General features: G+C 47.7%; 49 protein-coding genes, 1 pseudogene, 1 CRISPR repeat array and 1 riboswitch (1 of these 52 running past the window's edge). Of the genes and pseudogenes, 36 read left to right on the top strand and 14 right to left on the bottom strand.

Annotated features, from left to right (window positions below; genetic code table 11):
- The 6 genes from ACKTSF_RS09270 to ACKTSF_RS09245 form a co-directional block, all read left to right on the top strand.
- On the top strand, positions 1-521 hold the end of the coding sequence (locus ACKTSF_RS09270; RefSeq protein ID WP_407888762.1) for a glycoside-pentoside-hexuronide (GPH):cation symporter. 898 nt of this gene lie to the left of the window's left edge; the window shows 521 of its 1419 coding nt (coding positions 899-1419); the start codon falls outside the window, past its left edge; it ends in the stop codon at positions 519-521.
- Between the two features lie 14 nt (positions 522-535).
- Positions 536-2089: a glycoside hydrolase family 43 protein gene (locus tag ACKTSF_RS09265; RefSeq protein WP_407888761.1), complete on the top strand. Its 1554-nt coding sequence runs from the start codon at positions 536-538 to the stop codon at positions 2087-2089.
- A 355-nt stretch (positions 2090-2444) separates the two neighbouring features.
- Positions 2445-3614: an ROK family protein gene (locus ACKTSF_RS09260; RefSeq protein ID WP_407888759.1), complete on the top strand. Its 1170-nt coding sequence runs from the start codon at positions 2445-2447 to the stop codon at positions 3612-3614.
- Positions 3615-4414: 800 nt separating this feature from the next.
- Positions 4415-4915 carry a hypothetical protein gene (locus ACKTSF_RS09255; RefSeq protein ID WP_407888757.1) on the top strand — a complete coding sequence of 167 codons (501 nt, stop codon included), beginning with the start codon at positions 4415-4417 and terminating at the stop codon, positions 4913-4915.
- Positions 4916-4933: 18 nt separating this feature from the next.
- Positions 4934-5437, top strand: a complete 504-nt coding sequence (locus ACKTSF_RS09250; RefSeq protein WP_407888755.1) for a hypothetical protein — start codon at positions 4934-4936, stop codon at positions 5435-5437.
- Between the two features lie 69 nt (positions 5438-5506).
- Positions 5507-6010 (top strand): hypothetical protein, encoded by a 504-nt coding sequence (locus tag ACKTSF_RS09245; protein WP_407888753.1) that lies wholly within the window; start codon positions 5507-5509, stop codon positions 6008-6010.
- A gap of 143 nt (positions 6011-6153) precedes the next feature.
- Here the strand turns inward: ACKTSF_RS09245 and ACKTSF_RS09240 are convergent, their stop codons facing one another.
- Positions 6154-7797: a peptide ABC transporter substrate-binding protein gene (locus ACKTSF_RS09240; RefSeq protein ID WP_407888751.1), complete on the bottom strand. Its 1644-nt coding sequence runs from the start codon at positions 7795-7797 to the stop codon at positions 6154-6156.
- Positions 7798-8433: 636 nt separating this feature from the next.
- Here ACKTSF_RS09240 and cas9 point away from each other — a divergent pair.
- The 4 genes from cas9 (at position 8434) to csn2 (ending at position 14581) form a co-directional block, all read left to right on the top strand.
- Positions 8434-12522 carry a type II CRISPR RNA-guided endonuclease Cas9 gene (gene cas9, locus ACKTSF_RS09235; RefSeq protein WP_407888750.1) on the top strand — a complete coding sequence of 1363 codons (4089 nt, stop codon included), beginning with the start codon at positions 8434-8436 and terminating at the stop codon, positions 12520-12522.
- Positions 12523-12730: 208 nt separating this feature from the next.
- Positions 12731-13636: a type II CRISPR-associated endonuclease Cas1 gene (gene cas1 / locus ACKTSF_RS09230; protein WP_407888748.1), complete on the top strand. Its 906-nt coding sequence runs from the start codon at positions 12731-12733 to the stop codon at positions 13634-13636.
- Entirely contained in the window at positions 13614-13919 is a 306-nt protein-coding gene (cas2, locus tag ACKTSF_RS09225) for a CRISPR-associated endonuclease Cas2 (protein ID WP_260339545.1), read from the top strand. The genes cas1 and cas2 overlap by 23 nt, the downstream gene beginning before the upstream one ends.
- Entirely contained in the window at positions 13916-14581 is a 666-nt protein-coding gene (gene csn2, locus ACKTSF_RS09220) for a type II-A CRISPR-associated protein Csn2 (RefSeq protein WP_407888746.1), read from the top strand. The genes cas2 and csn2 overlap by 4 nt, the downstream gene beginning before the upstream one ends.
- Before the next feature lie 35 nt (positions 14582-14616).
- Positions 14617-16698: direct repeats of the CRISPR family, unit length 36 nt; unit sequence GCTTTAGATTAGTGACAATTCAGTAAGGTCAAGAGC.
- Positions 16699-16780: 82 nt separating this feature from the next.
- Here the strand turns inward: csn2 and ACKTSF_RS09215 are convergent.
- Positions 16781-17440 carry an EAL domain-containing protein gene (locus ACKTSF_RS09215; RefSeq protein ID WP_407888744.1) on the bottom strand — a complete coding sequence of 220 codons (660 nt, stop codon included), beginning with the start codon at positions 17438-17440 and terminating at the stop codon, positions 16781-16783.
- A 158-nt stretch (positions 17441-17598) separates the two neighbouring features.
- Positions 17599-18126, bottom strand: coding sequence for a GNAT family N-acetyltransferase (locus tag ACKTSF_RS09210; RefSeq protein WP_407888742.1), 528 nt, complete (start codon positions 18124-18126; stop codon positions 17599-17601).
- 143 nt (positions 18127-18269) lie between these two features.
- Between ACKTSF_RS09210 and ACKTSF_RS09205 the strand changes: the two genes are divergently transcribed.
- Entirely contained in the window at positions 18270-19268 is a 999-nt protein-coding gene (locus tag ACKTSF_RS09205; protein ID WP_407888890.1) for an NAD(P)-dependent oxidoreductase, read from the top strand.
- A 93-nt stretch (positions 19269-19361) separates the two neighbouring features.
- On the opposite strand, the gene ACKTSF_RS09200 is transcribed toward ACKTSF_RS09205, so the two are convergent.
- The 4 genes from ACKTSF_RS09200 to ACKTSF_RS09185 all read right to left on the bottom strand — a co-directional run bounded on the left by ACKTSF_RS09200 (position 19362) and on the right by ACKTSF_RS09185 (position 23448).
- Complete coding sequence (locus ACKTSF_RS09200) at positions 19362-19889, bottom strand: GNAT family N-acetyltransferase (RefSeq protein ID WP_407888740.1); 528 nt, start codon at positions 19887-19889, stop codon at positions 19362-19364.
- Between the two features lie 719 nt (positions 19890-20608).
- Complete coding sequence (locus ACKTSF_RS09195; protein WP_407888738.1) at positions 20609-21481, bottom strand: zinc-ribbon domain-containing protein; 873 nt, start codon at positions 21479-21481, stop codon at positions 20609-20611.
- 14 nt (positions 21482-21495) lie between these two features.
- Complete coding sequence (locus ACKTSF_RS09190; protein ID WP_407888736.1) at positions 21496-23001, bottom strand: zinc ribbon domain-containing protein; 1506 nt, start codon at positions 22999-23001, stop codon at positions 21496-21498.
- Between the two features lie 21 nt (positions 23002-23022).
- On the bottom strand, positions 23023-23448 hold the full coding sequence (locus tag ACKTSF_RS09185) for a zinc ribbon domain-containing protein (protein WP_407888735.1): 426 nt from the start codon (positions 23446-23448) through the stop codon (positions 23023-23025).
- 252 nt (positions 23449-23700) lie between these two features.
- Here ACKTSF_RS09185 and ACKTSF_RS09180 point away from each other — a divergent pair, with 252 nt between their 5' ends.
- The 3 genes from ACKTSF_RS09180 to ACKTSF_RS09170 all read left to right on the top strand — a co-directional run bounded on the left by ACKTSF_RS09180 (position 23701) and on the right by ACKTSF_RS09170 (position 26429).
- On the top strand, positions 23701-24366 hold the full coding sequence (locus tag ACKTSF_RS09180) for a TetR/AcrR family transcriptional regulator (RefSeq protein ID WP_407888734.1): 666 nt from the start codon (positions 23701-23703) through the stop codon (positions 24364-24366).
- Entirely contained in the window at positions 24356-26152 is a 1797-nt protein-coding gene (lepA, locus tag ACKTSF_RS09175; protein WP_407888732.1) for a translation elongation factor 4, read from the top strand. Before ACKTSF_RS09180 ends, lepA begins: the two co-directional genes overlap by 11 nt.
- Positions 26153-26246: 94 nt before the next feature.
- The gene (locus ACKTSF_RS09170) at positions 26247-26429 is read left to right on the top strand and encodes a hypothetical protein (RefSeq protein ID WP_407888730.1); all 183 of its coding nucleotides are present in this window, start codon (positions 26247-26249) and stop codon (positions 26427-26429) included.
- A 39-nt stretch (positions 26430-26468) separates the two neighbouring features.
- Here ACKTSF_RS09170 and ACKTSF_RS09165 read toward each other — a convergent pair whose 3' ends face one another.
- Positions 26469-26927, bottom strand: a complete 459-nt coding sequence (locus ACKTSF_RS09165) for an NUDIX hydrolase (RefSeq protein WP_407888728.1) — start codon at positions 26925-26927, stop codon at positions 26469-26471.
- 173 nt (positions 26928-27100) lie between these two features.
- Here ACKTSF_RS09165 and ACKTSF_RS09160 point away from each other — a divergent pair, with 173 nt between their 5' ends.
- Positions 27101-28783 carry a subtype B tannase gene (locus ACKTSF_RS09160; RefSeq protein ID WP_407888726.1) on the top strand — a complete coding sequence of 561 codons (1683 nt, stop codon included), beginning with the start codon at positions 27101-27103 and terminating at the stop codon, positions 28781-28783.
- A gap of 153 nt (positions 28784-28936) precedes the next feature.
- Here the strand turns inward: ACKTSF_RS09160 and ACKTSF_RS09155 are convergent, their stop codons facing one another.
- Entirely contained in the window at positions 28937-29473 is a 537-nt protein-coding gene (locus ACKTSF_RS09155; protein ID WP_407888724.1) for a phenolic acid decarboxylase, read from the bottom strand.
- 176 nt (positions 29474-29649) lie between these two features.
- On the opposite strand from ACKTSF_RS09155, the gene ACKTSF_RS09150 reads away from it, so the two are divergent.
- The 3 genes from ACKTSF_RS09150 (at position 29650) to ACKTSF_RS09140 (ending at position 30941) form a co-directional block, all read left to right on the top strand.
- On the top strand, positions 29650-30186 hold the full coding sequence (locus ACKTSF_RS09150) for a PadR family transcriptional regulator (RefSeq protein WP_407888888.1): 537 nt from the start codon (positions 29650-29652) through the stop codon (positions 30184-30186).
- Positions 30187-30318: 132 nt separating this feature from the next.
- Positions 30319-30570 carry a type II toxin-antitoxin system PemI/MazE family antitoxin gene (mazE, locus tag ACKTSF_RS09145; RefSeq protein ID WP_407888722.1) on the top strand — a complete coding sequence of 84 codons (252 nt, stop codon included), beginning with the start codon at positions 30319-30321 and terminating at the stop codon, positions 30568-30570.
- The gene (locus ACKTSF_RS09140; protein ID WP_407888720.1) at positions 30567-30941 is read left to right on the top strand and encodes a type II toxin-antitoxin system PemK/MazF family toxin; all 375 of its coding nucleotides are present in this window, start codon (positions 30567-30569) and stop codon (positions 30939-30941) included. Before mazE ends, ACKTSF_RS09140 begins: the two co-directional genes overlap by 4 nt.
- 131 nt (positions 30942-31072) lie before the next feature.
- On the opposite strand, the gene ACKTSF_RS09135 is transcribed toward ACKTSF_RS09140, so the two are convergent.
- Both ACKTSF_RS09135 and ACKTSF_RS09130 read right to left on the bottom strand, forming a co-directional pair.
- A complete protein-coding gene (locus ACKTSF_RS09135) occupies positions 31073-32749 on the bottom strand; it encodes a glycoside hydrolase family 13 protein (protein ID WP_407888718.1) in 1677 nt (558 codons plus the stop codon).
- A 39-nt stretch (positions 32750-32788) separates the two neighbouring features.
- Positions 32789-34186: an SLC45 family MFS transporter gene (locus ACKTSF_RS09130; protein WP_407888716.1), complete on the bottom strand. Its 1398-nt coding sequence runs from the start codon at positions 34184-34186 to the stop codon at positions 32789-32791.
- Positions 34187-34424: 238 nt separating this feature from the next.
- Here ACKTSF_RS09130 and ACKTSF_RS09125 point away from each other — a divergent pair, with 238 nt between their 5' ends.
- The 9 genes from ACKTSF_RS09125 (at position 34425) to ACKTSF_RS09085 (ending at position 47397) form a co-directional block, all read left to right on the top strand.
- The gene (locus ACKTSF_RS09125) at positions 34425-35417 is read left to right on the top strand and encodes a LacI family DNA-binding transcriptional regulator (protein WP_407888886.1); all 993 of its coding nucleotides are present in this window, start codon (positions 34425-34427) and stop codon (positions 35415-35417) included.
- Between the two features lie 1017 nt (positions 35418-36434).
- The gene (locus ACKTSF_RS09120; protein WP_407888714.1) at positions 36435-37820 is read left to right on the top strand and encodes an MFS transporter; all 1386 of its coding nucleotides are present in this window, start codon (positions 36435-36437) and stop codon (positions 37818-37820) included.
- Positions 37807-38661: an alpha/beta hydrolase gene (locus ACKTSF_RS09115; protein WP_407888712.1), complete on the top strand. Its 855-nt coding sequence runs from the start codon at positions 37807-37809 to the stop codon at positions 38659-38661. Before ACKTSF_RS09120 ends, ACKTSF_RS09115 begins: the two co-directional genes overlap by 14 nt.
- A 26-nt stretch (positions 38662-38687) precedes the next feature.
- Complete coding sequence (locus ACKTSF_RS09110; protein WP_407888710.1) at positions 38688-39740, top strand: alpha/beta hydrolase fold domain-containing protein; 1053 nt, start codon at positions 38688-38690, stop codon at positions 39738-39740.
- Between the two features lie 28 nt (positions 39741-39768).
- Positions 39769-41973, top strand: coding sequence for a glycoside hydrolase family 65 protein (locus tag ACKTSF_RS09105; RefSeq protein WP_407888708.1), 2205 nt, complete (start codon positions 39769-39771; stop codon positions 41971-41973).
- Positions 41974-42282: 309 nt separating this feature from the next.
- On the top strand, positions 42283-43356 hold the full coding sequence (locus ACKTSF_RS09100) for a PfkB family carbohydrate kinase (RefSeq protein WP_407888706.1): 1074 nt from the start codon (positions 42283-42285) through the stop codon (positions 43354-43356).
- Between the two features lie 268 nt (positions 43357-43624).
- Positions 43625-44926 carry a glycoside hydrolase family 28 protein gene (locus tag ACKTSF_RS09095; RefSeq protein WP_407888704.1) on the top strand — a complete coding sequence of 434 codons (1302 nt, stop codon included), beginning with the start codon at positions 43625-43627 and terminating at the stop codon, positions 44924-44926.
- A gap of 24 nt (positions 44927-44950) precedes the next feature.
- Positions 44951-46483 carry an MFS transporter gene (locus ACKTSF_RS09090; RefSeq protein WP_407888702.1) on the top strand — a complete coding sequence of 511 codons (1533 nt, stop codon included), beginning with the start codon at positions 44951-44953 and terminating at the stop codon, positions 46481-46483.
- 419 nt (positions 46484-46902) lie between these two features.
- Positions 46903-47397: a GNAT family N-acetyltransferase gene (locus tag ACKTSF_RS09085; RefSeq protein ID WP_407888700.1), complete on the top strand. Its 495-nt coding sequence runs from the start codon at positions 46903-46905 to the stop codon at positions 47395-47397.
- Here the strand turns inward: ACKTSF_RS09085 and ACKTSF_RS09080 are convergent.
- A complete protein-coding gene (locus ACKTSF_RS09080; protein WP_407888698.1) occupies positions 47386-47700 on the bottom strand; it encodes a DMT family transporter in 315 nt (104 codons plus the stop codon). The genes ACKTSF_RS09085 and ACKTSF_RS09080 overlap by 12 nt on opposite strands.
- Position 47701: 1 nt before the next feature.
- Positions 47702-48028: a DMT family transporter gene (locus ACKTSF_RS09075; protein ID WP_407888696.1), complete on the bottom strand. Its 327-nt coding sequence runs from the start codon at positions 48026-48028 to the stop codon at positions 47702-47704.
- A 57-nt stretch (positions 48029-48085) separates the two neighbouring features.
- Positions 48086-48183, bottom strand: a riboswitch (guanidine-I (ykkC/yxkD leader).
- 324 nt (positions 48184-48507) lie between these two features.
- Here ACKTSF_RS09075 and scrK (ACKTSF_RS09070) point away from each other — a divergent pair.
- The 8 genes from scrK (ACKTSF_RS09070) (at position 48508) to ACKTSF_RS09035 (ending at position 55577) form a co-directional block, all read left to right on the top strand.
- The gene (gene scrK / locus ACKTSF_RS09070; protein ID WP_407888694.1) at positions 48508-49383 is read left to right on the top strand and encodes a fructokinase ScrK; all 876 of its coding nucleotides are present in this window, start codon (positions 48508-48510) and stop codon (positions 49381-49383) included.
- 18 nt (positions 49384-49401) lie between these two features.
- Positions 49402-50403: a zinc-dependent alcohol dehydrogenase family protein gene (locus ACKTSF_RS09065; protein WP_407888692.1), complete on the top strand. Its 1002-nt coding sequence runs from the start codon at positions 49402-49404 to the stop codon at positions 50401-50403.
- Positions 50404-50466: 63 nt separating this feature from the next.
- Positions 50467-51207: a DUF6198 family protein gene (locus ACKTSF_RS09060; RefSeq protein WP_407888885.1), complete on the top strand. Its 741-nt coding sequence runs from the start codon at positions 50467-50469 to the stop codon at positions 51205-51207.
- Between the two features lie 19 nt (positions 51208-51226).
- Positions 51227-51619, top strand: a complete 393-nt coding sequence (locus tag ACKTSF_RS09055; RefSeq protein ID WP_407888690.1) for a VOC family protein — start codon at positions 51227-51229, stop codon at positions 51617-51619.
- Positions 51620-52465: 846 nt separating this feature from the next.
- Positions 52466-53341 (top strand): fructokinase ScrK, encoded by an 876-nt coding sequence (scrK, locus tag ACKTSF_RS09050; RefSeq protein WP_407888688.1) that lies wholly within the window; start codon positions 52466-52468, stop codon positions 53339-53341.
- 17 nt (positions 53342-53358) lie between these two features.
- On the top strand, positions 53359-54363 hold the full coding sequence (locus ACKTSF_RS09045) for a zinc-dependent alcohol dehydrogenase family protein (protein WP_407888686.1): 1005 nt from the start codon (positions 53359-53361) through the stop codon (positions 54361-54363).
- Between the two features lie 18 nt (positions 54364-54381).
- Complete coding sequence (locus ACKTSF_RS09040) at positions 54382-55152, top strand: DUF6198 family protein (RefSeq protein WP_407888684.1); 771 nt, start codon at positions 54382-54384, stop codon at positions 55150-55152.
- 32 nt (positions 55153-55184) lie between these two features.
- Positions 55185-55577 carry a VOC family protein gene (locus tag ACKTSF_RS09035; RefSeq protein WP_407888682.1) on the top strand — a complete coding sequence of 131 codons (393 nt, stop codon included), beginning with the start codon at positions 55185-55187 and terminating at the stop codon, positions 55575-55577.
- A gap of 811 nt (positions 55578-56388) precedes the next feature.
- On the opposite strand, the pseudogene ACKTSF_RS09030 reads toward ACKTSF_RS09035, so the two are convergent.
- Positions 56389-56660, bottom strand: a pseudogene (locus ACKTSF_RS09030) (transposase).
- 95 nt (positions 56661-56755) lie between these two features.
- Between ACKTSF_RS09030 and ACKTSF_RS09025 the strand changes: the two are divergent.
- A partial coding sequence (locus ACKTSF_RS09025) for an RNA-guided endonuclease InsQ/TnpB family protein (protein ID WP_407888680.1) occupies positions 56756-57671 on the top strand: 916 nt, incomplete at its 3' end.

Raw genomic sequence — 57671 nt, 5'->3', positions numbered from 1 at the left:
CCAACCATATGACCAAGTTCCAATTGATTATTGTTTCCGTGGCTGCCGATATTATTGGGATGATTGGTCTGTTCTTCGCTAAGCCAGAATGGATCGTTTGGATCTTCATTTCTCGTGGGATCGCTTCTGTGGGTAACGGGATGATTTCCGCTTACATGTGGGCCTTGATTCCAGAAACTGTTGAATATGGTGAATACAAGACGAACAAACGAATGGGTGGTGTCATTTACGCCATTATCGGATTCGTGTTCAAATGTGGGAACGCCTTAGGTGGGATGATTCCTGGCCTGGTTCTTTCCGCTACTGGTTACGTGGCAACGACGCAGCATCAATCTGCTGGTGCCCTGCACGGGATCGTTATCGCCACGACAATTGTGCCTATTGTCATTTACTTCATCGCTATCTTCTCCATGAAGTTCTACAATTTAGATAAGGAAACCTACAAGCGGATTTCTGCTGAATTGAAGGAACGAAACGCTAAGGAATTAGCCGAAGAAGCCGCTGCCAACGAAGAAAAATAGGAGCTAGTTGCCATATGAGAAATATTCAAAATCCCGTCCTGACCGGGTTCAATCCCGATCCCGTACTCTTTCGTGTCAAAGATAAATACTACATTGTGGTCTCGACTTTCGAGTGGTTGCCTGGTATCCGGGTCTACTCCTCGGATAACCTGGTCAACTGGACCTACGAAACGTCGGTGCTCCAACCGGATAACAACATTAATTTGCAAGGTAACCCGACCGGTTGCTCTATCTGGGGGCCGTTCGCCAGTTACCACAACGGCAAATACTACATTGTTTATACCAACGTGAACGCCACCAAGGTGCCCTATAAGGATGCTGACAACTACATTGTCACGGCCGATGACATCCACGGCCCGTGGAGCGAACCCGTTTACATCAACAGTTCTGGCTTCGATCCATCGATCTTCTTCGATGACGATGGTCAAGCCTACTTCCTGAATGAGATTTGGGATTACCGGCTGTCGACGCACAACAAATCTGCAGGGATCGTGGCGCAAAAGATTGACACTGACACCTTGGAACTTCAAGGCAAACCGCGTGTGATCTTTAAGGGAACCGCTGCTCGCAAGACCGAAGCCCCACAGATCTATAAGCATGATGGGTATTATTATCTGTTGTGTGCCGAAGGTGGGACGGAAGCTGGGCATCAAGAAACGGTGGCCCGGAGTCGGAACGTTTGGGGACCCTACGAGGTTGATCCACAGAATCCGATGTTGACGTCAGCTAACGATCCGATCTTGCCATTGCAGTGTGCCGGGCATGCCAGTATCGCTGAAACACCAAACCACGAGTGGTACATGGCGCACCTGTGTACTCGTCCGCTCAAGGGGGACGATCCCGTTTTGGGGCGTGAAACTGCCATTCAGAAGGTCGTTTGGACCGATGATGGATGGTTGAGACTAGCGAGTGGTGGCAATCATCCTAGCCTGGAAGCACCAGCACCTGTTGGCGTGGATAGTACGCCGATTCAGAGTCACAGCTTTAGCGATCGCCTGACTGGCGACCACCTGAATACGGAATACTGGAACACTTTGCGGCAGTTCCCAAACAAGACTTGGTTACAGCCAAGCAAGCAAGGGTTGACGATCGCCGGTGGCCAGTCGCCCCAGTCGGCGTTTGACCAACACCTGATTGCCACGCGGCAAGTGGACTTCTACTGTCGGGCCGCCGTTCAGATGCAGTACAAGCCTGAAAGTTACCTGCAAATGGCAGGGATGACACTATACCTTGATCTGGATAATTATGTCCTATTGATGGTCACCCTAGATGAAAACGATAAGCCGTGTGTCATTCTCCACCGCGCAATTGCTGGGGAGTTTGAGCAGATTGCCAAGATTCCGGTCAGTGGTGAAGGAACTTATAACTTCAGCATTCAGATCAATGAATCGCAGGCCGAGTTCATCGTCAACGATGGGGTCAAGCAGACCTCATTGGGTGCCATGGATGTCAGCTTCCTGTCCGGTGGTTACACGGGGAACTTCATTGGTTTAGACGTCATTGATATGTACAAACGTAACAGTACCCAAGCAACGTTTACCGACTTCACGTACGACGTGACGCGGTAGGCGCGGGGAGAAAGAGTGGGACAAAAGGCGGTTAGCTGGCGAGCATTAAGGCTGATAGCGGAATAATCCCGGGTTTGGATTGTTCCGCTATCAGTTTTAAGCGGAGCTAGCTGCCTTCTGGCCCACGTTTCAGCAATATAGTTTAGGAGAGCGAAAAAGGGCCTGGGGTTTTGTCCCAGGCTCATTTTTCGCCATTGGGACTGCTAGTGAGTGGCGTTCTTGGGGACGGTACCTGTTGCGGATGTGATGCGTTACCAAATGAAAAGAAAGAATCGTTTAGTGCTATTCGCAGAGTGTGTTAAACTTTTGGTACACACGTGAAATTTGTGAAAAGAAATAGTCGGGAGTGGACGTTGTGGCGGAATCAGCGAGTCGGAGTAATTCACATGATTATAATTACCAAAGAATTGTTGCGTACATTTTTAATCATCGCGCAACGTCGCGGTCGGCGATTGCCCGCGATCTGGGACTGAATAAGGCGACCGTTTCGTTGCTGTGTAGTGAAATGCAGGATCGGGGGGTCGTCTCCGAGATTGGTTCTGGGTCAGCGTCCTCAAATGGCGGTCGAAAGCCCACCCTGATTGAGATCAATCGGCACTATGGGTATACAGTAACGGTTGAGCTGGATTCTCAGGTGATTCGGGCATTGGCCTGTTATCTGGATGGCGAGACCCTCCAATTCCAGCAAGTCACGACCACGGCAATTACGAACTTAGCGACGACTTTGGATGAGCTGATTGGCCACTTCACGGCGATTCCTGGGACGACTCGTGGCCTGGTGGGCATCTGTTTTGCCATCCACGGGATAACCGATGGTACGCAAGTTCAGGAGTCCTTCCTGGATCTTGGCGATTTGGACCTCAAGACCTATTTCGCGAAATATGGCGTACCGATTTTGTTGGAAAATGAGGCCAACCTATCCGCCATCTATTCTCGTGACTTTGTGGAAGAACTGGGGCTGGAGAACACGGTGACGTTGAGTATCCATCAGGGAATCGCGGCGGGCTTTATTCTGGAGAATAAGCTCTATCGGGGATCCCAGGGACGGGTCGGCAATCTCGGCCACAACATCGTCATGCCAGCATTTTCCATCAACAATAGTCGCAGTCAGGTGACGTATCAGGATGTTTACTCCGAGTACGCCGTGATTCACCAGATCAGTGATTTGCTGGGCAAAGCGGACATGTCTTTGGATGAAATTTCTAAACTATATGCTGACCATAACGCCGAGGTCATCACGGTGCTGTCGCAGTTTGCGAACGGAATTGCTGGAATCTTGAACAACGTGGTGGGAATGCTCGATCCTGACGTGTTCTACCTGAATTCACCGTTGCTGCATCAGATTCCTAGCGCCATTCCACAGGTTCGCAACTATTTCCGACGGTTATCGGGGTATGACATTCCGGTGAAATTAATTCCGAATATCCAGTTGGCTACTCTGCTGGGTGGTGCAGCATTGACCAGCCATACCGTGTTAGGATTGACCGGAATGAAGCTGCATTTTTGGGACTATACGGATAATTAAATAGCCTAGTAGGTGTGTTCGAGGGTCGTTAATTGTCACATGCTTGGCTACTAAAGGTTGGAAACCAAAATGTTTGCATTACTCCTGCGACAGTAAGAATTAGCACGGCTAAATTAATGAAAACAGTCGCACTCCGGCGGCCAGGGATTCCGCTTGCTGTGGGGACCGCCTTCAGCCAAAGAACGGGCTTCCAGCTCGCCTGAAAGCCGCCAAGTTCAGGCATCTCCCAGGTCGTCCCACGATGTAAGGCCGGGAAAAACCGCCCGGTCTAACATCGTCGACACGGCTAGCTCCATCCTTGACCGCCTCCGGCTCAGATTGTACATGTCCATTTCAACCACTGAATTCCAGGTGGTTGTTAGGGTTTAAGCATAAAACAATAACATTTCTATAGGCATAAGCCACGTTGCCGCAGATCAACTATATCTGCCGGCCGGTAAGGCGATGGTTGGACAATGTTACCTAATTTCAGGCCCAATATCATTGGTGCAACAGTCATAATGAATGTTTTGGAACTTTCAACCTTCAGTTTGGCTATTTGAATTTGCGGGTACAGGGGAGATCGGGTGGTTGTGCTGATCTCCTTTTGATGATGATCGGTTTTTAAATAAAATTGGAATTTAGCCGTTTAGGGCTAGATTCCTTTTTTAGACACTTTACTGTTGACGGGTGAATAAATACCCATGAAGAGCTTGAATTCGGAAAGGTAGGACTAAAAATAGCTTGTCTAATTTACCGGGTTGACCTATATTTAAGATAGTTAGTTGCAGTAACAATTATTTCGGAAAGCAGGGATGTCGATGCGTGGCAAGGGATTGCTCTTTGGCTTAGCGGGTCTCCTACTGGGTGGGGGACTATTGACGGTACCGGCTCATGCGGATACGCTGCCGAGTCAGTATCAGGGCACGTGGTACGGCTACATAAGTTCGGAAAAGATTCATCACGTGCGGCACTATTATTTCAGCAAGATCACGATTAAGCCGGCACGGATTGCGTTTGATTATCAGACAACGACCAACGGCCATTTTAAGAATCTCAAATGGACCTGGGGCGCGTCTTCACTGGCGACGTACAAAGCTAAGAAGGACAAAAAGAGCCGCCAAATCTACAAGATTTATCTCCCTGTTGAGGAGGATGACGCGGTTGCCAAGATTCGACTCGGAACAGTCACCGGAACGGGGTCCAGCAAGCAAGTATTAATTTTAAATGAGGGTTACGAGAATTTGTACCTTTTTCGACAACCACTGCGCAGCCATCCGTGGGGAATCGGCTATGAGGATTCATTGGAACTTTATGACTAGACGGGGGGGCAGTTGGCTATGAAAATAAAACGACAATTGATGCTGGGTCTGGCGGGCCTGGCTGTAGCTATTTTGGCTGGTAGCGTGCCAGCACAGGCCAAGAGTAAGCTACCTAAAAGCTACCGGGGCGATTGGTATGGCTACGTTTGTTCGGAAAAGGACAACCACGTGAGAACGTATTACGCGGTTAAGCTGCGGTTCACCAGTAACCGGATGGATTATAACTACTTACAGACGACCAAGGCCAATCTCAGTCAGCTTAAGTGGCAGTGGGGCGAAAAGTCTCTCGTGACTTATAAGCAGCGGACTGATAAACATCATCGGGCATACTATGAGTTGAATTCCGAAGCCTTCATGGATGATTTGACTGACCTGCAATTGACGACGGTTAAGGTCAACGGTAAAGCCACACCAGCGCTTAATTTCTGGGGTGAAGCAGATGCCGTTTATGCCTTCCGTCAGCCGGTGCGGGCACAAGCGTGGGGTGAGGACTTCGAGGGGTACATACCAACGGATGAATAGGGTGGCAGGATGTGAAAAATGTGCTGCTATTCCTGAGCAGCGTAACTAAAATTGGAGGAGACATTGAAAATGAAGACGATTTACAAAGGGTTAATCATGGGACTAGCAAGTCTTGGCTTGTTCATGGCCGGCGGGGCGACGACCTCTGCTCAAGCTGCCAGCAAGACGGCCAAGCTACCCAGCAGTTTGACGGGCACGTGGTACGGGTACGTTGGTAAGTTTGACGATCAAGGAAACTACTATGCGGTAGTGAAGGTGTCAATCACCAACAAGGAAATCACGGCGCGCGAATATACCAGTAAAAAGGCGGCACTTCAGCCGATGAAGTGGCTGGGAACCATGGCGATTCCAGCGACCTATACCAAGAAGTCTCAGGGGGCCTACCGGGTGCATTCACGGATCATGGCGGATAAGAAAGCATCGTTGGGAACAATCAGTCGCAAAGCCGTGAAGGTCAAGGTGTTGCAGAATAAGAAACGTCTGGCACTGAAGATGCGGATCGAGGGGGAGAACGTGTATGCTTTCCGGACGCCGTTACGTAGCCATACTTGGAGTGAAGATTACTTGGATTAGATGATTGTAAAGCTAAGCAGGTTGACCCACTATGAATAACGAAAACCCGGTTCCAACCGCGCGCACTTCAAACGCTGGTTGGAACCGGGTTTCTTCTATAATATAATATTTTTAATGAAACAACCTAAGTCGTTTGGCAGTGGTTACTTAGCAATGTAAGTGGTCTTGAAGTCGTAAGGCACGCCGGCACCGTTGTAAACGATACTCTTGACGTTGCTCCGTAAGAGCTGTGACTTAGCGGCCTGGTACAGGGGAATCGTACCTTGGTCGTTGATCAAGATCTTTTCAGCTTTGACTAACTTGGTCCACCGGGTCGCTGGCTTGTTCCCGTCTTGGTTTTCGGCCTCGTCCAGGAGCTTGTCGAATTCACTGTTCTTCCAGCCAGTCGTATTGTAGCTGGAGTCGGCTTCGAAGACATCTAGGAAGTTGATAGGATCGGCGAAGACGGATTGCCAGCCGGCTAACGTTAGCTCATAGTTACCGTTGTTTTGCTGGGTAATCAGTTGAACGTAAGGAACCGTCTTGATGGTGACCTTAACGTTTGGTAACTTCTCCAAAGAGCTTTGTAAGAATTCTGCGGTTTGCTTGTTAGTGTCGGTATCGGAAACGGAGAGGGTGACGTTGAGTTGCTTGTCACCGGTCTGCTTGAGACCCTTTGCCAGTAAGCTCTTGGCCTGCTTGAGGTCGTAGGAAACGCCGGATTTGACGTAGGCTTCCTTGTTAAAGGCTTCACCGGTCTTAGGGTTATTGCCCATGCCACCGGGAACGAAGCCCTTAGAGGCAACGGAACCATCTTGCAAGACATCGTTGACCAGTTGGCTACGGTCGATGGCTAAGGAGAAGGCTTTGCGGACGTTGGTGTTCTTGAAGGCGGCAACCTTCTTTTGGTTCAGATCGAGTCGTTCGGAACCGGTTGGGAGGCGTTTAACAAAGTCCTTGCTGTTCTTGTTATTCTTGATCTGTTGGCCGCTCAGCAGCGTCTCATCGGTCTTCTTGGCGTTGTACAGGTTGTAGCTGGTCGTGGTAGATTCGGTGACCTGTTCGTTGATCTTAGTCAAGTGAACGGCCTTCTTGTCCCAGTAAGTCTTGTTCTTGGCAAGTGTCCAGCTCTTGCCAGTCCCGTTCCACTTGGTCAGACGGAACGGCCCATTGTAAACTGTCGTGGCGGAACTAGTCCCATACTTCTTGCCGTACTTGTTGACGGCATTTTGGTTGACGGGGTAGAAGAGGGGCCAGGCCAGCAGCTTCTTGAAGTAGGAAACGGGCTTGGTGAGTTGAACGGTCAGCTTGTATTTGCCATCGGCTTTGATACCTAGGGCACTGAGAGACTTCTTACCCTTATTGACGGCTTCGGCGTTCTTGACCTGGTAGAGGTAGAAGGCGTCTTGTGAGGCGGTCTTCGGATTCAGCGTTCGTTGCCAGGAGTAAACGAAATCTTTGGCAGTCACGGCATCGCCATTAGACCACTTGGCATCTTTACGCAGATTGAAGGTGTACGTCTTGCCGCCGTTGGTGACTTTGGTACTGGTGGCAAGGGCGTTAGCTGGCGTGCCCTTACTGTTGAGGCGGTAGAGTCCTTCTTGTGTGTTCTGCAGCACGGTGAAGCTCAGTGTATCCGTGGCTTGTGCAAGATCAGAACTGGCCAGTTCTGAGGATTCAGTCCAGTTTAATTCTTGTTTAGCGGCGTACTTGTGACTAGAATTACTGCTGCTGGCTTGGTTCCCACACCCTGCTAACGTTAAGAGGCTCAGTGCTGCGACAGTTAAAATAGTTCCCTTTTTCTTCATCCCAAAACATCTCCTAAAAAAATAAAATCGTCCTTATGTAATCTACATAAGGACGATTTTACTCGCGGTACCACCTTGTTTCATGGGGGGCTCACACCCACCATCTCCGTAACTTCTGTTGCCAAAAGTCGGAAGCGGTAACGGGCTTCAGATCGAACAATCAGCTTTCACCAATTGTTAGCTACCAGGCTCATCTTCGCGGTTCCGTTGTAAGCCACCTTTTCAGCTACCGGTGGTCTCTAGACTTAGCGGGAACGACTACTCTTCCTGGTGATGCGTTCATGTATTTCTAACTTGGCTCTAATAATAGTCGTTGGTTGGGGAGATGTCAACAGGAAGATTCTGGAAATCCAAATGGCTTGGTGTTGGGGATTGTGTGATATATATAGAAGAAATTTGATTGACGTTGATCACATATAATTATTTTTATCATAGATTTCACATTAATTTATTGGATATCTATGTATGGTAAAACGAAGTACTTGGATATGATCATTTTAATACGGCATATAAATAATTAACCATTTGCAAAAGTGTAGACATTACGGATAAGTCAGCATAGAATGAGGGTATCTGCTGAAGTGTTTTCCGGTAGGTGTAGAAGTGTTTCTTAGACAAATAGGAGGCGTTATCGCCATGAATCAGGAACCATATGCGATTGGACTAGATATTGGGACCAGCTCTTTGGGTTGGGCTAATACAGATATGGATGGTTATATTTCACGAGTGAAGGGACAAACTGGATTGGGAGTTCGTCTGTTCGAAGAAGGGCAGCCCGCTGCAGACCGTCGAAGCTTCAGAACGACTCGTCGACGTTTGAGCCGTCGTCGTTGGCGCTTGCGGTTACTACGTGAAATTTTTGATGAGCCGATTTCATCCATCGATCCTAACTTCTTTTCGCGTCAGAAGGCATCGAATATTTCGCCTAAAGATAATCGATTTGAGATAATTTATCAATTATTTAACGATAAAACCGATCAAGATTTTTATGCAAAATATCCAACCATCTATCATTTGCGATGGGCATTGATGACAGAGCATCGCAAATTTGATTTAAGAGAAATTTACTTAGCGGTGCATCATATTGTTAAGTATCGTGGGAACTTTCTACGCTCTGGGAATCCCAAGAGTTTTAAGCCAAGTGAATTGAATTTTTCACAACGATTTAAAGAGGTTAACGAATTGTGGCGCCTTATCTTTGATGAGGTGGGACCACAGTTGCCTGAGGACAACTTGGAAGAAATTACAAAACTAGTATTAGATACAACGCGTACCCGAGCTGATCGGCAGCGGGCATTGGTCAAGCAGTTAATGTCCACTATAGATGATCATAAGTACTGGAAGCCATATTTAACTGAATTTGCTAAAGCGATTTTAGGATTGAAAACGAAGTTGTATCTACTTACAGGAATTGATGTTGCAAAGGCAGATCAAAAAACTTGGACGTTTAGTCTAGAGGACATTGAAGATCATCGAGCTGATCTGGAAGCAGCATTCGACGATCGGGGTCTGGAATTAATTGAAAAGTTAGTTGATTTGCAAGCAGCAATCCAACTGACTGAAATTATGCCCAGTGGTCAATATTTCTCGCAGAGTATGATACATCGATATGATCGGCATAAGGAACATTTGCGGTGGTTAAAGGATTATGGAGAGCAGCAAATAGATGCTAAGAAAAGAAATGCTGTCCGACTAGCTTATGACCACTATATTGAGGGGGATGCCAAAGGAAAACCCGAAATTGCGGCTGATTTTTATAAGGAACTGAATCGAATCCTAAAGGGTGACACGTCAGAACTCGCTAAAAAAATCAGTCATGAGATTGCGTTGGAACACTTTATGCCTAAACAACGAACAAAAGAAAATGGTGTTATTCCCTACCAAATTCATCAACAAGAGCTGGACTCAATTATTGATAATCAAAAAGAATATTATCAATTTTTAGGAGAAGATAATCCAATCGCATCTCATCATGAGTCACAGCCATATAAAATTGACGAACTAGTTAGCTTCCGGGTTCCCTATTATGTGGGACCCATGATTACGTCAGACCAGCAAGCAAAGACGGCAGAGGGACAATTTGCATGGATGGTTCGTAAGGATAGAGGTGATATTACACCGTGGAACTTTGATGACAAAGTTGACCGGACAGCTTCCGCGACGAACTTTATTCAACGGATGAAAACTACGGATACTTATCTGATTGGGGAGGATGTGCTACCCCTACAGAGCTTGACTTATCAGAGGTTTATGGTTCTCAATGAATTGAATAACGTTCGAATTAATGGCGAATTGCTGACTCGTGAGCAGAAGCAGCGAACCTATAACGAGGTTTTCAAAGGTCATGGGATAGTTAGCATAAAATCCCTAATTAAGAGTCTAGAATGTCACAGTGAGGCCACTGGTACGATTAAGGTGGAAGGGCTAGCAGATCCTAAACACTTCAACAGTGCGTTAACTACCTATCGTGATTTTAAAGGAATCTTGCCAGAAGCAATTGACCAGCCAAGGCGACAAGCAGATATTGAAAGAATTATTAATTGGTCAACGATTTTTGAAGATGCTGATATCTTCAAAGCAAAGCTACAAGAAATCGATTGGCTAACAGATAAGCAACGTGATCGACTCAGCGCTAAGCGTTATCGTGGCTGGGGGCGTTTGTCAGCCAAGCTGTTATTGGATATTAAAGACGCACAAGGCTTATCAATTATGGATCAGCTATGGGATACGCAACATAATTTCATGCAAATTGTGCACGAGCCAGATTATGCAGAGAAAATTGAAAAGACAAATGCCAAGGGGCTGAAACAGCAGGATATATTTGAAACAATCAACGAAATGTATACATCACCACAAAACAAGAAAGCTTTACGCCAGATTTTAGCAGTTGTTCGCGATATTCAAAAAGCTCATCACGGGCAGGCACCTAGTCGAATCTTTATTGAAGTGGCACGAGGGGCAGAGCAGAATCCTCAGCGAACGCGGCAACGTCAGAAGCAATTGGCAGAGTTATTTGCTGATCGGGCTAAGGAAATTGTCAATGAAACAGTGGTTGAGGAGCTGAAGGATAAGACTGACAGTAAGGCACGATTCACGGACCGACTCATGCTGTATTTTCTACAAAATGGCCAGGATATGTATACAGGAGAAAAGTTGAATATTGATAATTTATCGAGTTACGACATTGATCATATTTTGCCGCAGTCGTTAATTAAGGATGATTCGTTAGATAATCGTGTGTTGGTTCATCAAAAAATTAATCGGGATAAGAATGATGCATTTGCATCCGAAATTTTTGCAGGCAAAATGCGAGGAATCTGGGAGTTGTGGCGTTCTACCGGTTTAATAAGTCCTCGAAAATTAAGCCATTTATTAATGCGACCGGATGAAATTAATAAATATGCTGCCGGATTTATTAGAAGACAACTGGTTGAGACCCGTCAGGTCATTAAGTTAGTTACAGATGTATTGAGTAACGAATATGATCCAGACAAGACTAAGATTATTTCGGTTAAGGCGGGACTTTCTCACCAATTACGGGAAGAATTGGACTTGCCGAAAATTCGGGAGTTGAATGATTATCATCATGCATTTGATGCCTTTTTGGCAGTTCGAATTGGGACCTACTTACTAAAACGTTATCCGAAGTTGGAACGTTTCTTTGTTTACGGTCAATATCAGGTAGCGCCACAGTTAGATTTACGCCGATTTAATTTTATTCATGATTTGATTGCCGGCAAGCAAGAGAAAATAGTTGACGAAGAGACCGGTGAAATTTTGTGGGATCGTGAGAAAGATATCTCCTACATGAAAGATCTTCTTACGTTGAAGCATTTGCTAGTGACGCATGAGGTTACGGAAAATCATGGGGCATTGTTCAATCAAACCATTTATAAAGCGGAAAAGGATAATGGTAATGTTGGCGGTAAAATGAAGTTGCTTCCCACTAAGGGCGATCGACCAACAGAAATTTATGGCGGACATTCCAGCCAAACAATAGCCTATTTAGCTATTGTCAGAGTTAATGACAAGGAGCCCTCGTACAGGGTTATGGGAGTTCCGATTAGAATTCTCGATTGGTTGAAGCAAGCTAAGGAACAGGGAGAAGGCGCTGAAAAATCTGCGTTGAAGCAGTTCTTTACACCAGACTTTACTAAAGGAAACGGCAATACTGTTTCGGATTTCGAGGTAATTATTCCACATGTTTCTCTGTTACAGCCCGTGATAGATGAAATTTCAGGACAATCACATAGGTTTGCTCTAGGGACTAACACCTATTATCGAAACTTACAGCAATTGATTTTGCCAATTGCTGATCAAAAGGTGTTAATTTCAAGAGAAATAGGAGGAGATGAAGATAAGAAACTCATAGAAGTCTATTCCCATATTTGCCAACAGGTTATGGAGTTTTTCCCATTGTACGATCGGAATAAATTTCGGAAGCTACTTGTAGATGGCCAAGCTCAGTTTGAACAATTGCCGATTAATAGTCGTTACTCAGATGCTGGGAAATTAGAGTTAGCTGGTAAGCGGACTATTTTACAACAGATAATGGTTGGGTTGCATGCCAATGCAACAATGGGAGATCTGAAAGCACTGAAAGTAAAAACGCCCTTTGGAAAGTTACAAGTTCCAGGCGGTATTCAACTAACTAGAAATGCTAGGTTAGTTTATGAGTCACCAACTGGGCTGTTTAAGTGGGAGGTAAAGATAGTCACCAAGTAAGAAAATGAAAAAGAGCCCTTCACTGACGCATTCAGCGAAGAACCCTAACAAAAATATGTACGGCTCGATAACGGGCTCATAAGATAAAACTTGGTGGCAAGCCACCTTGTCTGACTTTAACTCTTAGTGACAATTCAGTAAGATCAAGCGGTCAACTTGACAAGAAAAGAATACCATGTCGCGGTTAGTAACGCAAGGAGGAATCATTATGGGTTGGCGAACGATTATGATCAGTCATCACGCAAAAGTTTCACTAACAGCTGGAAATCTGGATATTCAGACAGATACAGATAGATTTCATGTGCCAGTTAGGGATGTCGATGTTTTGCTAGTTCAGACGCTTCAGGCAGTTGTCACGACGGCTGCAGTAGCCGCCTTGTCTGAAGTTCACGCTAAGATTATTTTTACTGGTCGTGATGGTCAGCCGATCTGTGAAACAACAGGATGCTATCCGAATGCACGGACAGCAGCGTTAGTGACAGCACAAGTTAATTGGGAGCCAATAAGAGTGGCTAATCTTTGGACACGGATTGTTGCAGCTAAATTGAACAATCAGATAGCAGTAGCGGAGATGCTGGACGCTGACGTAAGCAGTCTGAACGATGAGGTGGATAAGCTTGAGTTGAATGATGTGACTAATCGTGAAGCCGTCGTGGCGCGGCAGTACTTCCCACTGTTATTTGGAGATGACTTTTCGCGGTCGGATTTTGTTCCGGTAAATGCCGCCTTAAATTATGGATATTCAATTTTATTATCATTAGTTGATCGTGCGATTGTAGCTCGTGGGTACTTAACTTGTTTTGGAATTCATCATGATAATGCTGGTAATGCTTTTAACTTAGGGTCGGATCTGATGGAGCCATTCCGACCGATTATTGATTACTGGGTAGCCCAACATAAGATTTTAGACTTGACACCAGATATTAAATTTGGTTTGGCTCGTTTACTTGAGTTAAAGATGGTTTACGAGGATAAAACGGAAACGCTAGGAAATGTTGTAGAAAAGCACGTCGTTAATTGCTTGAAGTATCTGAGCGGTGAAACGGATCAAGTTAGGATTAGGGTGGTGGTTCCGCATGAGGTATCGGATAATGCGATTAATGATTATGTTTGACCTGCCAATGACTAGTAGTGAAAATCGTCGAAATTATCGCAAATTTCGTAAAGCACTAATCTCTGAAGGGTTTCTGATGATGCAGTTTTCAGTTTACGTGCGAGTATGTCCTGATTCGAAGAACGCCAAGTCAATTGAGAAGAGAGTTGGGGCAATTGCACCGAAGGACGGCTTAGTACAAGCAGTTATGTTAACGGAAAAACAGTATCAAGCAATGCATTTTATTTCTGGTGAACCAAGTCACGACATTTTGAATTCCGCAGAAAGGACGATTATGATATGAATTTTGCATATTATAGTTTTCCGCCATTTGCTGTTCACGCTGGCAGAGTTACCGTTATTGATACAACCGTTCAACGAATTTATCAGGACCTTTCATTAGGGTTCCAAGATAAACTAGATACAGTGAAGCTGAGCGATGATGATTTTACTTCAGTTACAGTTAAAAATGGGGCCCAGTGGTATGGGGATCCGATGTTAACGGTGGATTTGAACGCTTTATTTCAACGTAAACTACAGACGCAGTTGATTAAATTGCTTGCAGATAATCAAGTCGTTGCGCTGTCTGATGGTTTACGAGAACTGTTATCGAAACTATTGGAAGATAGCTACTTGATGGATGTACCTTTAGAAATGCCGGAAATTCCTGAGTTGGCCAAGTTAGTAAAATTCAGTGGTGTCCAAGTCGCACCAGGTCCTGTAGGCGATGCATATGCTATAATTGAATCACTAATTAAGGTGCTTATTGAGTTAAATGATCAACGCATGATCGTTTTGACTAATGTTAGCCATTATCTCCAGGTCAGCCAACTCCAATCGTTGGTGAGATTTATGTCTAATGCTGACTTGCCATTACTTCTAATCGAATTTTCACCTATTCAGCGAAAAGAGTATTTCACTGATTGCGACTATCACTACATTGATAGCGACTTTGTTCTCTGGTAGTTCCCAGCTAATGAGATACTAGTGTGAAAATAACGGCTTTAGATTAGTGACAATTCAGTAAGGTCAAGAGCTGTCATGGCCTTATCAGACAATTTTTTCAGGCTTTAGATTAGTGACAATTCAGTAAGGTCAAGAGCAACTGTAATGCAAGATGCCGTGAACTTCTTGCTTTAGATTAGTGACAATTCAGTAAGGTCAAGAGCTCATCTAATCCCAGCTTACGACATAAGTCTGCTTTAGATTAGTGACAATTCAGTAAGGTCAAGAGCAAGTATTGCGCTACTTACAACTACAAGCTAGCTTTAGATTAGTGACAATTCAGTAAGGTCAAGAGCAGAAAGCCATTGTTATTTCCATCCAAGCTTGCTTTAGATTAGTGACAATTCAGTAAGGTCAAGAGCCATTGGTGATTGCGACACCTGAAGCGTGCTGCTTTAGATTAGTGACAATTCAGTAAGGTCAAGAGCCCGCCGACGCCCTTGAATTGGCTGACCTGGGCTTTAGATTAGTGACAATTCAGTAAGGTCAAGAGCTAGGTCGCTGACAGTCACGTGTCCAGGTTCGCTTTAGATTAGTGACAATTCAGTAAGGTCAAGAGCTTGGAGCATCAAAATTTGGGAGGTAAATCTGCTTTAGATTAGTGACAATTCAGTAAGGTCAAGAGCCGCAAAAGGACGAGCGCACCAAGCACGACCGCTTTAGATTAGTGACAATTCAGTAAGGTCAAGAGCGTAGAAAGCTTAACGAAATATAAGCTTTCAGCTTTAGATTAGTGACAATTCAGTAAGGTCAAGAGCAATGCATTGTACCAAAAGTCATATTATTAAGCTTTAGATTAGTGACAATTCAGTAAGGTCAAGAGCAATGCATTGTACCAAAAGTCATATTATTAAGCTTTAGATTAGTGACAATTCAGTAAGGTCAAGAGCAAATGATGTTCAGAATTGCACGTTGGGTACGCTTTAGATTAGTGACAATTCAGTAAGGTCAAGAGCAGGTTAAAACATAATAATATTTTTTATCAGGCTTTAGATTAGTGACAATTCAGTAAGGTCAAGAGCATTCAGGATCATATCTCCCGTGTACAGGACGCTTTAGATTAGTGACAATTCAGTAAGGTCAAGAGCTCACACTTAATCAAGCTATCTAAATCTTGTGCTTTAGATTAGTGACAATTCAGTAAGGTCAAGAGCGGCATTTATATCAACACTCTTTCATTCCATGCTTTAGATTAGTGACAATTCAGTAAGGTCAAGAGCTTGAGAAAATGAAGAAGGGACGCTATGCCCGCTTTAGATTAGTGACAATTCAGTAAGGTCAAGAGCTCTTCAATTAACCGGGTTCAAAGTAGCCAAGCTTTAGATTAGTGACAATTCAGTAAGGTCAAGAGCAAATGCTCGGATTTGAGCGACAGAATACCGGCTTTAGATTAGTGACAATTCAGTAAGGTCAAGAGCTCGTTATATTTTAGTAGCACTTCAATACCTGCTTTAGATTAGTGACAATTCAGTAAGGTCAAGAGCTGTTATAAATACCCATTTGTACCACTTTGAGCTTTAGATTAGTGACAATTCAGTAAGGTCAAGAGCCGGAATTGCCATCATAAGGGCCATATCCTTGCTTTAGATTAGTGACAATTCAGTAAGGTCAAGAGCCCACGTGTTTCCCACTTCGTACTGAAATAGGCTTTAGATTAGTGACAATTCAGTAAGGTCAAGAGCAATTCTAAAACATTGCTGTTGATACTTTTAGCTTTAGATTAGTGACAATTCAGTAAGGTCAAGAGCGCTTTATAGAACTTGGTCCGTTCTTCTGGTGCTTTAGATTAGTGACAATTCAGTAAGGTCAAGAGCGACTGGTCGTCATGCACCATATCTCTATCGGCTTTAGATTAGTGACAATTCAGTAAGGTCAAGAGCTGTGGACAGTACACATTAAGGATGGTAATGGCTTTAGATTAGTGACAATTCAGTAAGGTCAAGAGCGTTCCATGATTGACTCAATCCGTTGGATGCGCTTTAGATTAGTGACAATTCAGTAAGGTCAAGAGCCCGGTGAGATTGCAGCCGTCGAACCTAATTGCTTTAGATTAGTGACAATTCAGTAAGGTCAAGAGCTAGCCGGAGGGATTGCACAATAAAAAGACGGAACCGGCAATCAGCTAGTTCCGTCTTTTTGTTTGCCTAGTTTTAAAACGCTTTACCCAGCCGCATAAGGCACCGGCTTACTGTAATAATAGCCCTGGGTCATGCCAACATTGTAGCGCTTGGCCAAAGCGACATCGTCCTTGTCCTCAATGCCTTCGAGGGTGAAACCGAGGTGATATGTATCGGCGATGTTGCGCCAAAAGTTGAGGCTAGTCATCATTTCTTTTTGTCGGTGCTGGAACCGGTAGTTCTGCATTGCAAATTTAATGCTGTCCATGAAGGGCAAAACATCCTGAGTAGTTTGGCACCACGGGTTGTCCGTGCCAACATCATCTAAGCTTAACTTGATGTCGTAAGCCTGATAGATAGCCACGTACCGGTGAAGCTCTTCCAGCAAGGGGGCCTCAGTCAGCTCGACGATTAAGTTTAAATTTGGAACGGACTTTTTCAGATGAATCAGGTGACCAATCGTCCGCTGATCCGTGAATTGTTCGCGGTTTAAGTTGAGTGAAATCTCGGGGTTATCTCGATGATCTTTTAAAATGTTCGTGATCTCTTGATAGGACAATGAAACCTGTTGGTCTATTGGCAGCGCAGTAAAATCAGTTGGCGTTACCCAGTAATCATGGCAATATGACCGTAATAACAGTTCATAACCCGCTAATTTTTGCGTGACCGCGTTGATTTGCGGCTGAACGAAGAATCGATACATTTTAAAAGAAAATCCCCTTTCTGTTAACGCATAGACTTGAACAATAGTGCTCATTATACATCATCTCATAATTAATTCACAGCCCTAATGATGCAGGACTCCAGTGCTTCTTGACCCCACTTTTGGGGTGTCGTCCGCTAAGTGATTATGTTACCGCTTTAACGTGGCAGATTCAATTCGTAGGCGCGTCTGGCATTATCGCCGGGTTCCGCCACGTGAACGATGCCGCGGAATTGGTAGCCTAGGCTAGTCGCGATGGCTTGCATCCGCTGGTTCAGCCGGTGCGTGTCGATCCGAAAATTACGGACGCCGTTCTGGTAGGCCTCACTGATTAAGTTGGAGAAGAAGGTGTGACTGAGATGTTGGCCAGCGAAGTCTTTACTCAGCGCGATCCGGTGAATCGTGGCGTAGGGGTCCGTGCTATTTTGCCAGCCATCACCGCTAATTTCGTGGTAATTCGGGTCATCGCCGACCACTTGAGCCGCGGTTCCAGCGACCCAGTCATCGACCATCAGAATCCAACTTTGCTGAGCCATAATATCTTCTCGGATGGCGGTCTCATTTGGGTAACCATCCTGCCACTGCGGGCTACCATCCGCCTTCAACAAGGCCTTGGCGTCAGCGATAATTGCCATGATTGCTGGCACGTCTTCTTTGGTTGCGTGTCGTAAATAAATTAAACTCATCAGTCGTCCTCCAATGTTCAAGTTAAATTAAAATCAAGAATACCACTTTCTGTGGTCAAACGAAATATCAAAAGGTCTAACGTGGTAGGCGACTTTCGCGGTAAAATTTGCTAGAGTTTAAGTAAGAAGGGGTGTTGGAATTGGTGAAAATTACCATGTATGGCGTTCGGGCCTTGGAAGAACCGTACTTTGACCGCCTGAACCAGGACTATTTTACCTGTAAATACGTGCGAGAGCTCTTGACCCACGACAATGTGGTCGCTGCCAAGGGGGCCGACGCCGTCCTGGTTCGAGGTAACTGCGTCGTTGACCGGCAAAATCTTCAGCAATTCGCCGACTGGGGAATCCGGGCGGTCTTTACTCGCTCAGTTGGGTACAACCACCTTGATTTGCAGGCTGCAGCCGATCTGGGTATCACGTTGGCTCGAGTTCCCAGCTATTCACCGGCCGCCGTGGCTGAATTGGCGCTGACGTTGGGATTAACACTATTTCGCGGTGTCAACGTGGCAGCCGACCAGACGCGTCAGGGAAACTTTACGATTGGTGCGAATCTCTTCAGCAAAGAAATTCGGACTGCGACGGTGGGCATCCTAGGTGCCGGCCGCATCGGGTTGACCGAGGCAAAGTTGTATCAGGGGCTTGGGGCACAAGTCTTCGCTTACGATCCGCGCCCGTCTCAGTCTGCTCAGGCGACCATGACCATTGTTGACCTCCCAGAGTTGTTGGCTAAGAGTGATATTGTCTCGATCCACGTGCCCTATTTTCCAGGCAAGAATGATAATCTAATTGATCCGCGGTTCATTGCGCAAATGAAGTCTGGGGCTGTCTTGATCAATACGGCCCGGGGGGAACTTGCTGATGTCACGGCAATCCTAGCAGCACTAAATACGGGGCAACTTCGCGGCTATGGCACCGATGTCTTCCGTGATGAGGGTGACCTGCTAGGACAAGAATTTGAGGGTAGTTCTGACATCCCCAATGTGGAAGCGCGGCAATTGCTGGCTGCACATCCACAGGTTCTAGTCACACCGCACGTAGGGTCGTTCACGGAACCGGCACTGACGGATATGATTCGCATGAGTTACGCTAACTTTCATGATTTTTTCACAACCGGCCATACGGTAAATGAGATTCACTTGTAAGCGATTGGCCATGAATGCAATCAAAAGTGCGCCACATCACTAGTTGTTTAGCTGGATATGACGCACTTTTTAGTTGATTTTAATCATCGAAAGTTAGTCCAAGTTCAACTCGAATGCCAATCGGGAAGCATCGCTGGTCTGCTCCGCCACGTAGATGGTCCCGCGGTGTTTATAGCCGAAACTTCTGGCAATCGCCTGCATCTGCTGATTCTGCGCGTGGGTGTCCATGCGAAAGTTGTGGACGCCCTCGTGGTAGGCCTGACTGATGAGGTTCGAGAAGAAGTAGTGGCTGAGGTGCTGGCCACCAAAGCCGGCGCCAATGGCAATCCGGTGAATGGTGGCGTAGGGGTCCTGGTTGTTCTGCCACTGACCGTCTTCGATATGCACATAGCTGGGTTCATCCCCAATGATCATCGTGGCGGTTCCAGCCACCTGACCATCGACGACCAACAACCAACATTGCTGGCCGTCTACGTCTCTTTTCAACGCCGCGGCATCCGGATAGCCATCTTGCCATTGCGGACTCCCAGCGGCCTTTAATTGGGCCTTAGCGTGATTAATAATCGCCATGATTGCTGGTAAATCAAGTAATGTGGCCCGTTTGATGAAAATTAAACTCATCGTGATGCCTCCTCAGTAGAAATTCCTAAGTTCTAGGATACCACTTAAATATTGACAGTGTAGCTTAAATAAAAATCGCTGGCTAGTTTTTAGCCAACGATTATGGAAGATACTTAAGTTGCATACTGAAGGTTGAAAACCATCATGTACGCTCATATCCCGGTGTAATTACTGTAAGACACCAGGATAGCGAAACCTACTGTTCGTTAAAGGTTGAAAGCCAAAATGTTTGCGTTACTCTTGCGACACTAGGAATTAGCACGCTAAATTAGTGAAAACAGCCGCACTCTGGCTGCCAGGGATTCCGGCTCTGATTGTGCACGTCAATTCCAATCGCTGAATCTCAAACGGTTCCTAAAGCTCAAGCATAAGTCAACAACGTTTCTAGTCGCATAATTCGTGTTGCCTCAGACTCACTATGGTAGCCGAGAGGTCGGCAGATATGGGCTCAGGCGCGTCGTTCTACTTAGTCAGGGGGTGATTTCCCCGCTGGCTTAGTAGAAAACCAAGCTTGTAGACTCGGTCCTTTCGAGGCTTCAAGTTGTGTTCGCACCGATCCAGCCCATATCTGCCGGCCGGTAAGGCGATGGTTGAACAACGTTGCCTAATTTTAGGCCCAGTATCGTTGTTGCAACAACCATAATGAATGCTTTGGAACTTTCAACTCTCAGCTGTTCGTTAAAAATAGGCTGGAACACTGCAAAATCACAAGCGGTGGTTTAGTAGTTGTTATTGAAGCTATTGGTAACGTTGTTGGTGAAATTTTCCAGATAGTTACTGATGGAGCCGCCTACGAAGTTCCGTACGATCAACAGGTAGATCGACAGAGCAATGCTAATCGCAATCAGTGCCAGTAGAATCGTGTAGAACTTGTCCCAGCGAGGGTGTTCAACACCATCAACGGTGCTGAAGAGATAACCCACGTTTAGAATCAGGAAGATGGGAGAGAAGAGGCCGAGCATACGGCCGTAGCTTTCGAGACTGTCGGGACTCATGAACAGGGTGAAGATGAAGATAATCAGGCAGAATACCAGAATCAAGTTGGTCAAGCTGGCCAAACGGTTGGTGTAATCCCAAATCGAGAAGTGATCTTCGACATCGGCAATCTTTCGGAAACCAAAGCCGACCGCAATGTAGATGATTGCGCCGACTACCAGAAAGAGTAGTAGGAAGAGGCTGAGCTTGAAGATGACACCTCCGAAGTGAACCGGTTGGTCCGTCACATTGTTTAAGGCGTGAGTCGCTGCGGACGCGACGCGGTTGGCAAGAACGGCAAAGGCCAGGACAATGACCACAATGTTGAGTAGAAAGGCCGTAACCCCAAAGTATTTATGCGTATCTGGTACCATCGTTGCGGGGTGGCGAATGGTCTTCAACCACCAGGAGAAGAAGTTCCCAGAGAACCGTTTGGCCCGTTGAACGGACTCGGTGGTTTTTTCTGAACGACTTTCCTGCGTGGCTGTTGTGTCTTGTTTGGGGGTGTCAGTAGCCGAGGTAGCGGCGGTCAGATTCTGACCACACTTTGGGCAAAACTTAGCGTCAGCCTTTACTTCGTTACCACAGTTGGGACAAAATTTTGTTGCGTTAGTCATAGATGGAAACTCCTTTAATTATCTTTGGTATAGTCGTTAATCTTCTTAGCACCGGAAATCTTGGAAATCTTGTAGCTACCGGAATCGTTGGCATCTGGCTTAACAGTTGCGGTGTACTGGAAGGTCTGAACATGTTTAGAATCATCGTGATAAAAGCTGTATTTAACGGTGTAAGTGACCAGGCTGACCTTATCAACGTCGGGTTCAACACCAGTGACGGTGGTGTCGAAGTCCGTGGAGTCAACATCATCATCCTTGTCATAGCCCTTAGCCATCTTGACCAAGTCTTGGTAATCGGAGTTGCTCGTGCCACTTTCAAAGTAATCGGGCAAATCGGAATCATCATCGCTTGTGACCGTATCGTCATCGTCGCTGTCATCATCGTAGCCATTAGAGAGGTCGTCGATGTCGGAGAAGATGCTTTCAATGAGGCTGGAGGCATCATCCTGACTCATGAGGCCAGGGAAGGTCAGCTTAACATCATAGCCGTCGTCACTCTCAGCGAGCTTCGTCGTCTTGGACTTGATGGTGCCGTTAGCGGCCTTGTACTTCGCATAGATCTGCATAGCGGGAGACCAAGGCTCATTCTTCATGGTTAACATCCCACTGCTGTCGGCGGTACCTAACTTATTGCCATTCAGGTAGACCGTTGACGTTGGCAGCGTATCAAACGTGACGGAGATGGTCTTCAAACTCAGATCGTATGAGGTGCCATCACTGATGTAGTAGCTCCCCTGGTTCACGATGTGGTGGCCAGAAACGGTTCCACTGGCCTGCAGCTTATATTCACCGGGCGCCAGAGGGCCGAGCTTTTTGGTATACACATCGCTAGTAGCAGTGGCAATCTTTTTGCCATCGAGCTTGATAACGTTGCCCTTGTGATTCGTGGTGACCGTCGGGTAGACGGGCTTCACAGTAATCTGATACTTTGGGAAGAACAGCAGACGATGACCACTGCTGCTATATGTAAATAGGGAATTGGAACTGTAGCTCGTGGCACGGAGTTCTCGCTTTAAGCTGGCGAGGTCCTTGGGATTTTGACCATAGTACTTAGAAATTGGCTTGAGATTGTGTTCCGTCATCTTCAGGCTTGATGTTGTACTGGTGAAGATTGACGTCAGGTGCTTGCCAGACTTGATGTTGGCAATGGAACGGTCCAACGTGGCATCACGAGAGTAGTAGTGGTTCCCCCAAACGAAGAAGGCAATAATCAGAATAACTAGAATTCCCAGACTCCACCAGCGACGTTTGTTTTTCTTACTCATCGGCTTGCGGGATTGGGCTGCTTGCCGTGAGCCAGAGGTGGGTGCGATCTTAGGCTGTGATTCAGTTGCATTGGGTTGCGAGGTGGTGGTCGACTGGGCATCGTTAGCTGTTGGCTGCGCGTCTGCTAGATTGTAGCCACAGTTTTGACAAAAGGTGTCGTCGGGCGCTACAGGATGACCACAGTTGGGACAAAAGCTCGTCGCATTTCCGGCCGGTTGGTCGTTGGCAGGAGCGGCGTATTTTACGAGATGCATGATTTTTCCTCCAAATTTAAATTAGTTAACGGAGAGCAAGGCTTCCCCGTACAGGTAAAACTGGTGTGAATTTTCATGGATACTTAGCTTGTAGGCTCCCACGTAATCTTTAGCAATGAGCAGGGCAATCAAGTTTTGAACGAGGCTTTTCCAGGATTCGAGGGGTCCCTGGGAGATAGCAACATCGCTTTCGGCAAAAATGATTCCGCCGCTGTGATAGCCGACAGGGATATCCGTGGCGAGAGTGAGTCGTAAGTTTCGGGCTTTTTCAGCGGCAATGGGCGAAAGTTTTAATGCGGATAGTGGAAAATCCAGATCGGTTGCGTGGGGTGTCATTATGTAGTTATTTGCTTCAGTCAAGGCGTGACCACAGTGTAGGCAGAAGTTAGCCTCATTGGTATTCTGGAAGCCACAGTCTGGACAGACTCGGTAAGTTGTGACGGTCATAGTCCGCCTCCTTTCTAACGCTTAATTCGCTTTCAGCCGTTTTAGAAGGGCAGAGGGCCCCGCAAATACTGGTAACGACTAACAGCGAATAAAACAAAGATTAAGTTTTTATAACGATAATATTATTATACTCTAAATGATTGGCAGACGAGATATTAATTTGATGAATCAGTTGACAATTTTCAGAAAAAGGCTAGCATATTAAAAATGACCAACAGTCAATTTTGAAAAAATTCAACGGAGGTGTTTCTTATGGGCAACGTTTTAACGCCTACGCAGAAGACAGCTAAGGCCCAGCGTATCGCTGCTGCGGCCGGGAAACTTTTTCAGACGCACGCGTTTAGTGATATCTCGATGACAATGATCGCTCAGCGGGCCGATGTTGCTAAGGGAACCTTATTCAATTACTACCAAACAAAAGAGAATATTTTCATGACACTCCTGCTCGAAGGCTATCAGAACTATTTTCGGCAGCTGATCACCTGGTTGGCGGCAAAATCGGCGCTAACACCTGCCCAGCTGAAGGCGTATTTGTTGGCTGAGACCCAAGCCCTCATTACCCAACATACAACGCTTGTACGCTTGAATGCCTTGCGGGGACCGGTACTGGAAGCCCATGCCGACCGCTCACAGACTGCAGCTGGCCGTCGCGACCTGTATGCCGTGAATCGTCGGCTGGGCGAGACGCTAGCCGATAAGTTGCCCGGACTCGATGCCCAGACTGCCGCGCACCTCTTTGTCGTGCAGAGTGCTATTATCAGTGGTTTTATGAATCTGGCCGGCTTGGATCACTTTAACCACACCGCATTAGCCGCCGATTTTCCGGCATTTCAAATCAACCTTGAGCGGGAAGCCTGCCAAACTTTTGGCTTCTACCTCGATGGCATTTTTAAGGAGGAATTATTCTATGAATCCTAGTCACATTAGAAACTTTGCGATTATCGCACACATCGACCACGGTAAATCTACCCTGGCCGACCGCATCATGGAGCAAACGCAGACCGTTAACGACCGCGACAGTAAGGCCCAATTGCTCGATGACCTTGCTGTCGAACAGGCCCACGGGGTCACCGTAAAATCCCGGACCGTTCGGAATTACTATCATGCCGACGACGGCCAAGAGTATGAATATAATTTTATCGATACCCCGGGACACGTTGATTTTACCTACGAGGTGTCGAAGAGCCTCGCTGCTAGTGACGGGGCAATCCTATTGGTTGATGCCACGCAGGGCGTCCAGGCACAAACAGTGGCAAACCTGCGATTAGCTCAGGCCAACCACCTCGTTGTGATTCCAGTGATTAATAAGATTGATGCTGCCGCAGCTGAAGTCGATCGGACCGCTGAGCAGATTCGGGCGTTATCGCCAGAATTTGAGGAGGCTACCATGCTGAAGATTTCGGCTAAGACTGGGCGCAACGTTCACGACGTACTGGAAGCAATCTACACCACAATTCCAGCGCCTACTGGGGAAGTCAAGCAACCGCTCAAGGCGTTGGTCTTTGATTCCCAGTACGATGCATTCAAGGGTATTATCGCCTACGTACGGCTGTTAGATGGGACCTTACAGGCTAATGACCAGCTACTGTTGATGGCCAACCAGCAAGTCGTTAGTGCCAATGAGATCGGCATCTTTGCGCCACAACGGGTAGCTGTTAAACAGCTTAGCGTTGGAGATGTAGGCTACGTGGTTACCGGTCTGAAAGATCCTCAGGCCCTGCGCGTCGGCGATACGTTAACGACCGCCGCTAACCCGACCGCCACGGCCTTGCCAGGTTACCAGCCGGCCCAATCAATGGTCTTTGCCGGATTTTACCCACAGGGCGATCACTACCACGATCTTCAACTAGCGGTAGAAAAGTTGGCGTTAAATGATACCTCGTTTCACTACCACGCCGAGAATTCTGAAGCGTTAGGTGCTGGTTTCCGTTGCGGTTTCTTAGGTATCTTTCACCTGCAGATCATCCGCGAACGCCTACATGATGAATATGGACTGGATGTCCTGACGACAGCGCCTAACGTGACTTACCACGTGCACTTGAAGAATCAGGACGCGCCAGTCATTGTGGATAATCCGATTAAATTTCCCGACTATTCACAGGTGGATTACGTCGAGGAGCCGCTAGCGGCAGCGACCATTACCACGACCAATGAGAGTTTAGGGGCCGTGATGAAATTAGCCGATCAGCACAAGGGGACGCTGCAGGATATGAGTAATCAGGGGGATCTGGTCGTCCTAAACTATGAGTTGCCATTTGCCGAGATTGCCTACGACTTCTTCAACGCGTTGAAGTCTGTCTCTCACGGGTACGCCACGTTGACAACCGAATTAGCCGGCTACGATATTGCTGACGTGGTCAAGCTAGAGGTTCACGTCAACTACGCCCGCGTAGATGCGTTATCCTTTGTGGTTCACCGCGAGGATGCCCCCCGTGTAGCTCAGGAACTGGTCCACAAGCTAAAGTTCGTGATCCCGCGAAAACTGTACCCCATGCCGGTTCAATCCGTTGTTGAGGGGAAGGCATTGGCCAGAGTTGACGTGCCACCTTTACGGAAGAACGCCGCAGCCAGTGGGGATAAGCAGAGCACATCGAAGAAACAAGCCCTCTTGCGCCGCCAGAGCGTGAACAAGCGGCAGGCGGCCCACAGCGATATTGAGTTGCCACAAGAAGTATTCAACGCCGTTTTAGATTTAGAGAAATAGGGGACTTCACCGAACCAAACCCAGCATATGACCACCCTTACCGCTTGAAATATGGTAGTTTATGGCTAATCAATTTCAAGGGAGGTGGCGCAACATGCGGTTTCACTTCAACCGACGATTCTACCGTACCGTGTCATTTTGGTTGGGTATCTTCTGCGTGCTGGCTGAGGTTAGTCTTTGGAATTTTGACAACACCACCATGCGCTCGGTAGGCTTCGGTACGGGGGCTTTCCTAATCTTAGTGAGTCTGGGTTGGGATACGAAAGAACACAAATAAGCGGGACCGTGAGTTTTCACGGTTCCGCTTATTTTGGCTTTATTTTTGGGCGAAGTAATCGCGTCCCACTGCTAACATATCTGCTGTTTGCTGATTCAACAGGGGTGGCAGGTTGTCGAAGGGGAAATATTGCAGATCCAATGTCTCGTCAGTCTCTTCACGCAGGGTGTGGCCGCCGACCTGCTTGACCAGATATAAACGAGAAATCACTTGGGTTTCATCACCGTTGGGATAGGTTGTGAACCCTTGGTCGAAGATTCCCAAAGGTTGGACAATTTCAACGTCAATACCGGCGTCCTCCTTGTACTCGCGAACACAAGCTTGGTCGAAGGTTTCGCCGTATTCGAGGTAGCCACCCGGAAGACTCCAATTATGAGTGTCGGTTCGAAGATTGAGTAAGACTTCCTGCTGGTCGTTAACCAGGATGGCACCCGCAGCATTTAAAATAATCGGTCGGTGCCCAACCAGTCCGCGAATTTCTTGAATATAATTTGCCATTAGCGTATGACCTACTTTCTGCTTAGTTAATCCCTAGTATGGCACAAATTCCCCACAAGTGGGTCAGCAACTTAATCAGTTATCTACTGGATAGGTTACCCAATATAGATACTGTATTTGACAGCGGTTTCAGGTATGCTAAACGCGCAGTTATTATTTGGGAGGAGAAATACATGATTAAGCAGAAAATATTAGCGCTAACCCTGTGTGCGGCCGGTGTTTTAAGTTTGGCAGCTTGTAGCAATTCATCCAAGTCGACGAGCAAGAAGACAGCGACAGCCCCCAGTGGTAAATTGACCAACGTTAAGTATCAGCACAAAACCAGTTATTACCGGGGTGATACCAGCTATAGTGGGAAAGTTCAGAGCCTAAAGCTCAACACCAGCAAGTATACGACTAAGACGATTACGGTCAACAAGCAAAAGATCAAGGTGCGCTGTTATACTAACCGGATCTATGTCAGCAAACCGGTCAGTACCAAGTACCAGAGTATGAATATTTACATACCAGATAAGTACTTCCACAATAAGAAGATTAACGGTTATTCCAAGGCAACGGCGCCTATTTTCCTACCCAACAACATCGGTGGCTACATGGCGGGAACCGCGGGCACACTGACTGGCGGCTCGATGAGTGGCGCACCGAGTGGGAGCTCCAGCAAGACGCCTACCGGAAGTAAGCCAACGGGGGCCGCACCCTCTGGCAGTGGCAGCAGTGCTAGCTTGAACGCCAATGGTGGCGCTTCTGGAACGAGTGCGACGCAAAAGGCTTTGGCTAAGGGCTACGTAGTGGCGGCACCGGGAGCTCGCGGTCGGGATACGAAGCAGAGCGGTCAATATACCGGGAAGGCACCAGCCGCGATTGTAGACTTGAAGGCAGCCGTTCGGTATTTGAAATTTAACAAGTCCCGACTAGCCGGAAATACAAATAAAATTATTTCTGATGGGACCAGTGCCGGTGGGGCAATGTCTTCACTGCTGGGATCGACTGGAAATAATGCCGAATATAAGCCATATTTGAAAGCGATTGGAGCCGCGGATACGAGTGATAATATCTTTGCAGCGTTCGTCTTCGCCCCAATTACCAATCTAAACAATGCCAACACCGCATACGAGTGGGAATTCAGTGGTGTCAACAGTGTCAGTGGTGGTGGAACACCTGGAAGTACTAATAGCCAAACGACCTTGACGACCAATCAAAAGAAGATGTCGACGCAACTGAAGAGCAGTTTTGTTGATTACGTCAATGGGCTGAAGTTAAAGGCCAATGGTCAGACGCTGAAGTTGAACAGTGACGGAACCGGGTCATTTGCGACGTTGGTCAAGAAAGAAATCATGGCTTCTGCTCAAACTGCATTGGATAAGGGAACGACTATCAAGGCTTCAAAGTATCCCTGGTTGACCATTAAGAGTGGCAAGGTCACGAACGTCAATCTCACCAAATACTTTAAGGCGGTTGGTCGTTCCAAGACGCCGCCAGCCTTCGACGCACTGAACGCCAGCGCTGCGGAAAATGTGGAATTTGGAGATACGACGACTAATGCCAAGCATTTCACGAAATACAGTCAAGCGCGTAACACGAAGAGTGGAGCCACAATGGCCGACAGCAGTATTATTAAGCTAATGAACCCGATGGCCTACATTGGCAAGACCAGCAGTGCAACGCTCGCTAAGCACTTCTGGATTCGCTACGGTGAGACGGATAGCAACACCTCCGTTGCGGTGCCATTGTTGCTATCGCAAAAGTTGAAGAATGCTGGGGCTGACGTGAACTTCCACGTGCAATGGAACACGGGCCACGCTGGCGATTACGAGATGACCAGTATGTTTAATTGGGTTGATAAGATTGCCAAGTAAAGGGGGAGTAATCGCCCCTTGAGTCGCTAGAATAAGGATGATGATTAACTTAAAAAGGGCGCAGCCACCGGCTGTGCCCTTTTTAAAGCGGGGTATGAGTTTAAAACTGCTACCTGAGGCTGCCGGAAGTTTGGACATTTACAGCTATGAGTCTTACTTCCGAAGTCGCTGATAGTTAGCATCGAAGTACTTACCAGCACGAATGTCATCTGGCAAGCTGGGGTAAGGGGCTTCGCTGATGACGTCCTCGTTGTTTTGGCCGGCATCGCCCATGTAGGTGATCTTGGCAAATTCTGGGACGACTAGTTTGGGGTAAGTAGCATACTTTTCCCGCGCAGCTTCCATCACGTCAATATGCTCGTTTTGATAAGTCACGGTGATTTCGGGGTGGTCTTGAACCCACTTAGGGAAGAAGATGGTCCCGTTAAGCTTGCCTTCATTAGGAACGAAATCTAACGCGACGTCGGTTCCGGTTGGTTCCGTCCAGGCAACTTTGTAGATCCCGGGAACCAACATGACAATGTTGGCTTCTTGATCCGTGACCCAACGACCAGCGACCATGCCGCCATGAATCCGGTAGTCAACGGTGTGGTCATTCTTCGCGTACCATTCGTATTCCCAGCCATTGTCGTAAGTGTAGATAAAGTGGGTTCCTAAAAAGTCATCTAAGGTTTTAAATTCTTTTGTCATAAGTTGGTTACTCCTTCTATTCTGCTAAAGCCAACATGTAATTAATTACATGTTTTGATTTACTTGATTAGTGTAGTCAGAATTCACGTCTTTGTCAACAATTTTTCTTGCAGTTTTTGCGTGGAACTGGTTCAATGAAAGTAAAGAAGCGCGTGAAATCAAGGGAGATGCCAATTATCGGACAACGTAATCGACTACAATATATTATTTTAGGCTTGTTGAACCAGCGCCCACAGACTGGGTATGACTTGGCGAAGGCTTTTGAAAATGAAATCGGTGAATTCTGGCAGGCCCAGCACAGCCAAATCTATCCTATGCTGAAACGGATGGAAGCCGCTGGCGAGATTAGCCACGAAGATACAGTGACCGGAGAAAGGTTAGCCAAGAAGCAGTACATGCTGACACCGACGGGCCGGGAGAAATTGGTCGCTTGGGTCGGTCAACCCTCGCCGGAATTGACGCCTAGCAAGGACGAATTTATTCTGAAACTCTACTTCATCAAGACGGTTAGCGACCCCCGTATTCAACCTATGTTGCGGGAACAGTGCCAGTTGCACCAATCGCAACTTCATCACCTCCAGCAACGCCAGGAAACAATCTTTCCGAATCAAGCGACGATTGACCAGGCTTACGGGCACTACCTGATTCTGGACCACGCAATTGAGCGCGAGAGCCATTATGTGGAGTGGCTGGCACAGTATTTGGAAAAGTGAAGCGGACATTTGAAAAAATCAAGATTGAGGAGAGTATTTTCGTAAGCTATAGTCAAATTAGTAAGACATATGTGTGTACATAAGTAAGACGACAGTATATACTAGTGTACACAGTGAAATGAGGTGATTCTTGTGAGTAAGACAGTAACTTTACGAAAATCAGGTAATAGTCGGGTACTTACCTTGCCGGCTGATTTTGATGTAAACATTGGAACAGAATTCGAGGTTTCAAAAGCTGAGGATGGTTCAGTAATCTATCGTCCATTGGAACATCAAAATATTTTTGATTCTCAAGAATGGCAAGAATATGACTATCAAAGTGATTTAAATAATGATCCTGAACTCAGCGAGCTTAATCCTGTAGGCAAGGAGAATATTGAATGAAATTTCCTAGGCAAAAAGATATTATTGTTATTGATGCGGAGCCCCATTCAGGCAAAGAATATGGTGGCCATTCTGTAAAAGCCTCTAATATTCGGAGGCACATGGTTGTCATGAGCGCAACGAGCTACTCGCGTGCGACAGGAATGGTGGTGGCCATGCCTATAACAACTTCAGAGCGTTATGCAGCAGATTCACGATATTTGCCAATCTTAATAAATGGTGGTGCTTCTGACGGTGTAAGGGGATATATTGCTTTGTGGCAACTACAGAACTTCGATTTTGTCTCTCGCGATGGTAGAATTATTAATCAAATTTCAGATACAACTTATAAGAGGCTTTTGCCGTACGTTAAAGATATGTTAGGACTCTAAAAAGCACCGTCTCACTCGGGTACCTACCAGAGTGAGACGGTGCTTTTGTGACTGACCAACGCAACACGTGCGTCATCAGGGTTAGATTCCAGCGTGAACGCGCTCGCAGTCACGTTCACGAAGAAAATAAATTAATTGAAGCGGTAAACCTTAGTTTCGTAAGGCCGTAATGTGGTGCCCAGATCGTCGGCGTAGTTACCGATTAACTTCTGATCCGCTTGGTCTTGGTGGTAATCGCGGGTGACAGTCTGGTCGGTAAAGTTACTGATGACCAGAAGCGTTTGGTCCTGATAGTGTCGGCGGTAGGCAAAGACTTGATCGTCATGGGGGTCAATCTCGTCGTAGGAGCCGTGGATAATCAGATCGCTATTGTGGCGCAAAGCAATCAGCCGTTGATAATAACTGAAGACAGAGTCAGGCTGGCCCACTTCAGCCGCTGCGTTAATGGTGGTGTAGTTTGGATTCAAAGCGAACCACGGCTTGGCTTGTGAGAAGCCAGCATTGGTGGTGCTATCCCACTGCATCGGCGTCCGGGCATTGTCGCGGGACATGTGAGACAAGTATTTAAGCATCGTAGCGCCATCAATGGCTTTTTCGCGATCAACCGATTGATGGTAGGCGTTGATACTCTCCAAGTCCTCGTATTGGTCAAGGCTGGTGTAATGGCCATTGGTCTCGCCTAGTTCCTCGCCTTCGTAAATGTAAGGGGTCCCCTGAAGCATGTGCAGTGTCGTCCCCAACATTTTAGCCGATAGCTCACGGTACTCTGGGGCGTCATTGCCGAACCGGGAGACCGTCCGCGGTTGGTCATGATTATTCCAGTAAAGGCTGTTCCAACCGCGACCATCCAAGGCCTTCTGCCAGCGTGAAAGGGCGGCCTTTAGTTCGGTCAGTTTGACCGGGGCGTCGTTCCACTTACCCAGGCGTTTGTCAGGGTTAGGTGCTAACGTCACGTGCTGGAATTGGAAGACCATGTTAAGCTCGTGAGCGTCAAAACCAGTGTAAGCGATGGCGTCTTCTGGCGTTGAGCTGGGCATTTCCCCAACAGTCATGACGTCGTAGTGAGAAAGAACCTGTGCATTCATTTCTTTCAAGTAGTCGTTCAGCTTAGTGCCATCGGAGACCAGTGGTTCAACGTTGCCATACAGGGCACCCGGTGCTTGGGGGGCGTCCGGCAACCCGGCTGGCTTTGAAATCAGATTGATAACATCCATCCGGAAACCATCGACACCTTTATCCAACCAGAACTTCATGATGCTGTAGACGTCTTGGCGGACTTTAGGATTTTCCCAGTTGAGATCGGGTTGGCCCGGCGCAAAGAGGTGCAGGTAATATTGTTGGCGTTTGGGTTCAAAGGTCCAGGCTGAACCGCTGAAGTAAGAGCCCCAGTTGTTTGGCTCATGACCGTCGACTGAATCGCGCCAGATGTAGTAATCCGCGTATGGATTATCTTTGGACTGGCGGCTTTGTTGGAACCAGTCGTGTTGGTCTGAGGTGTGGTTGACAACCAAGTCCATCAGAAGCTTTAACCCTTGTTGGTGCGCAGATGCCAGCATGTGATCGAACTCAGCCATAGTGCCGTAAGCAGCCTGAATATGACGGTAATCACTGATATCGTACCCATTGTCCTTGTCTGGTGACTTGTAAATAGGATTGAGCCAAATCACATCGGCACCCAATTTTTTAATGTAAGGTAAACGTTGGGTGAGACCGGGTAGATCGCCGATACCATCATTGTTGCTGTCCTGAAAGCTACGTGGGTAAACTTGATAAACGACAGCTTTTTTCCACCATTGTGTTGTTGCCATAAATAAAACCTCCTGAATTTTAGATTAGTGATTTAAGTGTTAATTTACTGAGTTTGCAGATAATTTGGGATGAATAGCACTGACGGATACGGCTCCTAATAGAAGGGCAATTCCGGCGATGACTAACATGCCGGGCATGGACTTACCAATGGCCGGGAAGATGGCAAAACTGGCGAGGGATGCGATGATTTGTGGTAAGCAGATCCCACAGTTGAAGAGACCAAGGTAGGCACCTTCGTTTTCACCGTTGAGAGATTCGGTGAAGAGGGACATGGCTTGCGTCTGCATCGTCAAGTAGCAGATCCCGATCAGGCAGAATGGCAAGACTAACAGCCACTGTGAATGAATGAAGTAGATCCAGATCATCCCGGCACCACCGAGGACCAGACTGACACGGAACCAGAATTTCCGTTGGCTAGGCTTGGTGTGCGAAAGAACGGCGAAGCCCCAGACAACGGCGGCTAATGACTGAATGCAGGAGAGAATCCCAAACCAGTTGCCGGCTGCTTGATAGCCAGCGGAAGCAGCGTCAGCCGTGTGCCAAACGTTGTCGGCAATGGCACCAGTTCCGTAAGTCCACAGGTATTGAATGGCGAACCAGTCGAAGAGTTGAACGAAGGAAATTTCCCAGAATGCGCGGGGGGCCGTCTTGACTAGGTGCCAGAGACTAGCGGTCTTCTGTTTCGTTTCCGCCTTGACGTGGTGGTAACGATTATAAGTAGCGGGATCGTATTCCTTTACGGAAACAATCGTGTAAATTGAGGTGAGGAGTAAGATGCCGGCACCAATGTAGAAGGCTAATCGCACGGATAAGGGCACGGTTCCTTTGGCAGCAACGTTAGAAACGCCGAACCAAGTTAACAGGAACGGGAAGATCGTGGCTAACACCCCACCTAAGTTGGAGTAGGACTGTTGCCAAGACCACGCGAGATCCTTTTGATCCTCGTTGACCATGTCTCCAACAATCATCTTGAACGGTTGCATGCAGATGTTAGAGGACAGGTCCATGAAGAGAATCGCTATGGCACCGAATAACAAGGCAGCAATCGATGCGTAACCGAAGCCAAACGAGCCAGCGTTGGGGAGGAGGATCATGACCAACGCAGCGATGGGTGCGCCGATAATCAGGTAGGGCATCCGCCGACCGAAACGGTTCCAGGTGATGTCAGAGTATTTCCCAATCAACGGTTGTACAACCATTCCAGCTAATGGGGGCAGTAGGAAGAAGAAGCCGAGTTTTGTGGGATCAGCCCCAATAGTCTGGAAGATCCGGCCCATCTGTGACGACTGAAGAGAAAAGGCCATGTTGACCCCGAAGAAGCCAAAGGTCATGGCGAAGATCGTCTTTAAAGGGAGTTTGGGCAGTGAGTTGTTGTTACTAACCGGTGGTGTAACCGGGATGGCTTGCTCACGTTCTAAGGCTGCGTTTTGGGACATAATAATTCCTCCTAAATAAATGAAATAATAGCAGGTGCTCACAATTTCTAAACAATCTAAGTAACCGCTTTCAAAATGAATGTTATCACTTTACACAAACGTTTGCAATGCCTTTAAACAATAAAAGCAAACGTTTGTGCTAAAATAGTCATTTTTGCGACAAATGACTTTGTTATTTCAGCCCATTAACGGTAAAATGAGACTTAGCAAGAAAAACGGTGAAAGTGAGGTGGCCGGGATGGCCGCAACAATCAAAGATATTGCGAAACTGGCGGGCGTGTCACCCGGAACGGTCTCGCGAGTGCTTGCCGATAAGACAGGATTTTTTAGTGCACGCACCGGAGAGAAAGTGCGGGCCGCGGCGGCAGAGCTTGGCTATCAAAAGAATACAGCTGCGGCAGAGCTCGTAACGCAGCAGAGTAACGTGGTTGCGGCTATCGTGAATTCGACGAAGACCAACTTTGCTAATCCAATCATTGCGGGCATTCAAGCCGAGGCCCATCGTCATGATCTGAACGTGATTATTTTGTATGCCGGGGATGACGACTCAGAGCAACAACGGCGAGCGCTGACGACCGTGATCGAGCGACCTGTTCGATCGATTCTTATATTATCAGTAGATCTCGCAGCAGAGAATTTAGCCCTGCTGCAGAATTCGCGGATTCCCTTCTGTTTTCTGTCGATTTCCTTCGATGAGATTCAGGTGCCCTATATTACTTCAGACGATTGGCAGGTTGGGTATCAAGCCACTCAAACGCTGTTGAAATTGGGGCATCAAAACATCGGCCTTGCTGGTGTTGACAGTGACTTTCATACTGGACGTCAACGGGTAGCGGGCTATCGACAAGCCATGCAGGAAGCCGGGGTTGTCATCCAACCCAATTGGATTCAGCTTGGTAACTATAGCTATGCTGCGGGTCAGGCAGCGATGCAGGAATATGGTACTAAGTCAGGACTGACTGCGATCATTGGCGCCAGTGATATGGCAGCGGTGGGCGTGCTCAATACGGCGCGCAGTCTGGGCTATCGCGTGCCAGCTGACTTATCGATCTTAGCGATTGATGGCACTGAAATCTGTGAATTGGTTCAGCCAGCGCTGTCCAGTATCTCACAGAATTTCTACGAGATGGGCGTTGCAGGTGTCCAGCAACTGTCTGCTCCGGGTGAACTGCCCCAGAAAATTACGCCAATCAAGTTGGTGGAACGTGACAGTCTCCAGCGCAACAGTTGAAAATAGTCGCCTGCGGCTAAGCTAGATTTCAACTGTAAACTGAAGGTTGAAAGTTCCCAATGCACCTAGAAAGGTCCAGCTAATAGAGATTTAATCCATAAAATTAGTTGAAAGTTACCACCTGCCGCTGCCAGAAATTCCGGCTGCTGTGGGGACCGTCTGCGGCCTGAGAAACGGTCCTCCGGCTCGGTTTGAAGCCTGACATAACCCGTCAGTCTCCAAACACGTCCCACGCTGTAAGCTGGTTCCCAGCTAACACCGTCGCCACAGCTACCTACGTCCCTGGCCGCCTCCGGTTATGATTTGTTCTTTAACTTGACATTGCCATGACCATCGCCGGACTGTCAACGTTAGTCCACGATGGTTGATCACTGTCTACTTTGGCGAACGGTAAGCCGGCTGGTTTAGACGACGCTGCCTAATTTCAGTCTCAGTATCGTTGTTGTAACAGTCATAATGGGTATTTTAGATCTTTCAACCTTCAGCTGTAAAGTTAATTGAGCTCAGAGCGCCACTACGGATTAGGTTGGTAGTTTTCTAAATCAATCAAATTGTTCACTTTGTAGAAGAAATATAGAGGGGTTCTATTTTGCCGAGAATTAATGGTGAGGTGGAACCTTTTGCGTATTGAGAGGATTAGCAAACAAGCGGTGTATTTCAAACTGAAAATTGATCGTTGCAGTTAACAGAAGGTATCATAGCTGGCCATCCCCTATCATTACTGGCATACTTATCTAGCGCCTTTAGCGATATTCAAGGGCTGAACCAGTGAGTTAGCAAGGAAAACTAATGAAGGCCTTCAACGACTAACCGGCACTCAAAATCGGTTATGATGAGAGCGGTAACTGGGTTTGTTTGTCAATTTTACCCAACGAATTGGCCTTGGGGAATGAGTTGGTTAGAAAAGGTAAGTTCTTGGCCAAAAAGCGGGATTACCGTAACGTAAACAGACCGGTATGCTATACATGTAAGCGGTTACAAGGAAAGCACATAAAATCTATGGGGGAGGGTTTCATCATGAGTAAAGTGCAATTATGGAAACAGCGATTCTTCTATGGGGCCACTGATATGGCCGGAAACCTGATTTGGCAAATTGTTGGACTCTACCTGCTGTTCTACTACACCACGGTTATGGGGATTTCGCCGGCGTTTGTCGGGACTTTGTTCTTCGTCGTTCGAATAATTGATGCCTTTGATGGTGTTGTGTATGGATTTTTAATTGACCATACGCATTCGAAATATGGGAAGGCACGGCCATACTTCTTATGGTTCGGGATTCCACTAGGGATCTTGACCATGCTGCTGTTCTTCAACCCATCATTTGGCGGAAATAAGGCCTTCCAATTGGCCTGGATCTCCATTGTCTATACACTGTTTAGTTTAGTTTATTCCGGGGCCAACACGCCGATCACGGCGATCCTGCCTAGCTTGACCAAGGATCCTGACGAACGGACGAACTTAGCCAGTGCCCGGATGGTCATGACCAATATTGGGACGGCTGTCATCGGGGCGATTTCTCTGCCAATGGTTGCGAAATTGGGAGGTAAGAACGCCGAAAAAGGGTGGATGATCTGGGGGATTTTCATTGGGTTAGCCATCATCGTCTTATTCTTAAGCTCCTTCGCAAACTTACGTGAAAAGGATGACATTGTTGAAGAAACGGCGGATGCACCAGAAATTAAGGGACATCTGTCCATAAAGGAATCCTTGACGGGAGCCGTCAAGAATAAACCATGGGTTGCCCTGAGTATCAGTTTCATCCTGTTACAGACCTTCTGGGTAATTCGGATGCAAACGGCCGTCTACTATTTAACCTATGTTTACCGGCGGGCAGATTTAGTTGGGGCCTTCAATGGTTTGGTAATTGTTGCGGTTATCGGGAATGTTTCAGTACCATTCCTCAGTAAGTTCCTGAAACACCGGAATGTCATGATCCTGTCACTAGTCGTCTTCGCGATTGGGGAAGCAATCATGCACTTCAGTAGTATTCCACTGCTCTTTGCCGGAAATATTATTGCGTTGGTTGCCATGGGGGCAGCATTCTCTATCTCCTTCGTCATGATTGCCGACACGGTGGAATATTCTCGTTCCGAACTTCGGATCGACGAACCCGGTATCTTATCCTCAGTTCCCATGGTTGGGGCTAAGTTGGGGATGGGCTTTGGTGGCCTGGTCTCCGGTTGGTTACTTTCTTGGGGTGGGTTCCAAGCAACTGCTAAGGTGCAAGGTGCTAAGGCAGTCACGGCGATCAGTACCAGTTTTATCTGGTTACCGATTATCTTGGCCGTAATCATTGTTGGTATTCTATATGTCTTCTACAAGTTGGACGAAGACGAGATTACCTCTGCCAAGGCTATCAAAGATAAAGAAGTCGCCGATAGTAAAGCTAATGATAACGCGTAAGTTTACGTGCGGTACCGCTTATCCGGTGACCGTCACGTACTACCAACCGGCCGCCATTGCTGACTTCCACAATCAGCCGCGGCGGCCCTTGGTCATTCTCCTACCGGGTGGTGGCTATCAATTCTACTCGGATCGAGAGAATGAAATCATGGCGCTACAGTACTTGGCACAGGGGTTCGCGGTTGCCGTGGTCGCCTATCGTCTACGTGACGATCCGCCGGTATTACCCGCGGCGCTGTATCAACTGGCAACTGTCGTCTGTGAGTTTCACCGGCACGCGGCAACTTACGGGATTGATGCGGATACCATCCTACTGGCAGGGTTCTCCGCCGGGGGTCACCTGGCAGCACTATACGCTGACCTGTGGCCCACCCTGGGGTCAGTGGTAGACGCTATTCCAGACGAGTTGGCAGTCAGTGCCTTGCTGCTGGCATACCCGGTGATCGGGTTACGCCTAGGGTGGCCAGCCAGTGAAGCTGAATTGCAAGAAATCACGGCTGGGTGGTCGCAACACGAGGCGGACCTGTTAGTCACACCGCAAAACCCGCCGACCTTCATCTGGGCCACGCGCGAAGATGAGATCGTCCCGGTTACCAACACGCAGCATTACGCGGCGGCGTTGCGCGAGCAACAGGTACCCGTGGCCGAGATTATTTATCCGCATGGTCCGCATGGTTTGAGTCTTGCCCGGGATGTGACGGCGTTTCCAAGAAGTTTTGATCCACGCGACCTGGCCTTTGGGGAGCACTTTATTCGGCCAGATGTCGCGGAATGGTTCCCCCGTCACCTGACATGGTTGGCGGCAAGGTGGAACCTCACAGAATTTTGGCTTCAGCAATGAAGTAGCTAATGAGAGGGGTAATCGACATGTTGAATGATACGACAACGAAGCAGTCCTTGGGGTATGCGGACGAGCTGAAACGACTGGCTAAGATGCGGGCAACGGGTGTGGAAAATGGCGTGACTAAGTGGATTAAGGAACGGGATCCGGTCCACACCTACGAGCCGTTAGTTTGGGAAACGGTAGCCGAGATCGAAGAAAATCCGCAGTTGCCGACTGATTTATTTAGTCTGCGGCAAGGGACTGAAACAACCGGTCAGAAGGATCTGACGACCGTTGACATGAAGATCGAGATGCAGCAGATTGTCGCCATGAATCGGCGGGTTCGGGTCATTCGGATTGCTCGGATGGATCACCTAACCGCGGATAAAGCCTTGATTTATTTCCATGGGGGCGCCTACTATGGTGGGACACCAGAAGATGTCTTGCTGGCGTTGAAATACGTTGCCGAGCAGGCAAACTGCGTGGTCTATAACGTGGATTATGCCCTAGCACCGGAACAACCATATCCTGCAGCTATTCTGGATGGCTTGGCCGTGGTTGCCGCCATGACCAAGGACTATCACCACATTTCACTAGGCGGAGACTCCGCTGGGGGCTCGATTGCGTTGGGTGTCAGTCAACTCTGCAAATCCATGGGCATCTGCACGATTAACTCACACCTGCTCTTCTACCCGACTGTGATTCAAGGCTCCGACTTGGGTGGGTCACTGTGGCAGGATGAGAGTATTGACATCGTTCCCGAACAGCGGGATGCTTTACACAGAAGCTACCAGTTGTTTGAGCAACTTGATGAGATTATGAGTGGCTACTACGTGGCGGATCAACCGCTGGATCTGACAGCACCACTGCTGTCGCCGATTCTGGCTGATCCCCAGACGTTCAAGAAGACCACACTGTTGGTGGGTGAGTATGACCCATTCCGCCTGCAGGGTGAAGCCTTCATCGATCAGGTCGGCCGGGCAAATGGCGACGCCAACTACTTGCGATACGGTGGGATCAGCCATGCCTTTCTGAACTTTACTGGGAATGTGCCAGCGGTCCAAGATGCCCTGAAGTCAGCGGCAAAATTAATCTGAGTCTAGAATTTAATTGGGGGAGATTATTGTGACTTTACGCGATTATCATTTAACTTTACGCGACGTTTCGGACCAGCAACCGGAATATTTAGAGACCGTCTTTTCACTGGGAAACGGGCACTTTGGCGTCCGAGCCAACGACCCCATCAGTGGGAATCCGATTGCAGGAACTTTAATTAACGGTTTTTATGAAACCGCCCCTATCACGTATGGGGAGGCAGGCGTCGGCTATGCCAAGCAACACCAGACAATTCTAAACTTGCCAGATCTGCGGCACATCCACGTGTCAACCAGCTCTGGACACCAATTTACCCATAGTAAGCGGACGGCCGCGGATCTTGACCTCGGCACTGGGGAGTTGATGGAACACTATCAGATCAATACCGATCAGGGTGAAACTATCATGATGGGTGTTAAATCAGTGATCGGTCAGGAACAGACGAGCATGTGGAGCGCAGAATACACCTTCACAGCAGGGAACTACGCAAGTGGCTTACTGGTCAGTAAGTCAATCGCGGTACCTGCCGAAGCCGAAGCCATCATGTCGGCAGACCCGCGGAAGACACGAATGGCGGGCTTGCCTATTTGCGAAACGGAATTCGTTAGTCAGGACCTGCAGCGCTATCACGTGAAGACCCGGTTGACGAAGCAGGCTGTGACGATGTATCTGGGGATTCTACTCCCTCACGGCCAATTGCTCCAGCAGCCACTGGACTTGAGCGATGAGCAACCCCATAGTCTGGAGTACGCGGCATACGTGGGAACAGTCGGGAAGCACAATACGATTGATCCAGCCGCCATGTTTATGGCAAGTTCGCTAGCAACATTGACTGAAGACAGTCAGACGTTCTGGCAGGGTGTGTGGACTCGAAGTGAAGTGAGCGTGGGTGGCAACGATGAGTTGGATCTGGCGATTCACTACAACGTCTTCCAACTAAATCAAGCTGCCGGGCGTGATGGCCGGACAAATATTGCTGCCAAAGGGTTGAGCGGCGCCGGGTACGAAGGCCACTACTTCTGGGATACCGAAATGTATATGCTGCCGTACTTCACCTACACGAATCAACAGATGGCGCGGCAATTGCTGGTCTATCGCTATCAAACGTTACCGAAAGCGCGGGCACGGGCGCGCGCTCTGGGCGTTGACCAAGGGGCGCTATTTGCTTGGCGTACAATCAACGGTGAAGAGGCCTCGGCCTACTTCCCGGCTGGTACGGCGCAGTATCACATCGATGCTGACATTGCCTACGCGGTTGGCAAGTACTTTGAAATTACACGAGACTTGGACTTTGTCATCCAGTGTGGGTTTGAAATGGTACTGGAGACCGCACGTTTCTGGGAAAACTTTGGGTCTTGGCGGCAAGTCGGGGATGACTGTCGCTTTGAATTTCACACGGTAACTGGCCCAGATGAATACACCGCGTTAGTCAACAATAATTATTATACCAACCGTTTGGCTAAGCATAACTTTGAGTTAGTCGTTGAGTTGGCGCATCAGATGATGAAACGGTCCCCACAACTGCTGTCAAAATTTGGTCTGAGTGAAACTGATCTAGCTGTTTATCAAAATTTGGCCGATCACGTTTACTTGCCCTACAGTAGTGACTTAGAAATTAACGAACAGGACGATAGTTTCCTGGACAAGCCACGGTGGCCAGCGGAGAAGTCCACACCGGATAATTTTCCTCTGCTACTCCATTATCACCCGTTGACGATCTATCGGTATCAGGTGGCAAAACAGGCCGATACGTTACTGGCAGAGTACCTGTTCCCAGAAGACTTGTCGGCAGATCAACTGAAGCGGGAATACCGCTACTATGAAGGGGTGACGACCCACGATTCTTCCTTGTCGCGGTCGATCTTCAGTATCCTGGCGGCGCGGATGGGTGATACCGAAAAGGCTTACCGGTACTTCATGGATACGGCGCGGATGGACTTAGTTAACCTACAGAAAAATACTGCGGATGGCCTGCATTTGGCCAACCTCGGGGGAAGCTGGCTGGCGCTAGTGGCTGGATTCTCTGGCTTCTACGTGCAAGATGAGGTCGTGCACTTCGCTAACCACCTGCCAACGGAACTGAGCCGATTGACTTACCGAATGAAGATTGCCGAGAGCGTCTTGGAGATTGATCTGACGGCGGATAACTTGGATGTCACGGTCATCAGTGGGCCAATCCCAACTTACGGTGTCAGCGTTAACGGTGAACTGATTTCTTTAGTGAAGGTTAGCTAGCAAGAGCCGCTAGCTAACGATAATTGTGGGGTTGTCTGCGAGTTGGTTACGACGACAGAGTTGTTCTATTGCTCAGTGAGTCATTACTTGAACCATCGCAGAAAATAATGGGAGTCCCAGATGTTTGGGGCTCCTTTCGTGTTCAGGTGGCAATTGATAGCTTATTTTTTAACCACTCGAGCGTAGTGTATAATGACAACAGGTAAATTTCGGGAAAATGGTGAGCAATCGGAATGTCGTTATTAAAGTGGGAACTCACTTACTAATAATTAATAAATCAATGATTAAAACGGATTGGAGATTTGCAGGATGCGGTCACGTGAACAACAAATTCTTGAATGGATTAAGCAGAATCCAATGATTAGTCAAAATGAATTAGCCGAGTTGGCGGGAATCACACGTTCTGGAGTCGCTGCCCATATTTCCAATTTGGTTAAGAAAGGATTCTTGCAGGGCAAGGGATACATCGTCTCTCCGGAAAGCTATGTGGCCGTCGTGGGTGGGATTACGTTGGACATCTTTGGTATTCCTAATAGCGAGGTTATCGAGAAGAAATCAAACACGGGCGTCATTTATTCTGACGTTGGTGGCTTGGGACGAAACATTGCCGTTAACTTAACGAAGCTGAAAATTCCTAACTACTTCATCTCTGTTTACGGCCATGACTCGGCGGGAGAGGAATTCAAAAGGGACGCCCTAGAAAAAAATGTGGACATCACGTATTCCAAACAAATTTCGGGTGTGCCAACTTCACGGTATCTGTATATTAATCAGACCAGTGCCAAACGCATTTTTGGGGTAGATGATAGTCGCATCCACGATGAAATTACGCCAGATTTTTTGAAAGAACGCCTCAATATTTTGAATAATGCCGAGATGATTGTCGTTGACCCTAACTTACCAGAGGAAACAATTTCTTGGATTTATCAAAACTTTGATCAACCGATATTAGCGGACTCAATTAATAAAGTGAAGCGGCTAAAACAGGGAATTGCGGCACTTGATACGCTGGTGCTGAATGCCGATGAGTCTAAAGCGATTACGGACATTGAAGTCACAGATTATGAGACGGCAAAGGCCTGTGCCGATGAGCTACTTGCAATGGGTATTTCGACGGTATTTATCTATGATGCGCAAGTTGGTTTCTTTTATCAGACAAGTCGGGATGCCTTCTACTATCCCGTGACTGTCAAGCAAGTCCTGAACACAAACGGTGTTGGGGCAGCGGCGCTCGCTGCAATCGTGTATGCGCGTCGTGCGAAGCTAGATGATCAGCATACTGCAGTGCTTGTGAAGGCGGCGGCAGAGGCGACAATGACAACGTACTTGAACATTTTAGATGATATGAGTCCTAGCTTTCTTGAAGATCATGTTGAAAAATAGTAGAAGTGAAGGGTTAACCCGAAACCAGCGTTGGTTCCGGGTTAACCCTTTCTTATCGCACATTAAGTGAATTTGTGAACAAAAATCGATGGAACTGGTCGTTTTTGTAAACATTTGTTTATTACAATAAACAAATGTTTACAAAAGTAAAAATATATGTTATTCTCCATATACAGTAAGCGCTTACATATATAAAACACGGCTAAGCATTATTTTGAGTGAATTGATTGTGTCTTGATTGATATATTCGTGGGAAAGCAGGTTTGGCATGCTAGTTATTGAAGTTAAAGAGAGCGAGAATCTTCAGGAAGCGATCGATAAAGTTGCGCAGGGGGGCGGTGGCAGACTTGTCGTTATGCCAGGAGAATACCTGACGGGGCCGCTCGAGTTACCATCTAATCTGACAATGACCCTTCAAAAGGGAGCAGTCGTTAAGTTTAAAGATGATCCGATGCTCTATCCACCAGTGTGGACGCGCTGGGAAGGCGTGGAATGCTATGCCATGCATCCTTTACTCTATGCAGCGGGGAAACACAATATTGAAATTAATGGTGACGGCGTGATCGACGGTGCAGGTGCGAGCTGGTGGGAAAAGTTTAGAGGTATCGAGCAGGAAGATCGGGTTCTCCCAAGCGCACCATATGAACGGCGGTTAGCAGAATTGAACACGGATTATAGGACGCGAACGGGTGGTGGCGGGCGACCATCTACACAGTATCTACGGCCCCCGTTGGTTCAATTCTGGCAGTGTGAAGACATCGTCTTTGAGGGGATCACACTGAAGGACTCGCCATTTTGGACGTTACATATGGTCTATTCAAGTCACATTACGATTAAAAATATGACATTTTCAAATCCGGCCGACGCCATCAACACGGACGCGATGGATATTGATTCAAGCGAGAACGTGACGGTCAGTCATTGTCTGCTGGATGTCGGCGATGACGGGGTGACGTTGAAGTCTGGTTCCGGCAAGGATGGTATCCGCGTTAACCGGCCTACCAGGAACGTTAAAGTTTCAGATTGCAAGATTCTGGCCAGTCATGGTGGTATTGCCATCGGTTCTGAAACGGCTGCGGGGATTAGTGATGTGGAGGTTTCAAATTGTACCTTTGAGGGCACGCGTCGTGGGATTCGGTTGAAGTCACGGCGGACACGTGGGGGCACCATTAAAAATATTAAGTTACATGATTTAAAAATGGATGCTTGCTGGTGCCCCATTTCTTTGGAACAGTACTTTGCGCCAGGGGTATTGCCAACCGAGGAGGCCACGGTCTTGTCTAAAGAACCACAGCCGGTGGATGAAACGACGCCACACATTAAAAACATTGAAATCAAAGATATTACGGCAACAAATGTCCGAGCAACGGCAGCCTTTATTGTGGGCTTGCCAGAGGCAAATATTGAAAACGTAACTATTGAAAACTTTAACTGGTCTTTGGCTGATGAAGAGTGTTTATTGCCAACTGAACGCGCTGAAGAGACGGGGGGAAGGTTTCATGATGACAGTCGCGACATTAAAACCTTTAATGTCTCTAACCTGTCAGTAAACGGTGAGAAGCTGGGCTAACCAAAGATAGGAAGTTGGAGAAAAATGGAGACTCAGAAGAAACGGTGGGTTTATACGCCACATAAGATTTCTGTTTGGCGTTCTATTGGTTACGGGATTAATGATATGAATGGGGCGTCGTGGGGGACCTTAGTCGGGTCTTACCTGATGTTCTTCTTAACCACGTATGGTAAATTATCGGCGGCATCTGTTGGGATGCTGTTCCTGATTGGTAAATTTCTCAATGCCATTATGTCGATGTTGGCCGGATCGATTTCAGACCGGCTGTATGCCACTAAAATTGGTCGGCGGTTTGGGAGACGGCACTTGTTACTGTTAGTTGGGGCGTTGTTAACGATCATTTTCTTCCCAATGCTGTTTATTGTTGTGCCAGGTAGCTTCTGGTGGTACCTGATTGCCTTCGTTATGGTTGAAACGGCGAATGTGATTATCGGGACTGCCTATGAAACCTTAGCAACTGAAATGACGCCTAACGCGGACGACCGTGTTAAGATGTCTTCCATCCGGCTGTTTATTTCAGCGTTTGCCACGTTCTCAGTCTCCGCTTTGCCAGCAACATTATTAGCAGTATTGGGTGAAGGTGCCGAAGCCTACACCATTTCTGGGATTGTCTTTGGGATTGTTTTTGCGGTCTGCACGTTGATTACTTACCGCGCAACGTGGGAACATTCGCCGCAAGAAGTTGAAGACTTTGAAAGTGCCAACCGTTCAGCGGATGCAGAAAAAGAAAATAGCTTTGTGGGTTCCTTACGAGATTACTGGGAGATGTTACGGAACAAGTCTGCACGGTATATGGTGTCGATTTACTTCATGACGTACTTTGCCAAGGATTGTTTCTCAACAGCATTTTTGTACTATGTTGTCTTTGTTCTAGGACTCACGCAGACAATTGGACAAGGGATTACATCACTTTCCTTTATTGGGATGCTAGTGGTTCCCATTGCAGCGTATATGCTGATTAAGACCAAGAATCCCAAGGTGAACTGGTCAACTTCATTCAGCCTGATTTTCGTTGTCATGGCTGGTTTCTTCGTGCTATCCATGATGCATGGTAATCTGGGAAAGGGCACGACAATTATTGTCCTGATTACGTTGGGGGTTCTGTGGCAGATTGGCCGTCAGTTCTTGGAATACACAGCATGGCAAGTGATTCCATTAGTACCAGATGTCGATACGATTGTCTCCAGTAAATTACGGACGGGGACCTTCGCAGCTGTTCAATCATTTACCCGTCAATTAACGGGTGCTCTGGGTTCCGCGTTACTTGGGTTCATCTTACAATGGGGTGGCTTCAAGGAAGGGGCGTTGCATCAGACAGCTCAAGCCCAAGATGCCATCTTAATTGTTTTGATTCTAGTGCCAGTCATCGCGATTGCAATCGCTTGGTGGATGGTAGCACGTTTCAACCTGAATCAACGGACACATAAGATCTTACATGCTGAAATTGAACGTCTTCAGGCGGGTGGTAAGAAGGATGAGGTTGATCCACACACCAAGGCAGTTGTTGAAGACCTAACGGGTTACACCTGGGACAAGGTATGGCAAGAAAATAAATAATTAATTTATCGCCAAAAGGCACGTGATAAATCCGTTTGGATGACCGCGTGTCTTTTTGAGGTTACTAAAGTTAACTGAAGGTAACGAGGTACGAAGACGTTGATATACGCATTACTTAATGCTCGGCCATAATAATTGGTGGCCGTCTGCGTAGCCGTGAGTGAGCTAAATTTGGACTCAGCCGTGGGATTTTTAAAGTGGTTTTCTTTGAAAATGGCGACTTTGAGACGTGGATTTCGGCTCAAAGCGAGGTCAGAGACCGTTCTTTGGCTCGGACCGTCCTGCCCACCGCGTTCCAGTCCAAATTTGGCGAACGGCAAGGCGGCAGGCTTGTAACCACAGTGTATGGGCATGGGTTGAGCGAATGGGCGATCACGGCTATACTAAGCGCAGACAGAAATTCAGGAGGTTTTCAACTTATGTCCTTTACCATTAATCCTGCGCAAGCCGCAGATTTAGATCAAATCATGATCATTGAGCACGCCGGTTTCTCACCAGCCGAGGCCGCGACATCCGCCAGTATGGCTGAGCGCATTGCCCTGATTTCCGACACCTTTCTTGTCGCCAAGCAGGGCGAGGAGGTTGTCGGTTACGTGGTTGGTCCGGCCTTTGGCCAGCGTTATTTGACCGATGCACTCTTCGAAAAGTCTACGCCCAATACGACCGAGGACGCGTATCAGACCGTGCTGAGTCTCGCCGTGAGCCCCGACCATCGTGGAGCCGGCATCGCCAGTCACTTACTAACGGCTCTCGCCACCGTCGCGCGTCAGCAACGGCGCCAAGGGATCACGCTGACTTGTCTCAAACGACTCGTTCCCTTCTATGAGGCCAACGGCTATGTCAACGAGGGCGTTTCTGCCTCCACCCATGCCGGCGAGACTTGGTACAACTTGGTCCTGCCACTAGCCGACTAGCTTGAGGCCCATTACGGCAATCAGGATAATGCCGACCCAGAGTAGCTTACGCCAGTTTCGAGATTCGCCGAAGAAAAGCATCCCCGTCAGGACACCACCGGCCGCGCCGATTCCGGTCCAGATGGCGTAGGCCGTGCCCATCGGCAGCGTCTGCAGGGCGAGGTCAAGGAAGCCAAAGCTGAGGCCGTAGCCGATGACCATTGCTAGCCAGAGAGGCCAGGTGTGGCGTTGCAGGGCCCAGTTCATAAAAGTGACACCGAGCATTTCACAAAGGCCCGCGATAACTAAGAAAAGCCATGCCATGTTAGGACTCCTCTCTGGCGGTGACCATTTGAAGACCGCCAATACCAATGAGCAGTAGAAAAATGAGGGCGACCTTGACCAGACTGACCGGTTCGCCAAAGGCCAGAACACCCGTGACCGTGGTGCCGAGTGTGCCCAGTCCCACGAAGACCGCGTAGGCCGTTCCGGCCGGCAGAACTTCACCAGCCTTAATCAGAAAGTAGAAGCTGAGAGTGACGGCGAGCGCAGTCAGCCCCCATTCCCAGAAGGTGGCGGCGTGCTTGAAGCCCACGACCCAACCGACCTCAAATATTGCGCCATACACGACGCGTAACCAATGTTTTAACATGTTTGTTCCTCCTAATTAATTCAAAAAAAGCCTGAGAAATGTTGTCTTAACGACGACATCTCCCAGGCTTTTTCCCTTCCGTGTCTACGGGACCCCCCGTAGGTTCCCTCTCGGACCAGTCCTGCAGACGCAGCGGAACCCTAGAGAACAGAATATGCGATTGATTCGGTAGCATTAGCTTAGCACGGATGACGGTCTGAGGCAACCAAGCTGTATGAAAATGATAAGTAAATCCTTTCACCAGAGCGCGAATTCACCCATCAAGTGACGTATTTCACTAAAAATGCAATTGATTACATTTCCGTCATACGTCACTTTGCCGGCCTTTTCTGAAAACTTGAGCGCGAAAAAGACGCATAAAATCGCTAATCCCGATGCTATACTGAAAACGATTTAAAAATGGCTGTTACGGTCATTAATCACTTGGTAATTAGACGCCGCGGGTCACGACCCCGCGGCCATACATGGAGGTAACAACTATGCAACTCGGAAGTATTGAAGCTGGCGGAACAAAATTTGTTTGTGCAATCGGTAACGAAGATTATCGCACGGATAACCGGGTGATTATTCCCACCACCACGCCAGAAGAAACGTTAAGTCAATGTATCGCTTACTTTAAACAATACCCAGATTTAAAAGCCATCGGAATTTCTTCCTTTGGTCCCATCGAACTCCGGCGTAACGCCCCTAAGTACGGGTACGTGACGGATACGCCGAAGGCCCACTGGTCCAACACCGACTTCTTGGGCCGGCTCAAGAAGGACTTGGACGTGCCGATGGCGTGGACGACCGATGTGAACGGGTCCGCTTACGGTGAATACGTGGTCTCCACGCTGTTCAACGAAAAGATCAATTCACTGGTCTACTTCACGATTGGAACTGGCGTTGGTGCCGGGGCTATTGTGGACGGTAAGTTTGTCGGCTCGATGGGCCATCCTGAAATGGGTCACGTCCGGTTGAAGCGGCATCCTGATGACCTCGACTTCAAGGGTATCTGCCCGTTCCACGGCGATTGTCTGGAAGGGTTGGTCAGTGGGCCAACGTTTGAAGCCCGGATCGGCAAGCACGGTCACGAAGTCCCAATGACCGATCATGTCTGGGATATTATGGCTTATTACGTGGCTCAGGCAGTCTTACAGGAAACGTTGATGTTACGCCCCGACAAGATCATCTTCGGTGGTGGTGTCGTCAGCGAAGCCTTCCTCGTTAAGGTACGCGCCGAATTCACGAAGCTCCTCAACGGTTACGTTGATGTGGGCAACATTGAAGATTACATTGTGATGCCTTCCGTAAAGGAAAATGGTTCAGCTACGCTAGGCGACTTCGCCTTAGCACTCAAAGAATACAACAAATAAGAGAGGAAGAATTACCTTATGAAAGCCTTAGTCTTAACTGGAACGAAAAAAATGGAGATTCAAGATTTACCTACCCCAGAAGTAAAACCTAACGAAGTATTGGTCGACACCGCCTATGCTGGTATCTGTGGGACCGACCGCGCACTGTACGCAGGTCTTCCCGGTTCAGCCGATGCTGTTCCACCAATCGTCTTGGGCCACGAAAACTCCGGTGTCGTTGCCGCTATTGGTAGCGAAGTGACCAACGTTAAAGTTGGCGATCGCGTGACCGTGGACCCTAACATCTACTGTGGTGAATGCGAATACTGCCGGACTGACCGTCCAGAACTGTGCGACAACTTATCTGCCGTTGGCGTTACCCGCGATGGTGGTTTGGAAAAGTCATTCACAGCACCAGCCTCGGTTGTTTACCCACTGCCTGACAGTGTTTCATTGAAGGCCGCTGCAACGACTGAACCAATCTCTTGTGCAGTCCACGGGGTAAAATTATTGGACTTAACGCCTTATCAAAAGGCCTTGGTCATCGGTGATGGTTTCATGGGGCAATTGTTTGTGCAATTATTACAAGCTTACGGTGTTCACCAAGTGGATTTTGCTGGGTTAAACGACAAGAAGTTAGCCTTCAACAAGGAAAAGTTTGGCGTGACCAACACTTACAACACGAAGCACGACAGCATTCCTGCCGACTACGACGTCGTTATCGAAGCCGTTGGATTGCCACAAACGCAGGAACAAGCTGTTGAAGCAACCAAGAAGGGCGCACAAGTCTTGATGTTTGGCGTTGGAAAGCCAGACCAAACCTTCTCCATGAACACTTACGAAGTTTACCAAAAGCAATTGAAGATCCAGGGGGCCTTCATCAACCCATACGCCTTCGAAGATGCGATTGCTTTGCTAGCCAGCGGCCAATTGGATGTTGAATCTTTGATCAGCCACGAAGTTAGCTTAGAACAAGTTGAAGATGTCTTGAATGGCAAGGTTGCAGGTGTCAGCAAGGCTGTTGTCAAAGTCAGCGACTAGTAAAGGTAAGGGATAATTGTGAAAGTTGAAACAGCAACTGATTTGAACGAAGGGGCTGAAACAATGGATGTCACCAGTAATGGGCGGACAATCTCGATGGGCAAAGCCATTGCCTACTTCGCATTATCACTAGTGATCAATTCGGCCGGAAATGTGCTGACGTTGGTCACTAGCGCCAAGATTCACCCGTCCTTTCTAGGGGCGGCCTATTGGTCAGCAGCCGAAGCCAACTTAGGGACCGCGTTTCACTGGAATTTATTCTGGGCATTTCTGATCATGGGGTTCTTGACGGCCGTGTTGAATGCCGTTCTGATTCACCACTGGGATTGGAAACGAATTGCCGGAAACATGGTCTTCATGGTGCCATTCTCCGCTTTGATTCAAGTGTTTGAAGACTTCTTCGATGGAAAGTATCCGGCGTTATTTGCTGGCCTACCAGAAGCTCATAGTATGGGGATGATCATCCTGTATATTGGACTGAACTTCTTAGGGGTTGCTTTCATTGCCGTTGCCATTTCCATCTATCAACGGGTCAACCTGGTGTTGCATCCCGCCGATGATTTAATGCAGATTCTGCGGTTCCGCTACTTCAAGGGGAACGCTGCCAAGGCGATGTGGGCGTCCTACATTCCACCGACCATCATGGCTATCGTGGCCGTGATTATCACGCATACTTTCGTGAACTTTGGTTTGGGTACAGTCTTTGCTTTCCTGGCCCAAGGTGGCATTACCGGGATTGCCGACAAGACGATCTTCCCGAAGCTGAAACACCAAGCAGTTGACGTTGGAAAAATTGACGATTAGACAAAGGAGCAATTAACTTATGGCAGTACAAGATTTCATTACCGGCATTCAACACGTCGGGATTCCTTCAAGTGATTTAGACAAGACGATTGCCTTTTACAAGTCTATTGGATTCGAACAGGCAGGGTTATTTCCTAACGGCGATAACCGGTGTGCCTTCATGCGGTTAGGCAATCTGACGATTGAAACTTGGGAGGGCGATCCCACCAATCCCCAAGCCGGTGCCATCAACCATATTTCACTGAACACGACCAATATCGATCAAGCCTTTGCAGCTGCTAAGGAACAGGGGTTAGATCTGGTAAACGATGAAATTCAATCCATTCCAACTTTCTGGAACAACGGGATTCGTTTCTTCAATATTCTCGGTCCCAACCACGAAACAATTGAATTTTGCCAAATCTTGGCATAGGTTTACATCCGGCTAGAGAGTTTAAAAGAAGTTTATTAGGGGGAAAGGTCCTCGCCGATTGCGGCGAGGACCTTTTGTGTCATAGCTGAAGGTTGAAAGTCCAAGTACACCTAGAAAGGTCCAGCTAACAGAGATTTAATCTACAAAATTAGGTGGAAGTGTGCCAGGAATTCCGGCGTCTGTGGGGACCGCCTGCGGCCTGAGAAGCGGTCCTCCGGCTCGGTTTGAAGCCTGCCAAAAATCGTCAGTCTCCAAACACGTCCCACGCTGTAAGCTGGTTTCCAGCTAACACCGTCGACACAGCTACCTGCATCTCTGGCCGCCTCCGGTTATGATTTGTTCTGTAATATAACATCAAGGTGACAATCGCTGGACTGGCGACTGCCTAATTTTAGTCTCATTATCGTTGTTGTAACAGTCATAATGGGTATTTTAGATCTTTCAATCTTCAAGTCATAGTTAAAAGTTGTCGTGTTGCCTGCGGCTGATTTGATTTTCAGCCAGGACAGATGCTGGTCCTAGACGATTAGTCACCTTTAATGATAGCAGCTAAAGAAAACGATTTCATCGCCTACACGACACTTGCAAACTCACCCATATTGTTTTCCGTCAGCTGTCGTTACCAGGAATGTAGGCTGAGATGTACGAAAAATGTAATCGATTACATTTGGGCCACGCTGAGCTGTGTTTAGGCTTTCTGAAAATTTATGGTTGGTGAAAGGGCCCTATTCAAGGGAGGTCTGATGTTATACTGAAAGCGCTTTAAAGGTGAACGGGCTAAGGATTCACAGTCCTGTAATTATGTGTTGTGGGTTACGACCCCGACGAAAGATGGAGGCAATATGTATGCAACTCGGCAGTATTGAAGCTGGGGGAACGAAATTCGTGTGTGCCATTGGTAATGAAGATTACCGGGTACAGGACAAGGTACGGATTTCGACGACGACCCCTGAAGAAACGTTAAGTCAAACTATCGCCTATTTCAAGCGGTTCCCGGATGTTAAGGCCATCGCAATTTCGTCGTTTGGTCCCATTGAACTCCGACACAATTCACCGAAGTACGGGTATATTACGAATACGCCTAAGAAGGGCTGGGCTGACACGGACTTCGTGGGGCGGCTCAAGCAAGACCTCGATGTCCCTATGTTCTGGACGACCGACGTGAATGGGTCTGCTTACGGCGAATATGTCATGTCGACGCTCTTCAATGAGCAGATCAACTCGTTGGTCTACTTCACCATTGGGACAGGCGTTGGAGCTGGCGCAATCATCAATGGTGACTTCATCGGGAGTCTTGGTCATCCTGAGATGGGTCACGTCCGGCTGAAACGCCACCCCGATGATTTAGACTTCCCTGGGATTTGCCCATTTCACGGCGATTGTCTGGAGGGACTGGTCAGTGGTCCGACATTCGATGCACGGCTGGGGAAACCTGGTAAGGACGTGCCGCTGACGGATCACGTCTGGGATATCATGGCGTATTATGTCGCGCAAGCCGCTTTGCAGGAAACGTTGATGCTGCGACCCGACAAGATTGTTTTCGGTGGTGGGGTCGTTAGCGAAGGCTTCCTGGTCAAGGTTCGCACCGAATTTGCCAAATTGTTAAATAACTACGTCGATGTTGGCAAACTCGAGGATTATATCGTGATGCCGGCGGTTAAAAATAATGGTTCTGCAACGATGGGTGATTTTGCCCTCGCACTTAAGGAATACAAAAAGTAGAAAGGGAGATTTCAATTATGAAAGCCTTAGTCTTAACTGGAACGAAACAAATGGAGATTCAAGATTTGAAGAAGCCAGAAGTTAACGCAAATGAGGTCTTAGTCAACACCGCTTACGCTGGTATCTGTGGGACCGATCGTGCGTTGTATGCGGGTCTTCCAGGCTCTGCGAATGCCGTTCCACCAATTGTCTTAGGTCATGAAAACTCCGGAATCGTTGCGGCTATCGGAAGTGATGTCACCAACGTCAAGGTTGGCGATCGGGTCACTGTTGACCCTAACATCTACTGTGGCCAATGCAAGTACTGCCGGACGGATCGCCCAGAACTCTGTGACAATCTGTCAGCCGTTGGGGTGACCCGTGATGGTGGTCTGGAAGAATCCTTTACCGCACCATCTTCTGTGGTTTACCCCATTCCCGAAAGTGTCTCGTTGAAGGATGCAGCGACGACTGAACCCCTCTCCTGTGCCGTTCATGGGATGAGCCTGATCGACGTTAAGCCTTATCAAAAGGCCTTGGTTATTGGTGATGGGTTCATGGGCCAGTTATTTGTGCAACTCTTACAAGCTTATGGCGTTCACCAGGTGGACTTTGCCGGGATCATCGATGAAAAGTTAGCCTTCAACAAGGAAAACTTTGGCGTTACCAACACTTACAACACCAAGCGTGACAGCATTCCTGCCGACTACGATGTGGTTATTGAAGCCGTCGGGTTACCGCAAACACAGGAACAAGCCGTTTCCGCTACCAAGAAGGGTGCACAGGTCCTGATGTTCGGGGTCGGTAAGCCAGATCAGACCTTCTCTATGAATACGTATGAAGTCTATCAAAAGCAATTGAAGATTCAAGGCGCCTTCATCAACCCATACGCCTTCGAAGATGCTATTGCGCTATTGGCCAGTGGTGAAGTGGACGTTGACGCTTTGATCAGTCACGAAGTTAGTTTGGAACAAGTTGAAGATGTCCTTAACGGTAAAATCAAGGGTGTCAGCAAGGCCGTCGTCAAGGTCGGCAACAACTAGTAAAGGTAAGGGATAATTATGAGAGCTGAAGCAGTCAGTCAAATCAACGATGGCGCGCAGAGTCGTGACGTCGACAGTGGCCGAACGCTATCGATGTCAAAGTCGTTAGCCTTCTTCGCCCTGTCGATCGTGATCAACTCGGCTGGAAACGTCCTCACGTTAGTCACTAGCGCCAAGATTCACCCGTCATTTTTGGGAGCGGCTTACTGGTCAGCAGCGGAGGCCAATCTCGGCGCAGCCTTTCACTGGAACCTGTTCTGGGCGTTCCTGATTTTAGGATTTCTGACCGCCGCGTTAAATACCGTGCTAATCCATCACTGGGACTGGAAACGGATTGCCGGGAACATGGCCTTCATGGTGCCATTCTCCGCGTTGATTCAAGTCTTTGCCGACTTTTTCAACGGGAAGACCGCCATGTTTGCGGGCCTGCCCGATGCACATAGCGCGGGGATGGTCGCCGGATACATTACCCTGAACTTCTTGGGGGTGGCGTTGATTGCCATTGCTATCTCGATTTACCAGCGCGTCAACTTGGTCTTGCATCCCGCCGATGATTTAATGCAGATTCTGCGGTTCCGTTACTTCAAGGGAAACGCGTCCAGAGCGATGTGGGCGTCCTACATTCCACCGACCATTATGGCCATCATTGCCTTATTGATCACGCATTCGTTTGTCAACTTTGGTTTGGGAACGGTCTTTGCCTTCCTGGCGCAAGGTGGGATTACTGGGATTGCCGATCGGGTGATCTTCCCGAAGCTGAAACACCAACAGGTCGATGTCGGTAAGTAATGGTTACGGAAATTTTCAAAGGAGCGTTAGATATGTCAGTTAGTGCGTATATTACTGGGATTCAGCACGTGGGAATTCCGTCAATTGATTTGGATGCCACCATGGCTTTCTACAAGTCACTGGGTTTCACCCAGGCCGGACTCTTTCCCAATGGTCAAAACCGCTGTGCTTTCATGCGACTCGGTAATTTGACGATTGAAACTTGGGAGGGCGATCCCACTAATCCAACGGCGGGCGCCATCAACCACATTTCGTTGAATACAACAGATGTCGATCAGGCTTTTGCTGCGGCTAAGGAACAGGGCTTGGATCTTGTCAACGATGAAGTACAGTCGATTCCGTCGTTCTGGGATCACGGGATTCGGTTCTTCAACATTCTGGGTCCCAACCACGAGACCATCGAGTTCTGCCAGATCTTAGATTAAGGATTTAGGTCTAAAGATTGAAAGCCAAAATGTTTGCGTTACTCTTACGACAGTAGGAATTAGCACGGCTAAATTAGTGAAAACAGCCGCACTCCGGCCGCCAGGGATTCCGCTTGCTGTGGGGAACGCCTCCAGCCAAAGGACGGGCTTCCAGCTCGCCTGAAAGCCGCCAAGTGCAGGCGTCTCTCAGGTCGTCCCACGATGTAAGCTAACATCGTCGACACGGCTAGCTCCATCCCTGGCCGCCTCCGGCTCTGATTGTGCGCCTCAATTTCAATCGCTGAATCCCATGTGGTTCCTAAAGTTTAAGAACAAGTCAACAACGCTTTTAGAAATATAATCCATGTTTCCTCAGACCAACTATGGTAGCCAAGAGGTCGGCAGATATGGGCTCAGGCGCGTCGTTCTACTTAGTCAGGGGGTGATTTCCCCGCTGGCTTAGTAGAAAACCAAGCTTGGAAACTCGGTACTTTCGACGCTTCAAGTTGTGTTCGCACCGATCCAGCCCATATCTGCCGGCCGGTAAGGCGATGGTTGGCCAACGTTGCCTAATTTTAGGCTCAGTAGCGTTGTGGCACCAGTCATAATGAGTACTTTGGAACTTTTAACCTTCAGAACCTAACTATTAGCTAAGTTGTCATAGGTGCTCCTTCGGCGGTCAAGCTTTAGTCGTGTCAGAGTTGTAATCTGCTATGAAAAAATTCAGTTAGTGACTAAGAAATCCTCGTCGATAACGGCGAGGATTTTGGTGTGGCTTATTTAATACGAGTTAGGCAGAATTCCCTCGTTTTCAAACAAGGGATGAATGCCATCATGCCTTTCGTTGCTTTATGATATAGTCTTCCACAGTCTCCTTGCTCATGTCACCAAGCGTACTCATGAAGTAACTAGGAGACCAGAGATGTCCACCCCAAATCTTTTGACTTTTTATCTCGGGATGTCATTCAAAGAACAAGTGCGCTGCCCCTCCCTCTTTGGCATTGTAAACGCCTCGTGTCGGTACTTAGTGACCCAGACCAAGTGGAAATGAAAGTTATAAACATAGACTCGTTCGTGAATAGAACTTACAATATTATCACTCATATGTAACCTCTATAAATATTATTATAAGTTGTTCTGCTATGGATACAGTATACTCATATGATATGCTAGGCTCAAGTAAAAGGAGGTGGCAGGCTATGGCGAAAACGATGGCGCAATTACCCTATCATTACGGGGTTAAGGTCCGAATCTTCCCTTCAACTGAACAGAAGCGTCTAATCAAGCGCAATAGTGATGCTAGTCGGTTTATTTACAACCAGATGAATGGGATGAACAATGAGCTATTCTGGTTAAAGCAAGTAAAGATTCCCATCACAATCGTCTTGGACCGAATAGCTGATTTGACGGAGCGTCTGAAGAAACCGTCAACTGCAATCTCTAATAGTCATGGTTGGCTAAACCATCCAGATTTTGACAGCCTGATGAAGGCCAATGCTATCAAAAATTACAAGACGGCCTGGAAGTTATTCCACCAAGTTCATCAGGCAGGGACTCCCAAGTTTCATAAGCGTGGTTATACTCAGAGGTATCAAACGTCGTGCCTTTACAGTACAAAGGTGAACGTACCATCTATGAACAATGGGAGTGTCAGATTCACTGATGCACGCCATCTATGGTTGCCCAAGTTAGGACGTCTCAGGTTCAAGGGGCTTCCATTGAAGATTTTAGAACGAGCCGCTGATATTAGAATTGGAACGACGACGGTCTCAATGGATGCGGCGGGCCATTACTTCGTGTCCCTACAAATTGGGTCTGAACATGCCTTTGCTACCAAACAGCCAGCTACTAAATCTGAGGTTGGCATTGATCTAAACCTTGACAATTTTTTGACGGATTCCAATGGACAGGTGATTGATAACCCGCGTTACTACCGAATGATTAAGGGTAAACTGGCCAAGGCACAACGAAAACTGTCTCGGCGGGCTAGACGGGCTAAAAAGATGCATCGACGCTTGTCAGATTCACGAAACTACCAAAGACAACGGCTATTGGTGGCTAAATTACAGCTTAAAGTTGCCAACCAACGTCAAAACTTTCTGCACCACGTCTCTA

Source organism: Levilactobacillus muriae (genome assembly GCF_045862015.1).
In the GTDB taxonomy this organism is placed as follows: domain Bacteria; phylum Bacillota; class Bacilli; order Lactobacillales; family Lactobacillaceae; genus Levilactobacillus; species Levilactobacillus muriae.
This window is presented reverse-complemented; position numbering and strand designations above follow the sequence as displayed.

What these genes read in the sequence shown, in the direction of transcription:
- ACKTSF_RS09265 (WP_407888761.1), top strand. Translation starts at nt 536, where the DNA reads ATGAGAAATATTCAAAATCCCGTCCTGACCGGGTTCAATCCCGATCCC.
- ACKTSF_RS09255 (WP_407888757.1), top strand. Translation starts at nt 4,415, where the DNA reads ATGCGTGGCAAGGGATTGCTCTTTGGCTTAGCGGGTCTCCTACTGGGT.
- ACKTSF_RS09250 (WP_407888755.1), top strand. Translation starts at nt 4,934, where the DNA reads ATGAAAATAAAACGACAATTGATGCTGGGTCTGGCGGGCCTGGCTGTA.
- ACKTSF_RS09245 (WP_407888753.1), top strand. Translation starts at nt 5,507, where the DNA reads ATGAAGACGATTTACAAAGGGTTAATCATGGGACTAGCAAGTCTTGGC.
- ACKTSF_RS09240 (WP_407888751.1), bottom strand. Translation starts at nt 7,797, where the DNA reads ATGAAGAAAAAGGGAACTATTTTAACTGTCGCAGCACTGAGCCTCTTA.
- cas9 (WP_407888750.1), top strand. Translation starts at nt 8,434, where the DNA reads ATGAATCAGGAACCATATGCGATTGGACTAGATATTGGGACCAGCTCT.
- cas1 (WP_407888748.1), top strand. Translation starts at nt 12,731, where the DNA reads ATGGGTTGGCGAACGATTATGATCAGTCATCACGCAAAAGTTTCACTA.
- cas2 (WP_260339545.1), top strand. Translation starts at nt 13,614, where the DNA reads ATGCGATTAATGATTATGTTTGACCTGCCAATGACTAGTAGTGAAAAT.
- csn2 (WP_407888746.1), top strand. Translation starts at nt 13,916, where the DNA reads ATGAATTTTGCATATTATAGTTTTCCGCCATTTGCTGTTCACGCTGGC.
- ACKTSF_RS09215 (WP_407888744.1), bottom strand. Translation starts at nt 17,440, where the DNA reads ATGTATCGATTCTTCGTTCAGCCGCAAATCAACGCGGTCACGCAAAAA.
- ACKTSF_RS09210 (WP_407888742.1), bottom strand. Translation starts at nt 18,126, where the DNA reads ATGAGTTTAATTTATTTACGACACGCAACCAAAGAAGACGTGCCAGCA.
- ACKTSF_RS09200 (WP_407888740.1), bottom strand. Translation starts at nt 19,889, where the DNA reads ATGAGTTTAATTTTCATCAAACGGGCCACATTACTTGATTTACCAGCA.
- ACKTSF_RS09195 (WP_407888738.1), bottom strand. Translation starts at nt 21,481, where the DNA reads ATGACTAACGCAACAAAATTTTGTCCCAACTGTGGTAACGAAGTAAAG.
- ACKTSF_RS09190 (WP_407888736.1), bottom strand. Translation starts at nt 23,001, where the DNA reads ATGCATCTCGTAAAATACGCCGCTCCTGCCAACGACCAACCGGCCGGA.
- ACKTSF_RS09185 (WP_407888735.1), bottom strand. Translation starts at nt 23,448, where the DNA reads ATGACCGTCACAACTTACCGAGTCTGTCCAGACTGTGGCTTCCAGAAT.
- ACKTSF_RS09180 (WP_407888734.1), top strand. Translation starts at nt 23,701, where the DNA reads ATGGGCAACGTTTTAACGCCTACGCAGAAGACAGCTAAGGCCCAGCGT.
- lepA (WP_407888732.1), top strand. Translation starts at nt 24,356, where the DNA reads ATGAATCCTAGTCACATTAGAAACTTTGCGATTATCGCACACATCGAC.
- ACKTSF_RS09170 (WP_407888730.1), top strand. Translation starts at nt 26,247, where the DNA reads ATGCGGTTTCACTTCAACCGACGATTCTACCGTACCGTGTCATTTTGG.
- ACKTSF_RS09165 (WP_407888728.1), bottom strand. Translation starts at nt 26,927, where the DNA reads ATGGCAAATTATATTCAAGAAATTCGCGGACTGGTTGGGCACCGACCG.
- ACKTSF_RS09160 (WP_407888726.1), top strand. Translation starts at nt 27,101, where the DNA reads ATGATTAAGCAGAAAATATTAGCGCTAACCCTGTGTGCGGCCGGTGTT.
- ACKTSF_RS09155 (WP_407888724.1), bottom strand. Translation starts at nt 29,473, where the DNA reads ATGACAAAAGAATTTAAAACCTTAGATGACTTTTTAGGAACCCACTTT.
- ACKTSF_RS09140 (WP_407888720.1), top strand. Translation starts at nt 30,567, where the DNA reads ATGAAATTTCCTAGGCAAAAAGATATTATTGTTATTGATGCGGAGCCC.
- ACKTSF_RS09135 (WP_407888718.1), bottom strand. Translation starts at nt 32,749, where the DNA reads ATGGCAACAACACAATGGTGGAAAAAAGCTGTCGTTTATCAAGTTTAC.
- ACKTSF_RS09130 (WP_407888716.1), bottom strand. Translation starts at nt 34,186, where the DNA reads ATGTCCCAAAACGCAGCCTTAGAACGTGAGCAAGCCATCCCGGTTACA.
- ACKTSF_RS09125 (WP_407888886.1), top strand. Translation starts at nt 34,425, where the DNA reads ATGGCCGCAACAATCAAAGATATTGCGAAACTGGCGGGCGTGTCACCC.
- ACKTSF_RS09120 (WP_407888714.1), top strand. Translation starts at nt 36,435, where the DNA reads ATGAGTAAAGTGCAATTATGGAAACAGCGATTCTTCTATGGGGCCACT.
- ACKTSF_RS09115 (WP_407888712.1), top strand. Translation starts at nt 37,807, where the DNA reads ATGATAACGCGTAAGTTTACGTGCGGTACCGCTTATCCGGTGACCGTC.
- ACKTSF_RS09110 (WP_407888710.1), top strand. Translation starts at nt 38,688, where the DNA reads ATGTTGAATGATACGACAACGAAGCAGTCCTTGGGGTATGCGGACGAG.
- ACKTSF_RS09100 (WP_407888706.1), top strand. Translation starts at nt 42,283, where the DNA reads ATGCGGTCACGTGAACAACAAATTCTTGAATGGATTAAGCAGAATCCA.
- ACKTSF_RS09095 (WP_407888704.1), top strand. Translation starts at nt 43,625, where the DNA reads ATGCTAGTTATTGAAGTTAAAGAGAGCGAGAATCTTCAGGAAGCGATC.
- ACKTSF_RS09090 (WP_407888702.1), top strand. Translation starts at nt 44,951, where the DNA reads ATGGAGACTCAGAAGAAACGGTGGGTTTATACGCCACATAAGATTTCT.
- ACKTSF_RS09085 (WP_407888700.1), top strand. Translation starts at nt 46,903, where the DNA reads ATGTCCTTTACCATTAATCCTGCGCAAGCCGCAGATTTAGATCAAATC.
- ACKTSF_RS09080 (WP_407888698.1), bottom strand. Translation starts at nt 47,700, where the DNA reads ATGGCATGGCTTTTCTTAGTTATCGCGGGCCTTTGTGAAATGCTCGGT.
- ACKTSF_RS09075 (WP_407888696.1), bottom strand. Translation starts at nt 48,028, where the DNA reads ATGTTAAAACATTGGTTACGCGTCGTGTATGGCGCAATATTTGAGGTC.
- scrK (WP_407888694.1), top strand. Translation starts at nt 48,508, where the DNA reads ATGCAACTCGGAAGTATTGAAGCTGGCGGAACAAAATTTGTTTGTGCA.
- ACKTSF_RS09065 (WP_407888692.1), top strand. Translation starts at nt 49,402, where the DNA reads ATGAAAGCCTTAGTCTTAACTGGAACGAAAAAAATGGAGATTCAAGAT.
- ACKTSF_RS09060 (WP_407888885.1), top strand. Translation starts at nt 50,467, where the DNA reads ATGGATGTCACCAGTAATGGGCGGACAATCTCGATGGGCAAAGCCATT.
- ACKTSF_RS09055 (WP_407888690.1), top strand. Translation starts at nt 51,227, where the DNA reads ATGGCAGTACAAGATTTCATTACCGGCATTCAACACGTCGGGATTCCT.
- scrK (WP_407888688.1), top strand. Translation starts at nt 52,466, where the DNA reads ATGCAACTCGGCAGTATTGAAGCTGGGGGAACGAAATTCGTGTGTGCC.
- ACKTSF_RS09045 (WP_407888686.1), top strand. Translation starts at nt 53,359, where the DNA reads ATGAAAGCCTTAGTCTTAACTGGAACGAAACAAATGGAGATTCAAGAT.
- ACKTSF_RS09040 (WP_407888684.1), top strand. Translation starts at nt 54,382, where the DNA reads ATGAGAGCTGAAGCAGTCAGTCAAATCAACGATGGCGCGCAGAGTCGT.
- ACKTSF_RS09035 (WP_407888682.1), top strand. Translation starts at nt 55,185, where the DNA reads ATGTCAGTTAGTGCGTATATTACTGGGATTCAGCACGTGGGAATTCCG.